This window comes from Rufibacter latericius (assembly GCF_003721515.1).
Taxonomy (GTDB): domain Bacteria; phylum Bacteroidota; class Bacteroidia; order Cytophagales; family Hymenobacteraceae; genus Nibribacter; species Nibribacter latericius.
The window spans coordinates 346,028-403,698 of sequence record NZ_RJJD01000004.1; the positions used below are offsets into that span (position 1 = coordinate 346,028).

38 protein-coding genes and 1 tRNA gene (2 of these 39 running past the window's edge) are annotated in these 57,671 nt (G+C 49.7%); 17 read left to right on the forward strand and 22 right to left on the reverse strand.

Going from position 1 to position 57,671, the window contains the following annotated elements:
• The 4 genes from EFB08_RS09335 to EFB08_RS09350 all read left to right on the forward strand — a co-directional run.
• Nucleotides 1–481, forward strand: partial view of a DUF4129 domain-containing protein gene (locus EFB08_RS09335; RefSeq protein WP_123126672.1) — the 3' portion only. The gene continues 260 nt to the left of window position 1, outside the view; the window shows 481 of its 741 coding nt (coding positions 261–741); its start codon lies off the left edge, out of view; its stop codon occupies nucleotides 479–481.
• Nucleotides 478–1,674 carry a DUF4350 domain-containing protein gene (locus EFB08_RS09340; protein WP_123126673.1) on the forward strand — a complete coding sequence of 399 codons (1,197 nt, stop codon included), beginning with the start codon at nucleotides 478–480 and terminating at the stop codon, nucleotides 1,672–1,674. The genes EFB08_RS09335 and EFB08_RS09340 overlap by 4 nt, the downstream gene beginning before the upstream one ends.
• A gap of 9 nt (nucleotides 1,675–1,683) precedes the next feature.
• Nucleotides 1,684–2,679, forward strand: coding sequence for an AAA family ATPase (locus EFB08_RS09345; RefSeq protein WP_123126674.1), 996 nt, complete (start codon nucleotides 1,684–1,686; stop codon nucleotides 2,677–2,679).
• A gap of 133 nt (nucleotides 2,680–2,812) precedes the next feature.
• On the forward strand, nucleotides 2,813–4,084 hold the full coding sequence (locus EFB08_RS09350) for a DUF58 domain-containing protein (protein ID WP_317125592.1): 1,272 nt from the start codon (nucleotides 2,813–2,815) through the stop codon (nucleotides 4,082–4,084).
• Between the two features lie 846 nt (nucleotides 4,085–4,930).
• Here EFB08_RS09350 and EFB08_RS09355 read toward each other — a convergent pair.
• From EFB08_RS09355 to EFB08_RS09365, 3 genes are all read right to left on the reverse strand, one after another.
• Nucleotides 4,931–6,166 carry a PepSY-associated TM helix domain-containing protein gene (locus EFB08_RS09355; protein ID WP_123126676.1) on the reverse strand — a complete coding sequence of 412 codons (1,236 nt, stop codon included), beginning with the start codon at nucleotides 6,164–6,166 and terminating at the stop codon, nucleotides 4,931–4,933.
• A gap of 73 nt (nucleotides 6,167–6,239) precedes the next feature.
• On the reverse strand, nucleotides 6,240–7,478 hold the full coding sequence (locus EFB08_RS09360) for a DUF4374 domain-containing protein (protein ID WP_123126677.1): 1,239 nt from the start codon (nucleotides 7,476–7,478) through the stop codon (nucleotides 6,240–6,242).
• 24 nt (nucleotides 7,479–7,502) lie between these two features.
• A complete protein-coding gene (locus tag EFB08_RS09365) occupies nucleotides 7,503–9,932 on the reverse strand; it encodes a TonB-dependent receptor (RefSeq protein ID WP_123126678.1) in 2,430 nt (809 codons plus the stop codon).
• 318 nt (nucleotides 9,933–10,250) lie between these two features.
• Here EFB08_RS09365 and EFB08_RS09370 point away from each other — a divergent pair, with 318 nt between their 5' ends.
• The 3 genes from EFB08_RS09370 (at nucleotide 10,251) to EFB08_RS09380 (ending at nucleotide 16,266) form a co-directional block, all read left to right on the forward strand.
• Nucleotides 10,251–11,291, forward strand: a complete 1,041-nt coding sequence (locus EFB08_RS09370; RefSeq protein WP_123126679.1) for a glycoside hydrolase family 53 protein — start codon at nucleotides 10,251–10,253, stop codon at nucleotides 11,289–11,291.
• A gap of 359 nt (nucleotides 11,292–11,650) precedes the next feature.
• Entirely contained in the window at nucleotides 11,651–14,077 is a 2,427-nt protein-coding gene (locus tag EFB08_RS09375) for a DUF4982 domain-containing protein (protein ID WP_123126680.1), read from the forward strand.
• Nucleotides 14,078–14,334: 257 nt separating this feature from the next.
• Nucleotides 14,335–16,266, forward strand: a complete 1,932-nt coding sequence (locus tag EFB08_RS09380) for an adenylate/guanylate cyclase domain-containing protein (RefSeq protein WP_123126681.1) — start codon at nucleotides 14,335–14,337, stop codon at nucleotides 16,264–16,266.
• 102 nt (nucleotides 16,267–16,368) lie between these two features.
• On the opposite strand, the gene EFB08_RS09385 is transcribed toward EFB08_RS09380, so the two are convergent.
• Complete coding sequence (locus tag EFB08_RS09385) at nucleotides 16,369–17,178, reverse strand: hypothetical protein (protein ID WP_123126682.1); 810 nt, start codon at nucleotides 17,176–17,178, stop codon at nucleotides 16,369–16,371.
• A gap of 913 nt (nucleotides 17,179–18,091) precedes the next feature.
• Here EFB08_RS09385 and EFB08_RS09390 point away from each other — a divergent pair.
• The 5 genes from EFB08_RS09390 (at nucleotide 18,092) to EFB08_RS09410 (ending at nucleotide 23,229) form a co-directional block, all read left to right on the forward strand.
• Nucleotides 18,092–19,321, forward strand: a complete 1,230-nt coding sequence (locus tag EFB08_RS09390; RefSeq protein ID WP_123126683.1) for a tyrosine-type recombinase/integrase — start codon at nucleotides 18,092–18,094, stop codon at nucleotides 19,319–19,321.
• Between the two features lie 361 nt (nucleotides 19,322–19,682).
• Nucleotides 19,683–20,288 carry a hypothetical protein gene (locus tag EFB08_RS09395; RefSeq protein WP_123126684.1) on the forward strand — a complete coding sequence of 202 codons (606 nt, stop codon included), beginning with the start codon at nucleotides 19,683–19,685 and terminating at the stop codon, nucleotides 20,286–20,288.
• A gap of 50 nt (nucleotides 20,289–20,338) precedes the next feature.
• Nucleotides 20,339–20,695, forward strand: coding sequence for a helix-turn-helix domain-containing protein (locus EFB08_RS09400; RefSeq protein WP_123126685.1), 357 nt, complete (start codon nucleotides 20,339–20,341; stop codon nucleotides 20,693–20,695).
• Nucleotides 20,696–20,698: 3 nt separating this feature from the next.
• A complete protein-coding gene (locus EFB08_RS09405; protein ID WP_123126686.1) occupies nucleotides 20,699–21,964 on the forward strand; it encodes an AAA family ATPase in 1,266 nt (421 codons plus the stop codon).
• Nucleotides 21,965–22,647: 683 nt separating this feature from the next.
• The gene (locus tag EFB08_RS09410; RefSeq protein WP_123126687.1) at nucleotides 22,648–23,229 is read left to right on the forward strand and encodes a hypothetical protein; all 582 of its coding nucleotides are present in this window, start codon (nucleotides 22,648–22,650) and stop codon (nucleotides 23,227–23,229) included.
• Between the two features lie 469 nt (nucleotides 23,230–23,698).
• On the opposite strand, the gene EFB08_RS09420 is transcribed toward EFB08_RS09410, so the two are convergent.
• The 10 genes from EFB08_RS09420 to EFB08_RS09465 form a co-directional block, all read right to left on the reverse strand.
• On the reverse strand, nucleotides 23,699–25,879 hold the full coding sequence (locus tag EFB08_RS09420) for a glycoside hydrolase family 97 protein (protein WP_123126689.1): 2,181 nt from the start codon (nucleotides 25,877–25,879) through the stop codon (nucleotides 23,699–23,701).
• Nucleotides 25,880–25,948: 69 nt separating this feature from the next.
• A complete protein-coding gene (locus EFB08_RS09425; protein ID WP_123126690.1) occupies nucleotides 25,949–28,456 on the reverse strand; it encodes a glycoside hydrolase family 31 protein in 2,508 nt (835 codons plus the stop codon).
• 196 nt (nucleotides 28,457–28,652) lie between these two features.
• Nucleotides 28,653–31,319 (reverse strand): alpha-L-rhamnosidase-related protein, encoded by a 2,667-nt coding sequence (locus EFB08_RS09430; protein WP_227006277.1) that lies wholly within the window; start codon nucleotides 31,317–31,319, stop codon nucleotides 28,653–28,655.
• A 286-nt stretch (nucleotides 31,320–31,605) separates the two neighbouring features.
• The gene (locus tag EFB08_RS09435; RefSeq protein ID WP_165864843.1) at nucleotides 31,606–33,381 is read right to left on the reverse strand and encodes an endo-dextranase; all 1,776 of its coding nucleotides are present in this window, start codon (nucleotides 33,379–33,381) and stop codon (nucleotides 31,606–31,608) included.
• A gap of 66 nt (nucleotides 33,382–33,447) precedes the next feature.
• Nucleotides 33,448–34,920, reverse strand: a complete 1,473-nt coding sequence (locus EFB08_RS09440) for a SusF/SusE family outer membrane protein (RefSeq protein WP_125077694.1) — start codon at nucleotides 34,918–34,920, stop codon at nucleotides 33,448–33,450.
• Nucleotides 34,921–34,950: 30 nt separating this feature from the next.
• Nucleotides 34,951–36,465, reverse strand: coding sequence for a RagB/SusD family nutrient uptake outer membrane protein (locus EFB08_RS09445; RefSeq protein WP_123126694.1), 1,515 nt, complete (start codon nucleotides 36,463–36,465; stop codon nucleotides 34,951–34,953).
• Between the two features lie 18 nt (nucleotides 36,466–36,483).
• The gene (locus EFB08_RS09450) at nucleotides 36,484–39,552 is read right to left on the reverse strand and encodes a SusC/RagA family TonB-linked outer membrane protein (RefSeq protein ID WP_123126695.1); all 3,069 of its coding nucleotides are present in this window, start codon (nucleotides 39,550–39,552) and stop codon (nucleotides 36,484–36,486) included.
• A 564-nt stretch (nucleotides 39,553–40,116) separates the two neighbouring features.
• Entirely contained in the window at nucleotides 40,117–41,502 is a 1,386-nt protein-coding gene (locus tag EFB08_RS09455) for a DUF6377 domain-containing protein (protein ID WP_125077695.1), read from the reverse strand.
• Between the two features lie 582 nt (nucleotides 41,503–42,084).
• Nucleotides 42,085–42,744 carry a recombinase family protein gene (locus EFB08_RS09460; RefSeq protein WP_123126697.1) on the reverse strand — a complete coding sequence of 220 codons (660 nt, stop codon included), beginning with the start codon at nucleotides 42,742–42,744 and terminating at the stop codon, nucleotides 42,085–42,087.
• 378 nt (nucleotides 42,745–43,122) lie between these two features.
• Nucleotides 43,123–44,205: a sensor histidine kinase gene (locus EFB08_RS09465; protein WP_123126698.1), complete on the reverse strand. Its 1,083-nt coding sequence runs from the start codon at nucleotides 44,203–44,205 to the stop codon at nucleotides 43,123–43,125.
• A 350-nt stretch (nucleotides 44,206–44,555) separates the two neighbouring features.
• Here EFB08_RS09465 and EFB08_RS23335 point away from each other — a divergent pair, with 350 nt between their 5' ends.
• Both EFB08_RS23335 and EFB08_RS09475 read left to right on the forward strand, forming a co-directional pair.
• Nucleotides 44,556–44,768 carry a hypothetical protein gene (locus tag EFB08_RS23335; protein ID WP_125077696.1) on the forward strand — a complete coding sequence of 71 codons (213 nt, stop codon included), beginning with the start codon at nucleotides 44,556–44,558 and terminating at the stop codon, nucleotides 44,766–44,768.
• Between the two features lie 137 nt (nucleotides 44,769–44,905).
• Nucleotides 44,906–45,301, forward strand: a complete 396-nt coding sequence (locus tag EFB08_RS09475) for a hypothetical protein (protein ID WP_123126700.1) — start codon at nucleotides 44,906–44,908, stop codon at nucleotides 45,299–45,301.
• 33 nt (nucleotides 45,302–45,334) lie between these two features.
• On the opposite strand, the gene EFB08_RS09480 is transcribed toward EFB08_RS09475, so the two are convergent.
• Entirely contained in the window at nucleotides 45,335–45,898 is a 564-nt protein-coding gene (locus EFB08_RS09480; protein ID WP_125077697.1) for a hypothetical protein, read from the reverse strand.
• Nucleotides 45,899–46,004: 106 nt separating this feature from the next.
• Between EFB08_RS09480 and EFB08_RS09485 the strand changes: the two genes are divergently transcribed.
• Nucleotides 46,005–46,241: a helix-turn-helix domain-containing protein gene (locus EFB08_RS09485; protein WP_125077698.1), complete on the forward strand. Its 237-nt coding sequence runs from the start codon at nucleotides 46,005–46,007 to the stop codon at nucleotides 46,239–46,241.
• Nucleotides 46,242–46,264: 23 nt separating this feature from the next.
• On the opposite strand, the gene EFB08_RS09490 is transcribed toward EFB08_RS09485, so the two are convergent.
• From EFB08_RS09490 to pheS, 7 genes are all read right to left on the reverse strand, one after another.
• Nucleotides 46,265–49,285, reverse strand: coding sequence for a type I restriction endonuclease subunit R (locus EFB08_RS09490; RefSeq protein ID WP_123126703.1), 3,021 nt, complete (start codon nucleotides 49,283–49,285; stop codon nucleotides 46,265–46,267).
• On the reverse strand, nucleotides 49,266–50,534 hold the full coding sequence (locus EFB08_RS09495) for a restriction endonuclease subunit S (RefSeq protein WP_123126704.1): 1,269 nt from the start codon (nucleotides 50,532–50,534) through the stop codon (nucleotides 49,266–49,268). The genes EFB08_RS09490 and EFB08_RS09495 overlap by 20 nt, the downstream gene beginning before the upstream one ends.
• A gap of 7 nt (nucleotides 50,535–50,541) precedes the next feature.
• The gene (locus EFB08_RS09500) at nucleotides 50,542–51,162 is read right to left on the reverse strand and encodes a DUF4276 family protein (RefSeq protein ID WP_123126705.1); all 621 of its coding nucleotides are present in this window, start codon (nucleotides 51,160–51,162) and stop codon (nucleotides 50,542–50,544) included.
• A gap of 5 nt (nucleotides 51,163–51,167) precedes the next feature.
• Nucleotides 51,168–52,562: an AAA family ATPase gene (locus EFB08_RS09505; protein ID WP_123126706.1), complete on the reverse strand. Its 1,395-nt coding sequence runs from the start codon at nucleotides 52,560–52,562 to the stop codon at nucleotides 51,168–51,170.
• A gap of 62 nt (nucleotides 52,563–52,624) precedes the next feature.
• The gene (locus EFB08_RS09510) at nucleotides 52,625–54,244 is read right to left on the reverse strand and encodes a type I restriction-modification system subunit M (protein WP_123126707.1); all 1,620 of its coding nucleotides are present in this window, start codon (nucleotides 54,242–54,244) and stop codon (nucleotides 52,625–52,627) included.
• Between the two features lie 306 nt (nucleotides 54,245–54,550).
• Nucleotides 54,551–54,624, reverse strand: a tRNA-Asn gene (locus tag EFB08_RS09515).
• 202 nt (nucleotides 54,625–54,826) lie between these two features.
• Complete coding sequence (gene pheS / locus EFB08_RS09520; RefSeq protein WP_123126708.1) at nucleotides 54,827–55,852, reverse strand: phenylalanine--tRNA ligase subunit alpha; 1,026 nt, start codon at nucleotides 55,850–55,852, stop codon at nucleotides 54,827–54,829.
• 691 nt (nucleotides 55,853–56,543) lie between these two features.
• Here pheS and EFB08_RS09525 point away from each other — a divergent pair.
• Complete coding sequence (locus tag EFB08_RS09525; protein WP_123126709.1) at nucleotides 56,544–57,356, forward strand: LiaF transmembrane domain-containing protein; 813 nt, start codon at nucleotides 56,544–56,546, stop codon at nucleotides 57,354–57,356.
• Between the two features lie 51 nt (nucleotides 57,357–57,407).
• Nucleotides 57,408–57,671, forward strand: partial view of a sensor histidine kinase gene (locus EFB08_RS09530; RefSeq protein WP_123126710.1) — the 5' portion only. It continues 762 nt past the right edge of the window; 264 of the gene's 1,026 nt are visible here — the first part of the coding sequence; its start codon is at nucleotides 57,408–57,410; its stop codon lies beyond the right edge, outside the window.

Sequence of the window (57,671 nt, forward strand, 5' to 3'; positions counted from 1 at the left end):
GTTGAGCGGCACTTCCTATGACGGTTTCTGGAAATACGTCATGTACGCCATTGCCATTGGTACCACCGTGTTTGTGGTGTTGAAGCTGTTGCAGGTAGATTTCGTGGGGCTGTTCTCCCGAAAATCAGCCTCGGCGGCTATTGCCTATGAAACCTACCGCGAGAACATCCACGAGATAGACTTTGAGGTCCTTCTATCCGAAGCCGAAGCGCAGGGCGATTACCGGCGGGCCATCCGGCTGTACTACCTCCAGACCCTCAAGATTCTGACCGATGGTGGCCTGATTGACTGGAAGCCAGGCAAAACCAACCGGAGTTACGTAAACGAGCTTAAAAGTGCAACTCTGCAAAAGCCCTTTGAACGCGTGACCCAACTGTTTGAGTACGTCTGGTACGGCGGCTCTGCCTTGGACTTACAAAAGTTTGAGACGGTGCGGCAATCGTTCAGGGAGTTTCACGCGTTTTTTGCGAAAACGGCATGAAAAACAACCGACTATACGCCTTAGGGCTAGGGGTACTGTTTGCCGTTTTTGTGGTAGTGGAATACTACCGCCCCAAACCCATTGACTGGACCCAGACCTTTTCCAACAAAGACAAGATCCCGTATGGCACCTTCGTGCTGTTTGACCTGCTCCCTGATCTTTTCCCAGACCAACCCGTCACCTCGGTGCGGTTGCCAGTGGTGAACCAAGTGGAGGAACAGCCCACGCAGGAAGATAGTACCTTAGTTGCGGTAAATTACCTGTTTGTGAACTCGTTTACCCAGTTAGATCAACTGGAAACCCAGACTTTGTTGCAATTTGTGGAGGAGGGAAACAACGTTTTCATCAGTTCTCACAAATTTTCTACTTTACTGCAAGACACCCTGGGCTTTAAGGCCGATGACTCTAAAAAAGCAAAGCAGGATTCTCTGGGGCTGGTGTTCACGCATCCGTCTCTGCAGAAAAACAAGCCGGTGCGCTACGCCTGGGAAAAGGTCAACCGCATTCTAACCTTGGAGTCTTCCCGCAAAGTCACCGTGTTGGGCAAGAACACCGTGGGTGAGGCTACCTATGTGCAGATTCCGTTCGGGAAGGGCAGTTTCTACCTGAGTTCAGTGCCGCTGGCGTTTACCAATTACAATGTCCTGGCTTCAGGGAAAAGTCACTATGCCGCCGTAGCGTTGTCGCACTTGCCCGTACGGCCCGTTTGGTGGGATGAGTACCAGAAACAAGGCGCGGTGGGGAGTGCCTCGGTGTTCAGGGTGCTGCTCAGCCATGAAGCGCTGGCCTGGGCCTATTACCTTACGTTGGGTAGCCTCTTGCTTTTTGTGCTGTTTGAAAGCAAGCGCACGCAACGCATCATTCCGGTTATGGAGAAACCCAGAAACACCACCCTGGAATTTGTGCGGGTCATCGGGAGCCTGTACTTCAACCACCGCGACCACCATGTGATTGCCGAAAAGAAGATCACCTATTTCCTGGAATACCTGCGCCTGCATTTCTATGAAAGCACCACCGTGCTGGACAAAGAACTGCAGGATCGGATTGTGAAAAAATCTGGCGTGCCCGCAGTAGACGTGACCGAGGTTTTCCGCCTGATCCAGTACGTACGCACCACCAATGCCCTGGAAGAGCACAACCTGTGGCAACTCAACAAACAACTAGAAAGCTTTTATCGGCAAGCCAGCCGTTAATTTAATATCATGGACCCACTAGAAGAAGCCGCTTTAGACCTCGCCCCCAGAACAGATTTCACCGACCTGCAGACAGCTGTAGGTCGCATCAAGGAAGAACTCCGCAAGCGAATCATTGGGCAGGAAGCCTTTATTGACCTGTTGCTAGTCGCTATTTTAGCCGATGGGCACGTGCTCATTGAAGGCGTACCGGGCATTGCCAAGACCCTGACCGCCAAATTGCTGGCCCGCACCATTGACGTGGGTTTCAACCGCATCCAGTTCACGCCAGACCTGATGCCTTCCGATGTGCTGGGCACCTCGGTGTTCCATCCGGGTACAGGAACGTTCCAGTTCAAACAGGGGCCGGTTTTCTCGAACATCGTGCTGATTGACGAGATCAACCGGGCTCCGGCTAAAACCCAGGCTTCTTTGTTTGAGGTCATGGAAGAGCAGCAGATCACGCATGACGGCGTGCAATACGCCATGGCAGATCCGTTCATTGTGCTGGCTACCCAGAACCCCATTGAGCAGGAGGGAACCTACCGCCTGCCCGAGGCGCAACTAGACCGGTTCATGTTCAAGATTTTGGTGCAGTACCCTACCTTGGAGGAAGAAGTGGCCATTCTGGGCGTACACCATAACCGACCGACCCTGCAACGCGACCTGGAGGAGATACAGCCGGTACTTACCGCCCAGAAAGTCTCTGCTTTGCGCCGGCAGGTGCAGGAGGTTCACGTAGACGCCAAGGTACTGGAGTACATTGCCGCTCTAGTGGTGCAGACCCGAGCCAATAAAGCCTTGTACCTGGGTGCCTCGCCAAGGGCCTCGCTGGCCCTGCTGACCAGCGCCAAAGCCTTAGCGGCCATCCGGAACCGTTCTTTCGTGACGCCGGAGGATGTGCAGGAACTGGCCCCCTCGGTACTGCGGCACCGGATTCAGCTTACGCCGGAGCGCGAGATGGAAGGTGGCACGCCAGATGACGTGATCAGGCAAATCATCCAGAAAACTGAAGTTCCCCGCTAGCAGGTAGGGATCTCCTGTTTTAGCCTTATTTTCAGTAAACTACCCCTAAATCAACGTTCTCCTGAAAGCGCTACTTTCTTTCTATAACCGCCTTTACTTCACCAGGTATTTCTACTACGCCGCAGCCGCGGGGGTGGGGTTGTTTGTGCTGGCGTTCTTTTTCCCGGCCTTTCTGTTTCTGGTCAAGATTCTGCTGGGCGTGCTGGTGCTGTTTGTGGCAGTGGATATAGCGGCGCTGTTTCGGCCAGCGGAAGGCGTGATGGCTTCGCGCAGCATGCAGGAAAAGCTGTCCAATGGAAGCGAGAACCCAGTGTACCTGTACGTGGAGAACCGGTATCCTTTTTCGGTGCGGTTGGAGGTGCTGGAGGAATTGGCGTTCCAGTTCCAGAAGCGGGACAGTAGTTTTCAGGTGCAGGTGCCCAAAGGCGAGACGCACGTGATTGAATACCAATTGCGGCCGGTACAACGCGGCGTGTACTCGTTTGGGGCAACCAACGTGTTTGTAAACGGCCCGTTGCAGTTGGTGCGTCGGCGCTATCGTTTTGGGCAGGGACAGCAGGTGCCGGTGTACCCGTCGTTCATTCAGATGCGGCAGTATGAGTTGTTGGCCGCCTCGCAGCACCTCTCGGCTCTGGGTATCAAGAAAGTCAGGAAGATGGGGCATAGCGCCGAGTTTGAGCAGATCAGGTCGTACGTGGCCGGCGATGACCAGCGTACCATCAACTGGAAAGCCTCGGCCCGCAAAGCCGAACTGATGGTGAACCACTACCAGGAGGAGAAGTCACAGCAGGTATATTGCCTCATTGACAAAGGCCGCGTCATGGAAATGCCCTTTGCCGGATTGAGCCTGTTGGATTACGCCATCAATGCCTCTCTGGTGTTGTCAAACGTAGCGCTACGCAAAGAAGACAAAGCCGGCCTTATCACCTTCTCAGACCAGATTGGGTCCATGCTGCCCGCCGAGCGCCGGGCCTCGCAGTTGCAGAAGATTCTGGAGGTGTTATACAACCAGACCACTAGGTTCCAGGAAACCGATTTTCAGCGGCTGTACGTGACCGTCCGGACCAAGATCAAGCAGCGGAGCCTGCTGTTGCTGTTCACCAACTTTGAGACCCTGAACGGCGCCAAACGCCAACTGCCGTACCTGCGCAAACTGGCCAAACACCACCTGGTGCTGGTGGTGTTTTTCGAGAACACTGAAACACGCGAACTTTTGGAAAAACCGGCCCAAAACATGGAGGAAATCTATCTGAAAGCTATCGCCGAGAAGTTTGCCTATGAGAAGCGGCAGATTGTAAAGGAATTCACCCTGCACGGCATCCATTCTGTGTTGACCCCACCCGACCAACTCACCGTGAACACCATCAACAAATACCTGGAGTTTAAGTCCCGCGGATTGCTGTAAATAACCAGCTCTCAAGGGAGAATGCCTGCCTTTTTAACCTGTTTTCAGGAAAAGATCCTTAAAGCGGAAGGCCTTGGTAGCTGACAGCGCAAGCATTCAATCTAGTCGAATGCGCGGGCATACTGCGAGTCCTCGGAAGAGGAATGGGTTTTCGGTTTCAGTTTGATCTTGCGACGGTACGTGTTCCCGGTTTTGGTAATCTTCTATTTTCTTCTCTACCCCCTTTAAAGGGCAAGCAGGAGAAGGCCTTTCATCATGTCCCTCCGTGTAGAAAAGTCTATGACGAATTGCAATATTTGAGGAAATTTTTTATATTAACCTGTGTGCTTGCTTGCACTTAAAATTTCTCCTCAGAAATTATCCGCACCTCTGCCAAATGTTAACCTTCAGCGGAATGCAATGCTCCGTGAGGTTTTGGAAAATGGTTAGAAGAAGTTATTCTCTTTTAGCCCGATTTTGGAATTGACTGGTAAAGCAGTAGGACTGCTTTTGCCTTCAGATTTTGATTAAGGTCACCTTTCGAATTTTATTTCTTAAAAAAAGTAGCCAAAAGATAACCTGTTGAAAACAAGCCCGTAAAACCCTCTTAATTACTTTTTATTATTTCAAACCCGTTCACCTCTATACGCGTGCGCTCTGGAGAGACAAGTTTGAAACTACTTTGGGTTAACACCCCCAATAGTTCCCTAAGTGAAAAAGCCGCCCACCTTCAGCAGGTGAGCGGCTTTTTTGGTTTATGGCCGAGCTATGAAATTGACCTGTTTTTGAGAAAAGCCTCTTAAATCGGTTCTCCTTTTTGCTGAGAATGGAATAAAGAAGGAAGGTATAAAGTATAGCCAAATAGCCTTAAACCGTGGTAACGCCTGAATTCTTAGGGATGATATTTTTTGTATTTTCAGGAGAGATCGCCTTTTTCTTAGGTTTCTTCTTTTTGTTCCACCACACCAGAAATCCGGTAATGGGCAGGCTGGCGCAGATCAGACTGATACAAAAAGCGAGAATCTTGCCCGGTAATCCCCAGACTGCTCCAATGTGAATGTCATAGTTGAGCAAGGATAATTTATCGGCGAAGCCTGCTTCTTCGTACCGGTCGCCTTGTACCCTGAAAAGCTCCAGCGTGTACTGGTCGTAGTAATACTCGTTGCGGTTATACCAGGAGCCATGGTCTTGGTAGGCAATAACCTCAAGGGCATCATCTTTGTCTTCCAGGATTGGGGTCATGTAGAAGCCCTGAGCTTCTGGTTCTACGGCTATGGTTTTGTACCAGGCTCGGTCTAACGCAGAAACGGTAGTATTGGCCAATAAAGCCGCTTTGGTGGTATCAGAGTGCGGATGGTGGTGACCCGGCATCTCTTTTCCGCCTGAGGTTACGTAGTACAAGCCTTCTTCGAACCATTTGAAGCTCCAGACCAATCCGGTAATTCCCAGGGCCAGGGCCAGGAGCAGGCTGTAAAAGCCAAGCACGTTGTGCAAATCGTAGTTGACCCGCTTAAAACTAGCTTTCCATTTAATCTTGAAGCTTTTGTCGCGGTTAGATTTGTTCCATCTTTTGGGCCACCACATCACAAGGCCGGTAACAAGCAGTACCAGAAAAATGAGCGTACAAACCCCTACAATAGGGCGGCCAATGTTGTAAGGAAGCCAAAGCGCCCGGTGTCCGTCTATGATGAACCTGAAAAAGTCAAATTCCCCTTTGCCTATGGATTTTTGTTTTTGCAGGAACTCGCCGGTATACGGGTTCAGGAAAATGGCCGTAAAACTACGTTCCCCTTTCTCAAAGCTGCTGAACCCTACCGCTGCCGCCCCCTCGCGGTTGCTGTAGGTGAGGCCGGTAGGCTTTACCCCGGGCATGTACGCCAGCGCGGTATCCAGTAGTTGGCTGGGAGGCACGAAGGGCTTCTCCTGGGCTTCCACAAAACGCCAAGGCTCTATCGCATCTTTGATCTCCTGCTGAAAAGCGTAAAAACAACCCGTAATACTGACCACAAACACCACAATACCGGAGACCAGGCCCAGCCAGAGGTGGAGCCAATCGTTGAAGCGTCTAAAGAAACTGGGGTTGTTTGATTTTTTGCTTTTCATGCTGAATAGGGGACTTAATACTTGAGAAAATACCCGCCTCAGCGGTACAGGCTGAGGCGGGTATTAGGTGTTGTTATTTCAATCTTGCAATACCGCCCAGGAATGAGCCTTCAATCACAGCACCTTTCGTGGCCGTTGCGGTGGCAACATCGGTACGGTAGATATTCACTACTCCGTTAGACTTGATAGCGCTGTATACCTTTCCTTCATCTAGCAAAGCCGCGAAACTTCTGCCGCCTTCGCCCTTGAATTGTGGTGCGTTGGCTACCTTGGTAATGGTTTTAGCCGCAAGATCCACAATAGCTAGTTGCAGGTTATTGTCAGTCCAGAGGTCGGCCGGGGTAGGGGGTACTGCGGTGATGGCCGCAAACAACTTGTTGTTGCCAATGTAGATCGCGTGCGCAATTTTGCCTCCGTTAGGGGCCGTGTCTGTATTGAAGAAGTAGTTTTGGTCAAATTCGGTGGCACCGGCAGCAATCTTCAGAATACCAGCGGGTTTGGTGGACTGGCTGTAGCCGTTGGAGTAACTGGTGTTGGAAACAGTATAGAGGTCGCCGTTCTCGGTCTTGAAAAGTCCTGAACGGGTATTGAACGCTCCGGCCGGACCAGTACGGGTATCTTTAATGACTTTCTGCAGAGCAAACCCTGGGTAGCTGTAGATGGCCACGTAGCAAGTATCTGTGTTGGTGGTGGCGTAGGTGGTATAGTTCACCGGGTAAAATGCCTGGAACAGTTGGTTGCCCCTTACCTGCATTCCGGTATGGAATAACCAGTCTCGGTTGCTGGGGTGAATGCTGTTCATGGGCACATTCGCCCGGCTGGCAATGGTGTTGGAAGCAATGTCAACCGTGTAGAAGTTGGCGTTCAGGCCGGCAGTAGGACTGGCGGGCATGGAAACCCCCACCATGGTGGTACCGGTGCCGGTAGCGTCTATGAACTCGTTATTGGCTTGTTCAAAGGTAAGCCCCGTCTTGGTGGCCAGTTGATTAGAGGCATTCAAACTGATGGTATTCACATCTGTGATGCCTAGGCCGCCAATGCTGTAGAAGTTACCTCCGCCAAACGCATAGTCCCGGTAACCCGTCTGCAAGATGCCGTTTCCGGTTAGGGAAATAGTGCCGTTCATCAGGTCACTGCTCTGCACCACATAGTTGGTGGTGGCCGTAGACGTGGTCACGCCAATGCCCAAGGCAAATACCTTGTCAGACTCGGCTATCGGGGTGGGGTCATCGTTATCGCTACAGGAAAAGGCAGTAAAAGCTACTCCCGCTAAAAAGCTGAATTTGGCTAGTTGTTTGACTGTGTACTTCATTTAGGTAATTATTGGTGGTTGATTTTATTTATTGATAAAGTATCTGGCCCTCAGGAAAAAGGAGCGGCCTGGCTTCTGAAGCATGAAGTTGTCATAGAGTCTGCTGTCCGTTAGGTTGCGGCATTCCAGCGACAAGCCGTATTTGCCGTTTTGCAACGTGTAGTTGACCATGGCATTTTGGGCTAACTGACGCGGAATCACATCGTCATTGTTAAAGCCCAGGTGATGCGGGGTGAAGTAGTATTCCTCCACAAAATTCAAGCTGTAGTTCAGGGTGAGCACGTTGTCCTTGGCCCCTAGATCCGGGAAGGAGTAGCCTACTTCAGCATTCCCAAACAGGTAGGGCGTGTTAGGAATAGGGTAGTCATACCCCCAGTTTTTATTGATTTCAGTACCCGTGAATTCCTTTTCAATGACGAAGAACTCCTCTTTGTCTATGATGTTCTGGTAGGTGAGGTTTAAGCCCATCTGGAACCTGTTTTTCCAGGCATAGCTGAGGCTACCTTCTACCCCGTTGGTGATCACGTTGCCGAAGTTGGAGTATTGCCGGGCGACAGGTTGGTTTTGTTGCTGGAACTGACGGATATAGTCACCCGAGTTGCGGTATAGGTAACTGGCTTCTACGCCGAATTGGTGATCCCTGCGGAGGGTGAAGGAATAATTGGCTCCTACGTTAATATTATCACTGCTCTCTGGTATAAGCAAAGAGTTGCCGATGACAAACAGCCCGTCTCCCAGTAGTTCAATAGCCTCTGGCAGGCGGTAGGCATGTTCATAAGAGGCTTTTAACTGCAGTTGGGGTAAGATAAACCCGGCCAGGGCGGCGCCATAACCCACGTACTGGTTTTGGGTTTCCACTGCCTGGTAAGAAGTAGTGTTGTTGGTCTTGTCGGTGCGTCCTTCAAACGAATGGGCGTCCAGCAGGTAGAGCTTGGAGAAAGCTGTGGCGTTAAACCGTTTCTTTTTCATTTGCCAGGCAAGGCCCAGAACTTGCTTCTTCAGGGATTGGGGATATTGGAACGTCACGTTCTGCGGATCTTCCACATCGCTTGATTTCCTTCCGAAATCAGATAACACATAGTTTAAGGAGAGAGAATGGTCGGGCAAGATGGCGTAGTTCAGGTTAGCGGTTACCAAGCCTTCGTTGTCACGGTTCTTCAATTGTGTCCGGGTTGTTTCAGCCGCATCGGTTTGCTTTGTTTCCTGGTTCCAGTTGTATTTCAGGCGGGTAGTGTCTACCAGCCTGAACTGGGTCATGTTATAGGCGCTGTACAGGCTCACGTCCAGCCCTTTGATCAAAAAGTCTGTTTTCCGATACTTCAGGGTAGGAATCACGGATGAGGAGCGGGAAGTCCTGGCCCCAAACACTTGTTCCATGGTGACGCCGGTCTGGATTTCTTTATCGTTGCCAGAGGCAATGAGCCCTACTAAAAAAAGGTCTGCGTACTTTTTTCCGGTAACGCCTCCTTCCAATTGCAGGGTCCCGGATTTATAGGCGTCATGGAACCGCTCCACTTCCTTTGCCTCTTCCTTTTGGCTCGTGACTAGATTGATCGGGTTTACCAGTACCTTGTAATTGTTGTCTGAATAGTTATAGAAAGCGTTTGCCCGGAACGTAAGTCCGTTTATGGGATTGGTAAAGGCACCGTTTATAGAGGCTTTGTGCGTATTGAAAGAGCCAGCGCCATAGGAAAGGTCCAGGAAATTGGGGTTAGACCGCGTCACGATGTTCACCGCACCGCCCAAAGCATCTGCCCCCAAATGGATAGGGAGTACGCCCTTGTAGACTTCTACCCGCTCCGCCATGGTCACCGGCAGGTTGTTGAGCGTGAGGGAAGACCCGAAGTTATCCATGGGAATGCCGTCCAGGAAGAATTTGACCTGTTTTCCGGAAAACCCGTTCAAAGAGAAACTGAAGTCTGAGCCCACACCGCCTTCCTCCCGGATTCGGATTCCGGTGGTTCTGTTCAAGGCTTGGTTAAGATCAGCGGAAGTGCTGTACAGCTTTTTGGCATCCAGAACGGTGACATTGAAGCCCTCTTCCTTTACCATGGTATTCTGCGTTTTTCCGGTGACCAGAACCTCTTCCATGTCCAGGGTTCCTGACAAAACAATTGCCCCCAGATTGGTGGTGCGGCCTGCTGCTATCTGTATTAGGGCCGTTTTGGTAGAATACCCTACAAACGAAATAACCAGATCATAATCGCCCTCTGGAGCGGAAAGGGAGAAGTACCCCTCTGCATTGGTCTGGGCTACGGCTTCGGTACCTTTGATAAAAACGTTTGCAAACTCTATAGCCTTGCTCCCAGAATCGGTCACTCTCCCTGAGACTGCTCCCGTATTTTGGGCATTTCCGGTAAAAGGAATGGAAAACAGGAAGAAAAAGAACAGAAAAAGTCTCTTTTCAAAGGAAGGAATAGGTTTTATAGAATGCCACCCTAGTAGTTCTCTCATATTGGCAAACAAGCCTTAAACTTGTTAATTAGACTTATTCTAAATAATAGCTCAATATTAAGGCTTACTCTTTACATTCCAAAGTTATTTAGAATGATTCTATAGAATTTGTCTTTCCCGTAAAGAGTGAAAGCATATACAAGAGGGAGGCAGATGTGAGGCCGTGTCAAGTTGGCATCAAAACCTATTCAGGCTTTGGTAAATACATTAAAAAGAAGGGCTTTTTAGAACAAAACGTGGGTATTTGCAGATTAGAATTGGTTTCTATTGTACTTTGTAGGACGGAAAGCTTTACTACTTAATATAAAAGGATTGACAATGAGGAAAACATCAACCTACCTGTGGCTTTTGCTGATCATCATTTCCTGTGGATGCAGTGTGGTGGAGCCAGGCATGAAGAAAAGCGGAGGGTTCGCCAAAGGGGCCGATATCGGTTGGCTGCAGCAGATGGAAGCGACGGGGTACAAGTTCTACGGGGACAATGGCAAGGAGCAGGACTGTTTCAAAATCCTGAAAGACCATGGCATCAATACCATCCGGCTGAGAACCTGGGTGAATCCCTCCAATGACCGGGCCAGCGGCCATAACAGCAAGGAGGAAACGGTGGCCATGGCGGTGCGGGCCCAGAAATGGGGCATGCGGGTCATGATCAACTTCCATTACAGCGACAGTTGGGCAGATCCCGGAAAACAGAAAAAGCCCGCCGCCTGGGAGGGCCATGATTTCCCGCAGCTCCTGAAAGATGTCTATGACTATACTTATGACGTGATGAGCGACCTGAAGAAAGCCGGGGTAACGCCCGAGTGGGTACAGGTGGGCAATGAAACCCCGAGTGGGATGATCTACCCCGAGGGGAGCGTCTCCAACTGGCCGCAACTGGCCCAACTCATCAATAAAGGGTATGATGCGATCAAAGCGGTAAGCCCGAGCTCTAAGGTTATCCTCCACGTGGACCAAGGCAACAACAATCAGCGGTTCAGGGCCTGGTTCGATAACGCACAGGCGCACGGAGCCAAATACGACGTGATCGGGCTGTCTTATTATCCCTACTGGTTGCAGGGAAATCCGGATTACACCCTTTCCATAGATGATCTCGGGGATAACCTGAATGACATGGCCTCCAGGTACGGCAAAGAGGTAATGGTGGTAGAGGTTGGCGGAGAAGACAACAAGCCCCAGAACACTTATGACATGCTCGTGGCCGTTCAGCAGAAAGTGAAAGCGGTGCCGAATGGGAAAGGACTGGGCGTCATTTACTGGGAGCCACAGGGAGCCAGGAGCTGGAGCAAGTATCCGCTCAGCGCCTGGGGGGCAGATGGTCGGCCCACGAAAGCAATGGATGCCTTTCTTGTAAAATAGCCTCAAAACGGAAGCCGTGGCAATCACAACAGGGGCGAATACCCGAACCAGCCTTTAAGGGAATGCCCCCGGACCTAACCCTGTTTCAGAGGTGAAAAACCAAAACAGGTGCAAACGAAAGGCCAGGCAGCAACGGAGGAAAAGCCCATAAAGGGATTTGCTTTCTGTTTAAAAGCTGCTGATTTGAACAACCCTACTTACTTATACAACCTGTTTCCTTGGTTTACAGGGCTAACGGCGCGTAGTTTCGCCCTATCTTTATAGCGATTATGGGTTAACACAGGACGAGCTTCCCCTCAAAAGGAAACGGATGTGTTCTTGAATAGAATTTTATTTTTCGGCTTATTTCATAAAAAGGCATGATAAACAGGTGGTTAGTTTCATTGTTGCTGTTGGTTTCCCAGATCTCCTTTGCGCAAGTGCGGGAAGTGACGGAGTTAACAGATAACTGGAAATTCAGAAAAGGGAAGAATGAGCAAGCCTTCCAGGTCAACTTCAATGACAAAGGCTGGCAAAAAGTAACCGTCCCGCACGACTGGGCCATCTATGGTCCTTTTGACAAGGAAGTAGACAAGCAGGTGGTGGCTATTGAGCAGAACGGGGAAAAAGTGCCTTCGGAGAAAACCGGCCGGACCGGCGCTTTGCCCTACATCGGAGAGGCGTGGTACCGGAACGAGTTTACGCTGCCGAATTACAAAAAGGGGCAAAAAGTACTCATCGTCTTTGAAGGCGCCATGAGCGAGCCCAAGGTGTTCCTGAACGGGCAGAAAGTAGGCGAGTGGGCTTACGGCTACAGCTATTTCTACTTTGATATCACCAATCAAGTGCAGGAGGGGAAGAAGAACACATTGGCCGTTCAGCTGAGCAACCAGGGCCAATCCTCGCGTTGGTACCCGGGCGCCGGGTTGTACCGCAAGGTGCAAATTATCGTGAAGAACCCGGAGAGCATCGATCAGTGGGGAACGTTCGTGACCACCCCGTTTATCTCTAACGAGTTGGCCAAGGTGAACATTAAGACCAAGGTGTCTGGGAAGAACGTGCGGATGGTGACCCAGGTGCTGGACGCTAAAGGCAACACTGTGGCCACCGACACGACCGGGAAACTCTTCGGGAACCAGTTTGAGCAGAACCTGGCCGTGCCTAACCCGCAGCTGTGGAGCCCAGAGACACCTTACCTCTACACCGCCGTCACTAAACTGTATGCAGGCAATGTGCTCAAAGACGAGGTTTCTACCCGCTTCGGGATACGCGAGATCAGCTACAAGCCTACCGTAGGGTTCAGCCTGAACGGCAAGGTGCGCAAGTTCAAGGGCGTCTGCCTGCACCATGACCTGGGTCCCTTGGGTGCCGCGGTGAACAAGGCCGCCCTGCGCCGGCAACTGCAGATCCTGAAAGACATGGGCTGCGATGCCATCCGAAGCTCGCACAACATGCCATCCATAGAGCAGCTGGAACTAGCCGATGAAATGGGCTTCATGTTCCTGGCCGAGAGCTTTGACGAGTGGGCCAAGCCAAAGGTGAAGAATGGTTATAACCGCTTTTTCGAGGAGTACGCCGAGAAAGACATTGTGAACCTGGTGCACGCCACCCGAAACCACCCCTCCATTGTGATGTGGAGCTCCGGCAACGAGGTGCCTGACCAGTGGGGTGCCGAAGGGGTGAAGCGCGCGAAACTCCTGCAGGACATCTTCCACCGCGAAGATCCTACCCGTCCGGTGACCGTGGGCATGGACCAGGTGAAAGCCACCATGGCCTCGGGTTTTGGGGCTCTTTTGGATATTCCGGGCTTAAACTACCGGGTGCACCTGTATGAAGAAGCATTCAAGGCTTTCCCGCAAGGGTTTATTCTTGGCTCTGAAACGGCTTCTACTGTGAGCTCACGGGGCATCTATAAATTCCCGGTAGAGAAGGCGGTGGAAAAGCAGTACCCTGATTTTCAGAGCTCTTCCTATGACCTGGAGTACTGCTCTTGGTCGAACCTGCCCGACGATGATTTCGTGCTGCAGGACGATAAGCCCTGGGTAATAGGCGAGTTTGTGTGGACAGGTTTTGATTATTTAGGCGAGCCCACCCCGTATGACGACAAATGGCCATCGCGCAGCTCCTACTTCGGGATCAACGATTTGGCAGGGTTGCCGAAGGACCGGTTTTACCTGTACCGCAGCCGCTGGAACAAGGAGGCTGAGACCCTGCACATTCTTCCGCACTGGAACTGGGAAGGCCGGGAGGGGCAGACCACGCCGGTGTTCGTGTACACCAACTACGACAGCGCCGAGTTGTTCGTGAACGGCAAGAGCATGGGCATTCAGAAGAAGCATGCCGCCACCCCGCAGAACCGGTACCGCCTTATGTGGATGGACGTGAAATACGAGCCCGGCACGGTGAAAGTAGTCGCCTTCGGGAAAGACGGCAAGCCCGTGGCAGAGCGGGAAGTGAAGACCGCCGGAAAGCCGCACAGGATCGTGCTGCAGCCTGACCGGAAAGAGATCTCCGCTGATGGAAAGGATATCTCCTTCGTGACCGTATCTGTCGTGGACAAAGACGGAAACCTGTGCCCTACGGCCACAAACCAGCTCACCTTCGGCGTGAAAGGAAAAGGCAGTTACCGTGCTGCTTCCAACGGAGACCCAACCTCACTGGAGCAGTTCCATCTGCCTACCATGAAGCTGTTCAGCGGCAAGTTGGTGGTGTTGGTTCAGTCCACAAACGAGGTGGGAGACATGGAACTGACTGTGAAAGGGAAAGGACTACAGACCGGTAAGGTGAACCTGAAGTCTACCCTTTAAAATGGAAACATCCATTTTCGCCAGGATGGTAGATTAATAGCGAAAACTTGGTTATATTAAGCATGCTCCTGCCTCTGACAGGAACATGAAAATAGGTGTCATTCACCCATGCCTTAGAGGAAAGGCATGGGTGAATGACATTTTCTGCCCCAATGCCAGGCATTACAAGCATCTGCGGGGATGTACCTCAGCAAGGACCCGAAAATTAGAGTGATGAACATGCGATAAAACCCAGCCGGACCTTATCCCTTTTACCCATGCGCCAACTTGCTGCCATAATGTTTTCAGACATGGTTGGTTTTACTGCGCTAATGCAGGAAAACGAACAAGCGGCAAAAGAGAAGCGCCGAAGGCTGAAGGAAGTGTTGGAAGCCTCGGTATCGGAGTATCACGGGAGAATTCTCCAGTACTATGGAGACGGGGCTTTGAGTATTTTCGGGAGCGCCATTGACGGGGTTACGTGTGCGGTGGAGATTCAGAAAACCCTGCTGCAGGAACCCAAAGTAGATCTGCGGATAGGCCTCCATTCCGGCGATATCTCCATTGAAGAGGAGACTATTTACGGCGACGGTGTGAACCTTGCCTCCAGGGTAGAATCCTTGGCCGTCCCGGGTTCGGTTTTCATTTCGGAGAAGGTTTTCGATGAGATAAGAAACCAGGAAAACCTCACCGCCCGGGAGATGGGTTATTTTGAACTGAAGAACGTGATAAGGCCTCTCCGCATCTTTGCCATTGACAACAAAGGCCTGGTGGTCCCTACCCGCGAGGAACTGAGGGGGAAAACCAAACAACCCACCAACCGTCTGGCCGTGCTGCCTTTCGTTAACATGAGCGCCGATGCCGAAAACGAATACTTCAGTGACGGTATCACCGAGGAACTGCTAAACGCCCTCACCAAAGTAAATGGCCTGCAGGTAACCTCCAGAACTTCGGCCTTCGCCTTCAAAGGGAAGAATACCGATATCCGCGAGATTGGCATCCAGCTAAACGTAGACCGGATATTGGAAGGGAGCGTACGCAAAGCCGGGAACCGGGTGCGTATTTCGGCGCAGTTGATCAATGCCGCCGACGGCTACCATATCTGGAGCGAGAACTATGACCGAAACCTCACCGATATCTTTGACGTGCAGGATGAGATAAGCGGTATCATCGCCAACAAACTGCGGGGAAATCTGGCGGAAGGTGAGCATGGAGAACCGTTGGTAGAAGTACCCACCCAAAACCTGGAGGCGTATACCCATTTCTTGAAAGGCCTGCACTTCCATAACAAGATAACCCCCAAAGATGTCAGAAAAGCGATAGCCTGTTTTGAAAAAGCCATCAGCCTTGAACCTGATTATGCCCGTGCCTATGCTTTGGCGGCCGAAGGGTATGCTTTCCTGGGGGCCACCGGACAAATGCACCCCTCCGAAGCCTTTGCCACCGTGCACAGGTACAGCGACAAGGCCTTGCAAATAGATGCTTCCCTAGCCGAAGGATATTCGGCCAAGGGATCTGCTTACTTGCTCTACGACTGGAAATGGAATCAGGCCCAGGAGTCGTTGCTGAAAGCCATAGAGCTAAACCCAGCCTCTATTGGGGCTTACCAGCTGCTTTCGTTCTATTACCTGAGCACCGGGCGGAAGCAGGAAGCGGTTGATACCATGGAAAAGGCCTTGGAGATAGACCCCTTGTCCCCAATCGTAAACCAGTACCTGGCAGAGGCTTATTTTAATGCTGGAAATACAGAAAAAGCCTTAAAACAGATAGAATCCTTATTAGACATGCATCCGCAGATGCGTATAGCTTTGGAGCTGAGGGGCTGGTGCATGGGTGTTAAAGGCGACTGGAGCAGGGCCGCAGAAATATTTGAAGAAGTCCAAAGATCCATAAACCATCCCTTGAAAGGACTCACGCCTTTGGGGTGTGCCTATGCTAAATTAGGGGAAGCCGAAAAGGCTTTTGCGTGTATTCAGAAGATAGAGCAACGGCAAGCCGAGGAACCGGGGGTAGTGCTGGACATAGACTTAGCCATGATTTGGTGGGTCCTAGGAGATAGTGACAAAGCCTTTCATTATTTGTTCCAATGCATTGAGAAAAGGATGGGGCCGGTAGCTATTCTTATTGATCACCCATTGTTCAAGGAAATACCCGATGACCCAAGATACCGGCTTCTGAAGGAGAAGCTGAACCTGGTTGGAAGCGTTTAAGCCATTGGCCTTTCCCGTAAAACCATAGAGTCTCTAGCCCATGGATTCTGTCTTTCCAGGGCATACTTGATCAACAAAGTAGAAGGACAAAATATGCCTGGGTTATTTGGTGCCAGCCACTGATTTAGCCTGTTTTACATCGGCCCGCTGGTAGGTCACGCCCCATTCATGCGCTTTGCCATCTGCTGCGGTAATGGTAGTGCCTTTCAGCACAAGTTTATCTCCTTCTACTTTGGCGGTGATATCCAGCTTATCCTTCTCGTTCATCATGGGAGGCGCCAGGATAAACTTAGGCAGGAGTTTATCGCCGGAGAGGGTGTAGGAGCCAAGAGCCACCGTCTTAGGTTTCTCCCCGTTCCTTTCAACCCACATAAAGTGCGTAGGGGTAATGAGCTGGAATTCTTTAGCGGTTGTGTCGGTCACTTTTTTCCCGTCGGCCATGTAATTGGAGGAAATTAGATTCCAGGCTCCCACCAAGGACTTATTAGAGTTAGGGTTTCCGTTTACCTTCCTGTATACCTCGTGGAGCTCCACCTTTTTGCCATCTGGGAAAATGATGTGTCCGTCTTGGTAGAGTTTATCCCCCTCCACTTTCACGGTGAAGTCCGTAGTGGCCGCATCGCTCAGTTTCTCAACGTACTTATTGCCCGTTAGGGTGTAGGTGCCATGGCCTCCATGCATCCGCAGGGTGTCGCGTATCATTCCTTTGACAATGTACATCCAGTGGGTGGGCGTAATGACCTTGTATTGCTTCACGGTGGTTACATCACGGGTAATAGGCCCTCCGTCTTCATTGGTTCCGGCCATAGAGACCATTTCCCAGGTACCCACAATGGCAGGGGAAGTTTGGGCTTGCAACTGTGCTACCATAACACAGAGCAATACCAGAATGAGAATGGTTGCTTTTTTCATGATACTAGTTTTTAAAACTGTGAATAGATTCTTTTATCTCTTAGAATTTGGCTGATAAAAGATGATTTCAAGGTATTTAAAACTGTGAATAGATTCTTTTATCTCTTAGAATTTGGCTGATAAAAGATGATTTCAAGGTATTGTGATCGAGAGTCAACAAGTAGCGCAAGGAAGTTCTTGTGGAAGGGGCGGCTTTCAATGTGAATAGAAGCGACGGATTGAATTTCCGCAAGGGAGGATTTCTGTTTTGGAGAGCATGTAGCGTTCTGAAATGCTTCTACTCAGGTAAGGAGTATTTCAGAAGAAAATGAAAGCAGGCCGGGCGGTTGTTGCTGCCAGGCAAAGGCTCTCATACAAAAAGTCGAGAAGATGAACCCAAACAGAGGAATGGCACAGGCATCGGAACCGTTGGCCTGCAGCACGGCACCATTGGAAGTGCCCATGGGAGGAAAGAGTCTACCGAATTTACAAAATCCTTTATACAGCTGGAAGATTAATCTTGCCTTTTTCAGGCCTAGTTTTAGTAGAAGACTATTTTTCTAAGCTTGCGTTTAGAAAGTAGAGTGGAAAAAGCTTCTCTTAGTAAAGGCAGGAACAAATATTTCCAGAAGCTTTCTTATTCCTTGGAAATGCCTGTAGGTGAGATTAAGTTAAAGGATGTGTGTAATTAAAAAAGCCACTTACAAGTTTTACCTCGTAAGTGGCTGATTTAGAAGCTCCCCCTCTTGGGCTCGAACCAAGGACCCCATGATTAACAGTCATGTTAATAGTAGTTTTGGTTGGTTGCAATTATTTGTAAAAACCGCTTGTTTTAGCGTAGAGGCTGTTTTATGATCATGTTTAATCATAGGTATCTGTAGGTTTTTTGATGAAATGTATGCAAATTGTATGCAAATAATAATCTTATAACAGCGTGGCTAACGTACTAACCCAAATCATTCTTGATACCAGAAGGTCGTTGAAGGATAGCACCTTTCCTGTCAAGCTAAGGCTGACCTATAACCGCAAGCAGAAATACTACCCCACAGCTTACAGCTTTACAGAAGAGGATTACGAGAAAGTGATACTCTCAAAACCTAAAGGGGCTTATAAAGATGCCCAGTTTGAGCTAAAGGAAATAGAGAAGAGGGCTAGAGCAATTATCAAGGATATGGCTGTATTTACATTTGACCTATTTGAGAAAAAGTTTGTAGATACATCTCCTAAAGGAGATGTGTTTATAGCTTTTAGCCAGCATATAGCAAAACTAAAAAGGGAGGCTAGCATAACCACAGCGGAAAGCTATACGTCGGCCCTAAACTCACTGAAAGCCTTTACTGGGAAAACAGTCCTGCCTTTTGTAAACGTAACTCCTGACTACCTTTCTAGTTATGAGCAGTGGATGCTCAGTAAGAATAAGTCTCTTACGACAGTGGGTATTTATCTGCGCTATCTAAGGGCATTGTTTAACGAGGCAATAGAAGCTGGAGACGTAGAGCAGAGGCAATATCCTTTTGGTAAGAGAAAGTACCAGATACCAGCAGGCCGCAATGTGAAAAAGGCCCTCACTATAGCAGACATTGAGAAAATAGTTACTTATGCTCCTAAAAGTGATAGTGAAGCAAAAGCTAGAGATTTATGGCTGTTTTCTTATCTGTGCAGTGGTATAAATGTAAAGGATATTGCACTACTTAAGTACAAGAACATAGACTCTGCTACCATTACCTTTGTGCGTGCTAAAACTGCAAAGTCTACTCGCCAGAATACTAAGTCAATAATAGTGTCCCTCTTGCCAGAAGCTGAGCATATTATAATGAGGTGGGGTAACAAGCCAGTTATTCCGAATTGGTATGTGTTTCCTATACTTTCTGAGGGGCTTACCCCAGAAAAGGAGTTGGCTAAGATTAAGCAAGCAACGAAGTCAATAAATACCTATATGAAGCGTATAGCTTCATCTTTAGGCATAGAGAAAGAGGTTACCACATACACAGCACGCCACTCTTATTCTACAGTTTTAAAGCGCTCTGGTGCCCCAATAGAGTTTATAAGTGAGTCTTTAGGGCATACCGACATACGTACTACCAGAAGTTATCTAGATAGCTTTGAGGATGACGCAAAGCGTGGGTATGTCTCTGCGCTTACAGCTTTTCCTAAGAAAGATTAGGAGTAAGTCAAGCTAGGTGTGAGCCATTAAGAGATTATAGAGGCGAAACTGGGGGCGGGATAAACGTCACTACGTATTCGGCCCAACACTCCTCCTCCGCCGTGCTGAAGCGGGCGGGGGTATCCACAGCCGCCATTTCCGAGGCGTTGAGGCACTCCTCCGAGCGGACCACCCAGAGCTATCTGGACAGCTTCGAGGACGAGGTGAAGCATCGGATCGCCTCTCACCTGACGGATTTCTGACCATTATTATTTTATTCATACTTCTGCTAGTTTTTGCTTACAAAGCTCTATATTTGTAACTATTCATATTTGGATTATAATAAAACAAATGTGAATCGGTAGGAATATAAATGTGAACTATGAAAGATGCAGAAGAAGAAGAAAAAGAGAAATTGCCTGGTGATGGAGGAGAAGACTTCCCTGTTGACTTGGATAATCTTAAAGATTTGTTCTTTTACCTTGAGGCAATTGCAGAGTTAGGGGGGTACCAATGCTGCTACGACAGTCCTGAGGTCTTCAAGAAAATACCAGGGCGGGGTAAGGGACTTTTCCTTCGGGACCTTGCTCCCGTCATGCTCTCCCGATTGGCTTGGATGAAGGCAATTCTTGTAAAAGATGAGAAAGCCGAAAAAGTAAAGGCTGGCTTAATGGCGATCTGCGTCCAGGAGCCGGAAGCATTCGTGCTGGCTCTATGCCTTCACTATCTCCAGAAGGCTAAGATCATAGATCATTTTACTGGGGGAGGGACATTGAAGGAAATAGAGGCCATATTGTTAATGTGCCCGCACCTCAAGAACCCAAGGCATTTCCTTAAGCATTACCGCAGTATTCCAGATAACCCAGAGGCCTTTATCGAGTTTGTTTCACTCGAAAGACTAGAGGCGGTCAAGAATTTGTTGTGGGAATTTCCTGATGCTCAATCAATTGCAAGAATTGATTTTCTGAAGAAGTTGGGCAGGGGTTAAGGGCAGGGGCTATCGAGAGAACTGCAAAAAGTTTGCCGTAGAATTGCGGCATGTTGAACACGAGAAAGGCGACGGAAAATCCATTCGCCGCAATAGATGAGAGGCTCAGCGGTCTGGAAAGGATCTCGCTGGAGCTATGCAAATTGTTCCACGCCCAAACCGGGGGAAGCCCTGACGCCGAGCGGCCGCTCAGCGCCCAGGAAGCCTCCGAGTTCCTAGGCATCCCCAAGAATACCCTCTACGCGCTGACAAGCCGCCGGGAGATCCCCTTCTGCAAGCGGGGGAAACAGCTGTTCTTCTTCCGGAAGGACCTGCTGGGGTGGCTCGACGGGGGGCGCCAGAGGACAGCCGCCGAGGTGCGGGCAGGCGCGATCGGATCGTTGGGCACCAAAAGGGGGAGGGCGTAAGCGATGGCGAACGACCTTTACCCAGACGGTGGAACCCAGGGTGAGACCCGGGGCCGGATCCAGAGCGCACGGGCCCAATCCTCAAGGGCGTACAACGCCAGGGACGGCCCAGTCGAACCGGGCTTATACCGCCGATACGCCACGGAAGCCCAAGAGGGTTTCGTGAATGGCTCAACCGGTGAACTCCTTCTCCCCTTCGGGGGAGGAGGAATACCGGAGCCTTCCTTAACTTCCTTGAGGATACATGAGATGGCGGAGCGGGCGTTGATCGACCTTGACCAAGTACAACCCGAGCCGGAGAGGTTCCTCACCCTTGCCCAAGCAGGGGAAACCTTCACCCTCGGCACCGCCGGCAACTTCTCCCTGGTGACAGGCAAGGCCAAGAGCCGGAAAACCTTCTTCACCACCATGCTCATCGCCTCGGCCCTGGCTGGAGAGACTGCGGAGGGTGTGATCCGCGGGTGCCTGCCCTATGGAAAAGAGGGAGTGTTGCTCTTCGACACCGAGCAGGGGCACCATCACGTCCAGATGGCAGCCAGGAGAGCCGTAACCTTGGCTGGGCCTGAGGCGATCGGCTGGTTGGAAACCTACAGCCTCCGCGCCTATAGCCCGGTCGACCGGCTGGCCGTGATCGAGTACCTTCTGTTAAGTACCCCAGGGGTGGGCTTGGTGGTCATTGACGGTATCCGCGACCTTGTGACCTCTATCAACGACGAGGAGCAGGCCAGCATGCTCATGGGCAAGCTCCTGAGGTGGTCAAAAGAACTGGGTATCCACATCGTGGTTGTCCTGCACCAGAACAAGGGGGACAGCAACGCCCGCGGGCATCTCGGCACAGAGGCGAACAACAAGGCCGAGATCGTTATCTCCGTCACCCTGGATAAGAACAAAGGCTCCTCATCCGCTAAGGTGGAGTGCTCCCGGGAGTTGGGGTTCAGCCCCTTCTCCTTCACCGTCAACGAGGAGGGCCTCCCGATGATCGTTGAGAGGGACGAGTCAGCGGAGGGTAAACCCGCTAAAAGGGGAAAACGGGAGATTCCGCCCGAGACCATGCGGGGCATGCTGGACCGGATCTTCGACCTGCATCCTAACCCGAAGTACGGTGAGTTGGCCAAATATCTGATGGAACAGGCTGCCGGGGAGGATTACCCGATCACACTGACTAAGGCCAAGACCCTGGTCTCGGACCTCAAGGCTAAGGGGGAGATAAGGGTCGAAGGCAAGGAAGGGACCAGGTACTCCTACTACGTGCTGGAGTTACCGTTCTAGTTTTACTGTAGCTGGCCCCTTTTATATATAGGGGCCTGCACAGTAAACCAGTAACCGGTAACCTCGGGCAGCTCAGTGCGAGGGTGTATCGGCATGGGAAAAAGAAGGATGATGACAGAAGACGCAGTCTGCAGTTTTGTAATTTTATTTGATGGGTGCCGATATAATCCCTGGGAAAGAACCCTGGAGCCGACACCCCGTGGAGGCGACTCAACAACGGAGTTGTTGATTCGGCAGAGCAATGTCCATTTCATTCCCATTCTCTGCCACCGGTTCTCTTGTGGGGTAAAATATCGGCACAACACAAGTTGGAATAAATGACAGAGTGATATGCTGTATAATATTAGGATTAGGCTGAAAACCCAATAAGTACCTAATGATCCAGTAAAGCTTTATGCCGACACTAAACGCTAGACGAAACCGCTGCTGAAACTCACCTAGGACCCACCTTAACTGCGAAAAGACTGCTAATTAGCGAAAAGCGCCCTTGGCGGAGCCATGCCTGAGCGGAAATGGCTATCAATGCAACAGGTGCAAACATCCTGATAAGAAATGCTACAATATGGATATGACTTGGGGAGGCATTTAGCCGCCCCGGGCATGGGCAGGGCACCGCCATGCTCTGACTTACCTAAAAGTAACACTTAACAAGAATAACTTAGCTTTTAACAAAATCCATAAACATGGAAAAAAATACAGAAAACGAGCAGCAGTGGGATGAAGATGAATCTCACGAACTGATGGACCAGAAGATGAGAGAAGAGGAAGCCCACCTCGCAGAGGTGATGTTTGTAACCAGGATGTCCGTCCGGGTGGTTCAGAGACAACTTTTTTACTACGAAATTGACTCGGATTACCAGGAGCAGACAGACCCTGGCCGCGCTGACTCCGTGGAGACGGAGCAAAGCGTAGAACTGGAGCAATACGAAGAGCTGCTGTCCCTGGTTAGAAGACTGGAGGCGGCCCGCGCTAAAGGGACCATGACAAACGAAAGCCTGAAAGACCCTAATGGTTCGGTTAACAAGAGGATTCATGATGAGATGGGGCAGTATGGGAACGTGTTCCAGGTGGCGCAGGAGGTCCTTGAGATGGCAAAGCACGAACTGGACATGTCGTATGGGGATATCTCGGACATGCGTTCTATGAGGGCGCGGAATAAACCCGGTTTCATGCAGCAGGATTTCCTTGCAACGCTGGATTGGAATGAAAGCCTACAGGTACTCATTGGGAAACTGCAGGAAATTCAAAAGAAGGGCTATCTTTAAGACCTACTTGTAAAGGTTGTAATACATGGCTTGGGTGCTTATGGTGCCCAAGCCATGTCCCTCCGGTACGTATCCGAAAAGGGGTGCTACTCCCTACGCGACCACAGTTATAATTACAAAAGCCTGTAAGCTAACCGCTTACAGGCTTTTTCTTTTCTATGCGTACACATATATGGACAACTTCTGAATACCTGCTGCCTTATATCTCTTAGAGAGACCTGTATTAAGGTGCGTAATTTTCTGCGAATCTCCCCTTTTTACCCACCAAAGAGCCAAGAAAAAGTAGCTTGTACAAGGGAGACCTTTGTGTTTTCACCTTTGATTTACGGCCGATTTTCTGAAAATGCCTCCAAAACGCAAAGTAGATTTGGCAAGGGAAAAGCAGCAGCGGGCCTTTGCAACAGAAACGGGTTGGCCGGAAAACCCGCCAACCCGTTTTGGTCTTTTGTGAAGAAATTAGAACCTGAAACTATTTTCCCGGAGCCTCCACAAAACTGATGGCGTACCCGCCGCCCGGCGCCACAAACTGCGACAGCTTGGACTTGTTGGTAACGTTCACCTTCCGGATGGTGTAGGCCTGCGGATTGGTTTTGTAGTGGGCGTCTTTGGCATCGGCGTAGATGGTGGCCACGTACTTTTTGCCTTTGTCCAGGAAGTCCAGCCTGATGTTGGAGGTGCGGGCCTCGTTGCCGCCCACGCTGCCCAGGAACCACTGGCCGGTGCCTTTGGCCTTGCGCGCCACGGTGATGTACTCGCCCGGCTCAGCCTCCAGGTACTTGCTGTCATCCCAATCCACAGCCACGTCTTTGATGAACTGGAACGCATCCGGGAAGCGGTCATAGTTCTCGGGCAAATCGGCGGCCATCTGCAGCGGGCTGTATAGGGTCAGGTACAGGGCCAGCTGGTTGGCCAGGGTGCTGTTCACGTGCGACTTGTTGTCGGGGTTGAGCTTGCTCAGGTCCATCTCGAAGATGCCCGGCGTGTAATCCATCGGGCCACCCAACAGTCGGGTGAAAGGAATCAAGGTCACGTGGTTTGGTTTGGAGCCTCCGAAGGATTGGTACTCGGTACCACGGGCCGACTCGTTCCCGATGAGGTTAGGCCAGGTGCGGGCTACCCCGGTGGGGCGCACCGCCTCGTGGGCGTTCACCATGATCTTGTACTCGGCGGCTTTCTCCAGGGCATGCTGGTAATGGTTCACAATCCACTGACTGTAGTGGTTCTCGCCGCGCGGCAGGATATCGCCTACGTAGCCGCTTTTCACGGCATCGTAGCCGTTGTCTTTCATGAACTGGTAAGCCTTATCCATGTGGCGCTCGTAGTTGCGCACCGAGGAAGAGGTTTCGTGGTGCATGATCATCTTCACGCCTTTGGACTTGGCGTACTCGGCGATTCCCTTCACATCAAAGTCTGGGTACGGGGTCACAAAATCGAACACGAAGTCTTTGGAGTTCCCGAACCAGTCTTCCCAGCCCACGTTCCAGCCTTCCACCAGCACGCCGTCAAAACCGTGCTTGGCCGCAAAATCAATGTAGCGCTTCACGTTGGCCGTGTTGGCGCCGTGGGTTCCGTTGGGCTTGGCTTTGGAGAAATCAGTAATCCCTATTTGTACCGTAGGGTAGTCATTGGTGTAGGACCAGGTGCTCTTGCCGGTGATCATCTCCCACCAAACGCCCACGTATTTCACGGGCTTGATCCAGGAGGTGTCTTTGATTTTGCTGGGCTCGTTGAGGTTGTAGGTCATCTTAGAGGCCAGGATGTCGCGGGCATCATCGCTCACGATCACGGTGCGCCAAGGGGTGCTGCGCGGGGCTTGCATGTAGCCTTTGTCGCCAATGGCATCAGGCGTGAGCCAGGACTCAAACACCATGTTCTTGTCGTCCAGGTTCAGGTGCATCACCGGGTAGTCAATCAACGCAGCTTCGTGCAGGTTGATGTACAGACCGTCGTTGGATTTCATCATCAAAGACGTCTGCACGCCCGTAGGCGAGAAAGTAGTCTGCGACAGGTTGTTCGTCACGGCTTTGGACATGATGCCCCTGATCTCGGAGAGTTTGGACGTGGTGTAATCGTACTCCTGGGTATCGTAGTCGCCCGCGATCCAGTAGGCGGTGTGGTCACCGGCCATGCCAAACTGGGTTCTCTCTTCCTTGATCACGAAGTAGGTGAGGTTCTTCTGGGTAGGAAACTCGTAGCGGAAGCCCAACCCGTCATCATACAAACGGAACCGTACCACCATCTTCCGGTCGGTGCCTTTTTGGTTAAGCGTCACGGCCAGTTCGTTGTAGTGGTTCTGGATGGTTTTCACCTCGCCCCACACCGGGTTCCAGCTCTCCTTCACCGAAGAGGTCTTGGTTTCCGCTACCGTGAAATTGTCATGCAGCGAAGCCTGCTGATTCACGGCCTTCTGGTCCATGTTGGCATCTGACCCGCCCGAGGCCGCCGCCGCATCCTTGGTCTTCAGCTCAAAGCCCAGTTTGCTGGGGGTGATGACCTGCTTGCCTTTGTAAGTGAGGGCATACGTGGGCACCCCTTTGCCCTGCAGCGAGAATCGCATGCTGAATTTTCCGTTGGGAGACTTTAGTTCCTGGGCCTGGGAAAAGCCAACAAAGAAAAGGAGGAGTAATGCGGTAATAAAAAACTTTGGCATTTTCTGTAATCAGTTTTGAAGGATAAATGGGGGTGAGATGTTATTATTTTAGAAGCAACACCTGATCTTCTATTTAGTGATGTTGACTTCTTGAGCCTTCCCAGAATCTGGCAATTTGACGTAAATAATATTACTTTCCTTATCCCAAGACCAAGCAGCTTTGAAGTCATTTTCTAAGCCTTCTTGCAGGGACTTCAGTTTGCCTTTTTTCACCTTAGTTGAGCCAAGGGTAACAGATTTAGGTTCTTGGCTTGCGTGCAGCTTGATCACCAGATTGCGGGGCTTCGTGGAAGTGTACCCTTTCTCTTCGCGCTCGTTCACGCGCACGGTCCAGTTATGTTTACTGGTGATGCTGGTAAATTTGGTCTTCGCGTAGATGTTTCTCAGGTAATTGTTCGTTTCGCCGTCATCTTCATACAATTCAAAAGATGCGGATTGGCCCTCGCTGGCAGGAAACACCTCTAACATGATGGGGTAAGTGGGTTTCTCATGTAGGTACTGCATCAAGGGCATCATGGGAATGATAGAGCCTTTCTTCACGAAGACCGGGGTTACGTCCAGGGGGGCATCATAGGTGATCCATTGGGAACCGTTGTAAACGGTTTTCCCATCCTTGAAATCTATCCATTGCCCTTCGGGCAGGTACACTTTCTTAGTGACGGCGCCTTTCTCTACTACCGGGGCCACCAAGAGTTCTTTCCCGAACATGAACTGGGTATCGGCTTTGAACGTCTCCACATCATTGGGGAACTCCAGTAGCAGAGCCCGCATGAGCGGGACACCGGTGTCATGCGCCTCTCGTCCGTAGGTGTAAATGTATGGGAATAGCTTGTATTTTAACTCAATAGCCTCTTTCGATCTCCTTTCGGCATCCGGGCCGAATAGCCATGGCTCCACGGCAGTGTTTCCTTCGTGGTGGGCGCGGCTCAATGGATTGAATACGCCAAACTGCATCCAGCGGGTATAAAACTCGGCCATGGCCGGATAATCCTTGATATCCCCGCAATAGCCCGAAATATCACAGGCCCAGAATGGAATCAACCCCATGCCCGCAGATAAACTCATAGGAATCTGGTTCGCTAATTGCCCCCAACCCTCCAGCACATCACTGCCGTTACCAGAGTCCCCGGACCATCCGAAGGTGTAGCGCTGCAGACCTGCGTATGCGGCCCTAGTCATCTGGAATATTCGCTGATTGGGATTGTGCTTCTCGAACTGTTCTTTTACTACTTTGTCCCAGGTGAGGCCGTACACATTGTGGATTTCCTCGTGCATTCCCAAGTGGTGTCTCATGTTAAGGCGGTCCACAGCATCTTCATTGCTCCAAGCAGGTTCACCCATGTCCGTCCAGAAGCCTTTCACCCCGTCGGCCAGCGGTTTTTGCTGGTAGGTACCCCACCAATCGGCCACGCCGGGTTTGGTGAAATCCACCACGCCGCAGTTACCACCCCACGGCCAAGGCATGTCATAGGATTTCCCGGTGCGGATATCGGTGGCGAAATAACCCAAAGAATCAGCCTCGCTCCATTGCTTCTTGTTTGCTTGGGAAATCACCGGATCTTGGGAGACAATCATCTTGAACCCATCGGCGGCCAAGTCTTTCAACATCTGTTTCGGATTCTGGTAACCGCGTCCCCACTCAAAATCCTGCAGGTTCTTGGTCCAGCCTATGTCCTGATACATGATGTCGATGGGAATCTTGCGGGCGCGGTATTCTTTGGCTATGTCACGGGTCATGTCTTCGCGGGTCATAAGCCCCCGGCTCTGCGAGAACCCAAACGCCCACTTAGGCGGCATAATAGGCTTGCCTGTCAATTGGGTATAGCCCTCAATTATTTGCTTATAGTTATTACCGAAGATGAAGTAATACAGCATCTCGCCACCGGGTGCCTCAAAAGAGAAGTAGTCATTGGATTCGCTGCCCAGCTTAAACTCTGTCTTATGCGTGTTGTCAAAGAAGATTCCATATTTGTAGCTGCTCATGAAAAACGGAATACTTTTGTAGAGTGGGTCTTGGGTGGGACTGTAGCATGGTTGGTCGCTATTCCACATTTTGTAGGTCAGTCCACGTTTGTTTAATGGACCCGATTTCTCCCCTAACCCAAAGAATTGTTCATCAGCCCTCAATGACTTATACGCCACCAAACGGTCTCCTTCTTTCACTAGGCCACGATCTTTGAAATCGCTGAGTAGCAGCTTTTGGTACTTGTCAAAAATTTGAAGCTGAAAAGGGTCTTTGTTTACCCGGATGCGCAGAAAATCGGTAAAAATCTCGTACACCTGCGCCTGCTCATTAACCTGCAACGTTCCAACGTCCTCCAGCTTCTCATTTATGACGGCGAAGGACTCATTGTTGCGCTTGAACACGCCGGTGGGTTCGTACCACACTTTCACCACTCCCCGACTGCACAGTTCCAGCAAGACTTTCTGATTATTCTGCGCGGTAAAAACTACTTGGTTGCCGGTTACTTTATACGAACTAACCTTACCAGGACTTAGGGATTTAGGCGCAGTTTGCCGGGCAAAAGCAAGACTGCTTAGCAGGAGGAACTGAAGAAATAGGAAATTGTATTTCATAGTAGGAACAGGAACTCGGTTATAAAAGTGTGTTTTCAGGTTAGTTTCCGAAAAGGAGGTTCAAATCAGATCATGCAGTTCCACAATCGTGTGAGAATGATAACTCATGCCAATGAGGGTATCCCCTGACTTTACAAAATCAGCTATAGAAAAGAAATCGGCTCTGCGGCATCGCTGTTAGAACCCATTATACTCTCTATTGTATCTTGATCAGGCGCATATAGTCTAACATGGCGCGGTTTACCTCTCCGTTCATGTTCTCGTTGGCAGGATCTAAGGCTAGGGTCAATTCATGGCTGCCTTTCTCCAGTTTTACCTGCACTGCATTGGTAAAGCCCCAGTCTGACCACTCGTCTGTTCCCCTTTGCGGCAACACGATAGTGCCTAGGAGGCTATTGCCTTTCTTCAAGGTGCGGATAGCACATTTGTTAGAGGTATTGATAGGACCTTCACCGTTGGCGTAACGGAAGTCAACGGCATAAACGCCGCTTTCAGGCACAGACACAGTAAATGCTGGGGCCGTGTTCTTCGTCTTGCTGATTTCCACAAACCCCTTTCCTGAGAACCCTTTATATGCTTGGGTTGCCTTTGCTAGGCTGGTCTCTGCTTCATGAATGATTTGCTTCCCGTTTGGCACTACCATTATTGGCTCGGTCGCGAAGGACTCATATCCTTTGGTGTCTACAGCAACCACCTGGTACTCGGCATATTCATTGGGATTTACTTTGAACAGGGTCTTGTCTGTTTCTTTCATCCGCTGACCATTCTTAAGTACCAGATATCGTTTCACGCCCTCTGCGGTATTCCAGGAAAGCGTGGCATTAGCGAAGGTCACTGTAGGAGCAGCCGGAGCGAACTCAACTGCCATCCGGTTCACTTTTTCTTCCCTAAAGGGCTTGTTTGCTAACACTATCTTCACTTTGTGTAGCCCTGTCAGATTACCCGAAATCTCTGAGTTGGGCAACGGCTGATTGTCTATGGTAATGGATTGGATTTGGTCACCATAGCCGTCCATTTCAATGTCCAGCACAGCATTGCGGTATTTGAAGTTGATAAGCTGACGCTTACCGCCGAACGCCTGCGGCACCACGGGATTAAATACCAGACTATTGGCGCGATACTCCATCCCAAAGAGGACTTTATAGGTCATGCTCAGGTTCCCGGCCAGACTCCAGAGCATGTTGCTGGAATTAATCTGGGTACCAGCATAGTCCCCGTTGGTGGCCACAAAGTTTTCTTTGTTGGTAAGCCATAAGGCGGCGGGACGGTAAATGGCGCCCATACTCTCCACCAAAGCTGCTTCGTTCCCGGCTTTCGCGGCTGCCAAAGACCAATACGACTGCACAAAGGGCCAGGTGGCGTTATTGTGGTACGGCGGAATGTTAGGAATCTGCGGATAGATGTTGGTGATCCCAAACGGAGTCACCGGGGTATTGGCCACAATCTGTTTCTGTTTACCTCTATCTGCGATGTCAAACAGCACGCTCAAGGCCTCTCCTAGTGCTTCTGCTTTGGGAGAAAGGGTCAGATAGTTCCGTCCGTAAAGATATTGTCCGTAGTAGCCTTTCTCGGGCATCCAGAGGTAGTCATTGATACCCTGCTTCACTTTTTGAGCAATCCCCTGGTATCTGGCCGTAGCCGGGGCATCTTGCAGCAAACCCGCCATCTCTGCCAGAATTTTATTGGCTTGGTAGAAAACCGCGTTAGTACCCAAGTTCTCCGAAGCGTAAATGTCCACGGGCTGCATCCACTCAGGGTATGTCTGCTCCCTCCAATCCAGGAAAGAGGACTCGCCCCGGAACAAGCCCGTTTTAGGGTCATACACGTTCTTCAAATCATCTTCCATAGTGTTTTTGATGATTTGATACGATTCCTGAAGCCACGCTTGGTCACCGGTCACTTTGTACAGTTCCCAAGCGGCTACGGCCCAAACAATGCGGTCTGAAGATGCTGGATACGCGCCGCCTGTACCAGTGTCTTGGATAATACGCCCGTTTTTCACCTTACGCATAAGGCTGTACTGGGCAACCTTGGGCTGTAGGGCCGCCATGGAAAGGATGATGCTGTAGCTGATGTCCCTAGTCCAGACACCGGCCCATTCTTTCCCGGTTCTGAACGTACTGTCCGGTTCTACGGCGTTGATCATTTCTTCCAGGGCCTGGTTGTACAAGGCATCTACTACCGGATAGTCTGATCTGTACTGAGGGAAAGCGGAGGCGTTGCGGGTCATCTTCCAGGTAGAAGCCGTGACGGTTTCATCCTGCGATGGGTTCAAAACCAAATCCAGTTCATAGATGCCGTCTTTGTCTGCATCTTTCAGTTCCAGGTTCTTGTAGTTGTGCAGGTTGTCAAAGTCCCAGGTCAGGGGAGCCGTTCCCCCGGCCACAAAAACACCCTTGAAGTCTTCTTTGTAAATTTTGTCGCCGTTGAAAGCAGTATAGAAGCCTGTTTTTGAAAACGCCTCTAAAACGGGGCGCATATCCAGCCGAATTTTTAGTTTGGTGTCAGGAGCCAAGTAGGTATTGGGCGGGATTTTGGAGCCTATAGTATTCTGGGTGCCGAAGACGATCAAAGGGGTTTCACAACCTCCATTTTCTGAGATACATGCAAAGGAATGGTCTCTGCCTGACAGCATTTCATTGTCCTTGCCATTGATGCTAAACTTGAACTTCAGCTCGGGGCTCAGGAACTCCTTGGCCATGCTTTTGTAATTGGAGACCAGTTCTGTGGGGGAAAGCACTTTAGCCTCGAACTGGCCTTGAACAACGCGGTTCGGGTAAATGGTGTACTGCTCTGAATGGTAAATTGGCTGCTTTTGTCCAACCGGCGCTGCAGTTGCCGCAGGGCTGTTTCTTTTTTGCATCTGGCAGGCGCCAAAAAACAAAAGAGACAGCGCCAGACTTAATTGTACAGATTTGTTGCTCATAATAGTATGCAGGTAGGTCTTTTAAAGGGGATCTTTCAGGCACAAGTGGTCCCATGATAGGCCACGCCGAACCTATCGCTTCTTTTTTAAGCGTATAAAAAATTTGATATCTAAAAGAGGTAATCTCTTTTCAGGGCTATTTTTAGGAAAACAGACCTGAAAAGAGAACTACCAGGAACAGGAGATTGCCATTGTTTGAAACCAAGGCACTTTGGTGAGTGACTTAATATTCTACCACAATCATGCTCCAATACTGTAGTTCCGGAAGCGTAAAGCTGACACTGTTACCATTCTGGGTAAAGTTTAGTGATCTGGAAGCGCCGCCGATGTTATCAGGTGACGCGCACCACACTTTCTTCACTGTTCCGGTGGCCGTGAATGTTAGCTTAGAATCTTTTACCTGCAGGGGTGCCGTCTGGATGCCTGTGTTGTCTCTCCAGTTCTGGGTTTTGGCGTTTTTGAAGTTGATCAGATGGATGACCTGATTGGTGCCAACCTGCTTGCCAATTGCCGCTACGGCTCCAGTGGAGGCTGGCCAGTTGGCTATGCTCATTTTGCCGTTGGTAGAAGAGAGCGTCACGTTGTTGAACGTACCGCCATCGCGCAATAGGTTTTGGTAAGCCACCAAAAAGTCATAGTAGTTGACCATGGCGTTTTTGAGGTCCTGCTTCATCACCAGATTGCTGTTGGGGAAATACTCGTTAGCTAGCATATGTTCTCCGAGTTCCAGGTGGGAACCACCAAACGCGAAGATCACGGCGTTGGTCATCAGCACCGAAGGCGTATTAAAGAAGCCTGCATTTTTAGACAAATCGTAGTTCACGTAGGCCGCCAGTACCGTGTTCTTAGTGTTGTTGCTGAGGGTGTTGTTCTGCTTGATCAGGTTCGCCAGATCATTATAGGTGTCAAACGGACTCCAGACTTCGGTGTAAAGAAAATCGGCATTGGACTCTGCTATCCCCTGTTGCCCGTATTGGGCTACTGCGTTCAGAACGGCGTATTTGTTTGGTGCCTCAGCTTTTACCGCATTGATGAACGGCTTAAAGGTAGAAGCCAAGTTCAATGCACTCCCATCGTATTTGTAAGAAGTGCCTCTGTTGCCTAGTTGGTCCATGTGAAAACCATCAAACGCCAAGGCCTGGTACACTTTTTTGTTCTGGTTGATCAGGTATTGCTGCCAGCCGGTACTAGAAGGGTCTAGCAGGTAGATGTTGCTTAGGAACGGAGACCCCAGCGGATGGAAATCCCTGTTAGTGCGGGTGTTGTCTTTATACACAAACCATTCCCTACTCACGCCATCTGCTTCGGCGTTATCCCACGCCCCATAGATCAAGTTGTACTGCATGGCTTTCATATTGAAGCCATGAGCGCTGCTGATGTACTTCTCAACGGTGTTAAAGTAGATATCACGGTTGATGATGTCTTTCCATGTACTGGCCGGGATAGAGCCATTCATTGGAAGCGGCATATGATGTTTGTTGTGCCAGTCATAGAATTGGATACCGTTGATGTGGTGCCGGTTGAGGTTGGTGGTTACTGCGTTTACCTCTGCATCATTTAGCTGCGGAAATTTAGACACAAAGCCATACCTCGGAAATTTGATCCAATCGGAGGAAACATCCACCCCTATAGTGGCATGAATAGTTTCTGTGTCATTGGCTGTGCTGAACACCTCGGCCAGGTAACCCCTGAAATCTGTGGCGGGCGCTTTCCAGGTCCAGGTACTAGCCGTAACCGCTGCTTCACTCACCACTTGGTTCAGGTATTTGTACCTGACTTTTGCATTGGCGGGTAATTTGGAGAAATCAACCGTAAAAGTGACGTCACTGCCAGGCGCATAGGCTGCTTTATCAGTGGAGATAGCTACGTTCCCGTACGCCGGAGTACCGGAGTTTGCCGGAACTTCAACGGGGGTGGGGTCAGCCTCACTATTGCTTTCTTTGCAACCTAATCCTATTGACAGCACAAGCAAACAAGACCAAAAAAGTTTAGATGTCATAATATGGTAATTTGATGCCGGCCTTCCTACTGGAGGCAAGGCCGGCATTATGTAAGTGAGAGCAGATTATTGCTTTTCAAACTTGATGGTTTCATGCAGCACATCTACAGTAATCTTGTAGTTGCCTGCCTGATCGGCAGAGATCTTCCACTTGTTGTCGGGCTGACCACCCGGCACAAATTTGATCTCTGTACTGGTAACATCTTCGTTGGCCGTTACGGGCATGTAGAAGTCTCCGCCCCAGTTTCCGGTAGTTACTGGGAATTTGAGTTCACCTGCTTTTAAAGGCCCGGTATAAGTGAAGATGAAAGGGTTGCTGGCATCTTTCACGAATGGAGTTGGAGCATCAATATTCCATCCTGCCGGTGTGGCATCTCCTACCAAATAAAGCGTTGCAGGAGCCGTAAACGGCATGATGTTTATCTTCATGGTTTCCAGATCAAGCTTAATCTTGTAAGCCCCTGCCGTAGTAATTTTCCACTTCAGGTCTGGCTGACCGCCTCTTACCAATTGAACACCCGTTAAAGACAGATCCTGGTAATTGGTTAAGGGCATATAGAAGTCAGTTCCCCAGTTGCCGGTAGAGGTTGGGAATTTGAATTCACCAGCCTTCAGCACTTCATTGTAGGTGAACACATATGGATTTGACCGGTCTACCCGCAACTTATTGGGGTTGTCAATGTTCCAGCCATTTGGCGTAGCATCCCCCACAATCCAGAGTTCTGAGTAAGGTGGCGCAGAGCCTTCTTCAATGGAGATGGTCTTATCCAGAAGACTAATAGAGATACTATACAGTCCTGGGGTTGTAATGGTGAATTGGTTATCTGGCTCACTGTCTGATGTACGGTAAACCAACAAGTTTTCTGTAGCACCTTTGTTGTAAGAAGGTAGAAAAGCACCTTTGGTAGTGATGAACTTAAAAGACCCGGCTTTAAGTCTGCCCTGCCAGCTAAATCTGCCTGGGGAGGAGGGATTCAACGTTAGAGGGGTGGCATTATCGGCACTCCAGCCATTTGGTGTGGCGTCACCAATCAAGTACAAGGTGGTAGAGACTGGTTGGTAAGGGGTTACTTTCAGGGTGGTAGTGGTAGAGTCTGACAAATCAGTGCCGGAAACCTTTGAAACTACTTTGGCTTCAATGGTAGTCTCCACCCCGGGAGTAAGGTTCAATCCTAGCAAAAGATCATTAAATTCTTTCACGCTGTACTTCTTCTGGAAGCTGGCTTTGCCCATATCGGCTACCACAGCGTTCTGGAAATTGTTTCCTTGCCGGTCCAGGTAAAGGGTATAGGAAATTGAATTGTTGGTGCCATAGTTAGAGCCGGTAGTCCAATTGAAGGCCACGGCCTCGCTGGCTGCTATGGTTTCCTGCAGGACCACGCTTTCTTTGCTGGTAGAAAGAGCCAATGGCGCATTTACACCTTGGTCGAACTCGTCGTAAATATCGGTTTTACAAGAGACCCCTAATAAGGTGACCAGTAGGAGCAGCATGGCAGAGAACCAGCTTGCTTTTTTAGGAAGGATTAGAATATTTTCCATATCTGTCAATGAGAATGAATAGGCCAATGATTAGTAACCGGGGTTTTGAACAAGGTTAGGGTTTGCCGTTACTTCCTGTTGCGGAATGGGTAACAGCATGTGCTTAGTGCTGGCGTTTGTCTTGCCTAAAGAATGCAGGTAAGGCACAAAATACTGGCCGTTGTCATACCGGATGATGTCAAACCACTGGTGTCCTTCAAAGGCTAGCTCAATCCGACGTTCTTTTCTGATGGCTGTTCTCAAAGCAGCTTGGTTAAGTCCGGTGATATTCGGCAGTCCTGCTCTCAGGCGTACCCGGTTCAGCGGTCCTCCACTGTTAATGCTGGTGGCGGGGGCTTGGGCCTCATTTGTTCTGCCTAGTTCATTCAGGGCTTCGGCTTGCATCAAGAGGACATCGGCATAGCGCAGTACCGGGAAGTTGGCCGGGTTGGTGTTGTATTCCGGGGAGACAGATTTTGGTACTAGGAACTTGCGCAGGTTATAACCAGTCACAGAGTAAGATTTCTTGTACACCTGTCCGTCAAAGTCAGGTCCGCCTTCGTACAGGATGGTTTTGTCTTTTCTTAAGTCGCCTGGTTCATACTGGTTCACGAACTCCTGGGTAGGCTGGTTCCAGCCATAGCCCCCCGCTACCATGTTGGCGTTTCTAGGCCCCGTGAAGGTGCTCACCCAGGAGGCCATCTGCTCATTGCCGCCAAAGAAATCAGCGGTGTTCACTTTGCCAGCGTACTGTACTTCAAAAAGGGATTCAGGTCCGTTTTCAGTTAAAGGGTTGAAATTGGTACTGTAGTCTGGATTCAAGGTGTATCCCAGAGCGGTCACTTGCTCGCACAATTCCACGGTTTTGGCATAATCTCCTAAAGTCAGGTACACCTTGGCCAATAAGCCAGTGGCAGAACCTTTAGATGCACGTCCGATATCGGCGCCGGAGTAAGTTTCTCTTGTTGGCAATAATTCAATGGCCTCGGTTAAATCTTGAACAATTTGGGCATATACCTGATCTTTAGGCGTATGCGAAGGATAAAGATATTCCTGGGTCGGGGTATCAGGAGCATCGGTAATCAGGGGCACATCACCAAAGGCTCTAACCAGAATAAAGTAATACAAGCCTCTCAGGAACTTGGCCTCACCCAGAATGCGGTTCTTCAAGCCTTCCTCCATTTCAATGGCTGGCACGTATTTCAAAACCACATTGGCCCGCAGGATTCCGGGGGAAGGACCCCGCCATAAGTCCAGAGCAGCCTCGTTGGCGGTGGTCAGAACAAAGTTGGAGACATCCTGCGTCCCGATCCCATCGGTACCGCCCCCAGCTCCCACAATGCTGTTACCCGCCCAGATGTCTGATCCCCAAATCTGGAAATTGTACAGCTTGGGCCACATCAGGGGCTGGTAAGCACCATTAATGGCCGCAATGGCATCTTTCTCGGTTTTGTAGAAATTCTGTGGGTTAATAGTGTCTAAGGGGGTTCTATCTAGGTAATCTTCGCAGCTTCCAAGCCCCAAGGTGAGCAACAGAGCCGCCGTATATTTTATAAATGATTTCATGCTCGTTCGTTTAAAGGATTAAAAACCAATGTTGATGCCAGCACTCAGGGTTCTGGACAAAGGGTACACACTCAGGTCTACCCCGCTGGTACCCACTTCTGGGTCAAACCCGGTGTAGTTTGTGAAGGTGAACAGGTTCTGTCCCGATACATAGATTCTGGCGGAACTCATCTTCACCCTTTGAGTAAGACTTTGCGGCAGAGTATAGCCCAAGGTCACGTTTTTTACCCGCAGGTAAGAACCGTCTTCAATAAAGCGGGTAGAGTTTCTGGTGTTCTTGTTTGGGTCATTAAAGACCGCCCGTGGCATGGTGGTACTGGGATTAGACTCTGTCCAGCGGCCCAAGACCGCTGTGGTCTGGTTCTGAGCCACCGCCATTCCTTCTTGAAAGATTCTGTTGGCGTTGAAAATGTCATTGCCTTCCACCCCTTGCAGGAACAGAGTAAAATCAAATTCTTTCCAAGCAACGGTGTTGTTCATGGCAAAGGTGAACCGTGGGTTAGGGTCCCCGATATAGGTACGGTCCGCGTCAGTGATCTGGCCGTCGTTATTGATATCCAAGAACTTGACATCGCCTGGGGCGGTGCTGTTGAATGGGTCAGCGCCTTGCTGCTGGCGGGCATAGTTGTCTACTTCTTCTTGGGTCTGGAAGATGCCATTCATAATGAAGCCGTAGAACGAGTTGATAGGGTAGCCCACTTTTTGACGGTTAATCTGCCCGATACCCCCGTACAAAGGCACATCGCCGTTCAGGTTCAGAACCTCGTTCTGGTTGATGGAGAAGTTGAAGTTCGTACTCCAATCTATTGCGCCGGTCAGGTTCTGGGTATTTACAGCAAACTCAAGCCCTTTATTCCGGACCTTCCCGAAGTTGATACTCGGCACAAAGATGTCTGAATACCCAGTGGTTACAGGCACGTTCATAGGCACCAACATGTCATTGGTATTTTTCAGGTAAGCATCTACCGTCATGTTTATTCTGCCATTTAAGAAAGCAAGGTCTAAACCGATATTAGACTGCTCCACTTCTTCCCAGCGTACGTCTGCGTTTGGCAGCACTACCGGTACCACTGAGTTTACCACAGTGTTGTTGAATGTTGCTTCCCCAATGGTTAATCTGGAGGCATAAGCATAGTTGCCAATGTTCTGGTTACCGGTAATACCGTAACCTACCCTTAATGATAAATCACTTAACCAACCTATTTCCTTTAAGAAGCTTTCTTCTGAGATCCGCCACTTAGCCGAGGCAGACGGGAAGGTACCATAGCGGTTGTTAGGCCCGAAGCGGCTGCTGCCATCGCGGCGGATGTTGGCGGTAAGTAAATATTTGTCATTATAGTTGTAGTTCACCCGCCCTAAAAGCGAGAAAAGGGCCCAATCGCTGGCGTTTCCACCGGAAGGAAGCGTTAAAGTGGCATTGTCCAACTGCTGGGCATCATCACTGATGAAATCTTGCCCGGCGGCATTGATTTGGTCATAGCGGTTGTCCTGGGCGCTAGTTCCTGCCAGAATGGTAAGGTGGTGCTTGTCCCCAAAGGTGGCATTATAGGTAAGGTAATTGTCCCAAAGTTTGGTGATGCTTTTGTTAGATCCTTGATAAAGGGTGCTGAACTCATTGGCAATGGGTTTCCAAGCATATTGCGGCGACCAACTTCTGCTGTCCCAAAAGGCAGCCTGGATACCTAACGTGGTTTTGAACGTTAACTGTGGCAGAATAAGGAACTCTCCGCTAAGGTTGCCCAATACATTGTAACCGGTTGTAGTATTGTCATTGATGAGCGCTTGGCCTATGGGGTTGCGCACATCGCCATACCAGCTGCTTTGGCCTTCCGGGCCAGACCAAGTGCCATCAGGGTTGTAGATCGGCTGAACCGGCAGGGCTGCCATGGCATTCCTGATATCTATGGACCCACTGCTTTTTTTGTCATGGCTTAACAAGAGGTTATTAGAAAGTTTAAACCACTTAACAAAGTTATTTTCGCTGTTGAGGGTGAGGGTGTAACGTTTGTACCGGTTGTTGATGACAATTCCATGCTGGTCTGTGTAAGTACCCGATGCATAGAAGTTAGACTTCTCGGTACCACCTGAGTAAGAAAGAGAATAGTTCTGCTGGGGTGCCGATTGGAAATATTCACCTAGCCAATCTGTATTGGTAGTAATAGCCGCAGGATCAGCATAGGCTGGGTTCTGCAGCTGATCATTATTAGCCATGATCTCATTGTGCAAAGCAGCGAACTGAGCAGAGTTCAACATCTCCACCATATTAGTGGCTTGCTGTACTGCTGTATACGCTTTGAACTCAAGACGTCCTTTGTCAGTACCTCTTCTGGTGGTGATCTGTACTACCCCATTGGCACCTCTTGAGCCATAGATAGCAGTAGCAGAGGCATCTTTCAGAATGTCCATGGTGGCAATGTCATCTGGGTTGATGGCATTCAGCGGAAGGTCAGTGGGTACACCATCAATCACAATAAGAGGATCACTGTTCCCAATAGTACCAGTACCTCTTACTCTAATAGTTACGTTGCTGCCCGGAGCCCCTGAACCAACTACCTGTACCCCGGCGGCGCGTCCCTGCAAGGCCTGACCCGCATCTGGTACAGGTAGTGACCGGGTTTGCTCCATGTTCACCGAGGAAACAGAACCAGTTATTTCTCTTCTGTTTTGAGTACCGTAACCAACTACTACTACTTCATCCAAGGCTTTGGCATCTTCTCTTAAAACCACATTCACATTGGTCTGTGTGGTTAGCGGAATTTCTTGGTTAAGGTAGCCGATGTACGTGATCAGTAAGGTGCCACCCGCCTCGGGGACCGGAATGCTGAATTTACCGGAGCCATCCGTAGCAGTGCCTACAGTGGTGCCTTTTAAGACAACCGAAACCCCGGGAAGACCTATGCTGTTTACATCTACCACAGTTCCCGATATAGTTCGGGTGCTTTGGGCCCACGCGGGTAGGGTGAGGAAAAGAAACACCACTAGGGCAGCCACATGCCCATGCCACCTGGAAGAAAGTCCTTTCTTGCAGAAAACACAATCCACAAAAGAACTATGCTTTGGTGGCCACTGAGTTAAAAGTTTGGTCATAAAGGTGTGAAGTAGGTTATGTTAGCTATTAAAATTTGCCATTTTGTTAATTCTGAGAGGCTGTTCGTCAGAAGAGAAGCGCAAGAATAAGTGAAATAAAAAGCGTGCTTATTCCTTGTTTACAAATTTGGGATTCTTACTAGCCAAGTAGAAGAAAGTGAAATGGAAAGTAACTATTTTCAGTGGTAAACTATGTATAACTAAATGAAAGTCAGGATTTTAAAATTTAAAAATACCTTATTGGGGTATTGAAAAAGTAAATGGTTTTTAGCTTAACAAGGCCAATTTGTGTTGATTTTCACACCATTCTTGATTTTTTAGACATTGATTGAGCCTCTACTAGGGAAGCAATACTATCGCAATGGTTTTAACAAAATCTCAAAAAGGCACCTTGTCTGCGACTGGAAATATTATGTACCAAAACAATAGGAGGTCCTCAGTTGGCGGCTTGGAACTGGGTAAAAAAGGAAACCCCTTTTCGGATTCTTTTTGTGAAAAGAGCGCCGAAAAGGGGTTTGCTGAATCTCTGGTTAAGAGGTGGCTTCAGATATTCTCAAGGCCAGCCTAAAAGGCTTTGATCTCCATGATCTTTTCTTCGAAGTCATCATTGGGCAAGATAGACCGGTTCTTGACCTTGGTTTTGTAGTTGTAGATGGTTCTCACGGAGTAGTCCAGGAATTGAGCCACCTGCTCATGGTCGGTGATGCCCAAGCGTAGGAGTGCAAAGATTCTGAGTTCAATGTTGAGGGAATTTTTGTCTTTGAGCCTGATTTTGTCTTCCTCCTTGAAATAGGAGTTGAAAGTAGAGACAAAGTTAGGGAACAGTTTCAGGAAGGTCTGATCAAAACTCTGGAACAGCAACTCGCGCTCGTTCTGCACATTAATGCTCTTCATGGCATGTCCGATCTCGTCATACTTCTTAGCCATGAGTTTGCGATCAATGGATTTCTTGAACTTATCTATCTTGTCTAGGTACGTGGACTGGAAGTTGAACGAGTAGCCAATGTACTCCTCCTTAATTACGTTTGCCTCAATCAGCTTATCATTGGTTTCCCGCAGCTGATCATAGGCATCGGTGAGGGTCTGCTTGGCTCCCACCAGTTCATCGTTCGTTTTCTGCAGCTTGTCAAAGGCTTCGGTGAGGGTGCGTTTTGCCTCCCGCAGTTGTTTCAATTGCCGGAAGATGATGTAGGCGAAGACAAGCACCAACAAGGACAATACGGTGACCACGATGGCGTAAACGTAAAGCCGTTGGCGCTGCCCTTCCACTGTAGTCAGGCGCTCGCCCTCAATAATAGGCAGAATGGCTGCTACCTGAATAGTCCGTTGTTTGGCCCCGTAAAACGTGGCATCTTTCAAAGCCTGTTTGATGTACTCATAAGCTCTTACCTCATCACCGGTTTTGTAGAGGAACTCCGCAAGGGTCATGAGCGCCACACCTTCTTTTACTGAGCCTTTCAGGTCGGCTATGGCGGCCTTGGCCATCATCTCAATAGCTTTTTCCTTGTCACCTCTGTTGTAGTAAATGTTGCCTAGGGAGTTTGCAGCCATCGCATATTGGTTTAGCGATGGGTGGAACCTGTCTAGAATAGTCTGAAAGTAGTCACGCGCCTCGTCTGGTTTCCCAGCTATCTCTGATCGCATCCCATTCAAGGCATGGAACCGCAGATCACTCCCGGTGAGCATGGCAAGGGCAGAATCCACATAGGCCTCTCCTTTGTTCCTGTAGCGTGTGGAATAGTAGATATCTTGGGTATAGCCAGACAGGTCATAGTACGCCCGCGATTTTAGGGCATAGTAGTCTACCTTCACACTATCGGGCATGTTCGTGACCCCAATGGTTTCCAGTGAGTCGAGGGCCTCATTGTACATACCTGATGAAACTAGGATAAAACTTAGTTTCAGCTTGGCGTGCGTAATCCTGACTGGGTCCTGAAGGTCTCGTGCCACCTCCTGTAATTTGAGTGCATACGCAAAAGCTGAGTCATATTTGAAAGCCCGATACTGATATACGAGTTTATCATACAGGGCAAAGTGCTGAAGAGGTGAATTGGTCTCCTTAAGGCTCTTTTTGAGCCTATTTAGTTGATTGTTTTTTATGTCTATAAAGCTGTCATTCCTTTTGATTGTACTAGATAGCTCATTGAGTAAGCTATCAGTACTAGATGATGCCGAAACAGTTAATGAGGTTAATATGAATAAGAACAACAGAAATATTGTAACATACTTGTTCTTCATGGATATATTTAAGAGAAAGATTTAAGAGGCAATTACAGGGGGTAGATGTAAAGTTAGCAAATACTCCCTCAACTATTAGTATTGGTCTTCTCCTTTGGGTGTTTGGTATTTAAGGTGCGGGGGTATGTTGACCCGATTGGAATGCCTTGGGTCTGACCGGGTGGGTCTGTTTTGGCGGTCCTGCATTCTTTTGACAAAAATGTGTGAGCCACTGATACAGTAGGATTCCTTGGGAAACGGAAACCCTGCTTCCCTTAGGCTTCATCTGACTTTGTCAATTGTAATGGGGACCCGTCAAGCAGAAATCTCTTGCGGCACCCTTGCACTTGTTGCACTATTAGCTCGCTTTACCTTCATCACAGTATTGGGCGATACACTGCAGAGGGTGGCGATCTCCCGTATGGAGCATCTCCCTTCCTCTAAGTAGCTCACGACCCCTCTGTTCTCCTCCAGGAACCTCTCTGTGCTCTTAGTTGATCCCTTGGGACGGGCGATGTGCTTGCCCTGCCGTTTCGCCTCCTGCTGGCCTGAAACGATCCGCTCCACGGTCGTCTCCCGCTCCATCTCGGCCAAGTCCGCCAATATGCCCAGGATCATCATTGTGACGTGGTCCTTCCTCCTCCGCTTGTCCAGCGAGCGCAGGTTCTTGTTCACCACGTGGGTGCAGACGCCGTAGCCTGCCAGTTCCAGGATCAGGTTCCGGACATCCATGGCGTCCCTGCCCAGCCTCGACAGCTCCAGGCAGACCACCTCCGTGATCTCGCCCTCTCTGGCCATCTCCAGCACCTTCTCCATGCCAGGCCGCTGGTAGCGGTGCCTCGTGCCGGAAACCGTCTCACAGGCGGTGTAAACCACCTCAAAGCCATGCCTGAGTGCGTAGTCATGGAGTTCCGTCAACTGGCGGTCGGTGTTCTGTTTGGCGGTGGAGACGCGGAGGTAGAGGGCTGCTTTCATGGGTTTCGGGTTAAGGTTGAAGGACCTGAATTTACGTGTTTGTGTCAGCAAAAGCTATAGCTTACCGTGATACAGCGAAAGGTTAGTTTCGAGTGCCTCTGTAACTGTTGAGGGGCATATAAAAAAGGGGTACTTTTTTTGACACACCCCAGGGGAGAGGAACCCCTATTTGACGTTAGCTTGTCATCATGGGGTGAATCTGAGGAGAAACAAATTCAAACATAGGAGCGGGACGCAGACTAAGCCTAGCCGACATGCCAGGTAAAGATGGCCCGGCTAAAGGTGAGAAAAGATACAGGAATTTAAGGGAGGTAGCCTCGCGGCATTTGTAGAGGGATTAAAGGTGACGGGTTACGGCAGGAAGTCCCGTTCAGGCTATTACCCTGCTTTGAAGTACACGTTAAAGGTGGAGCCTTTGCCCACTTCGCTCTCCACCTCGATCTTCCCGCCTTCCTCCTCCACCATGTTCCTGACGATGAACAGCCCCAGCCCGGTGCCCTCCACGTCCTCCGCCAGCCTGGTGTACCGCTCGAAGATCACCTCTCTCTTGCCTTCCTCTATGCCTCGCCCGTTGTCTCTCACGGAGAGCACCGTGTATCCCCCGGAACTCTCCGCCTTGATGTGTACCTCTGGCTCCCGGTCGGGTGCCTTGTACTTGATGGCGTTGCTCAGCAGGTTGTAGATGACACTCCTGACGTTCTTGCGGGATAGGTTTACCTCGGATTGGTGTATCTCGGTAGTGACCTTGGCTCCGGTCTCATGTATCTGGTCCTTGAGGGCAAGCTGGGCATCCTCTATCAGGTTCTCGATGTTCACCCGCTCGGCGGCATTGGCGAAATCGGAGTCGCTTTCCTTGATGTCCGTCAGGTCGGTCAGCGTTTTGAGGGCATGCTCCGCGGACCGGCCCAGCAGGTCCACTATCTGCCGGGTGTCCTCCTCGCTGGTGGAGGGGTCTTTCAGCAGGTTGACCAGGCCGCTCATACTGGCGATCGGCCCCCTCACGTCGTGGGAGATGGAGTAGATGATGGTGCGGTATTTCTTGTTCAGCTTCTCGTACCCGGCAAGGGCTTGGACCCGCTCGTCGATATCCACGAAGGTGATGATGACGCCGTTGACCCGGTTCTCTTTCCTGACGAGGTAAGGCAGGATGTCCATCTGGTACCATTTCCGGTCAGTGGTCTGGATGTCTTTCCGCAGGTCCTCGCCGCCCCTGATCACCTCCTGGATGTTCTCGATGACGGTGGGGAAGCGGATGTTGTTGCACACCTCGTCTATGTGCCTGCCCACATCTTCCTGGGTTAGGCTGAAATGCGTCATGGCGGCGGGGGTGAACTTGCGCAGGACCATCCCCGCATCCACGAAAAGCTGCGGGATGACGGTGTTGCTGAAATAGTTCTCCAGCTCATCGTTCAACTCAATAAGGTTGTTGTGCGCCTCTGGGTTCTCGGTTGGTTTCTCCATGGGGATGGCGGCTTTGTATAGATGCCTGAATATAGGTGTTTATACCCGAACAAAGGTATTTACCGGGTGCCAGGTGTTTAAAACGGATATATCTATCTATGGGTTCGGCCGTAGGGTGCATCTACGGGATCGGAAAGCCAGTGCCGGGACGCATGGACTTCGATAAAAGACATCTCGGTCAACCCCATGGGGAAAAGTTGCAGGCCTTGAGAGTAACGTTCATGTTTCCAGAGCCTTCGCCCAAAGTTAAATACGGGGAAAAATGTGCAAATACGGAATTTCAGACTCTGGCTCAACCTTGGGTTTTGGAAAGCTGTATCTCACAAAAGGCCAGTAATCTGAATCACCCCATGCGTCCCTTCCATCATACCGACAACGAACACTCAGAAGAAATAGGGAAGACCCTCTCACGTCACGTGGGGGAATACTCCACCACCCCGGGGGAATATTCCATTACGAAAGGAGACGTCACTGTTTACGGGTTCCATTCATTCTACGAGGCCTACATGTACGCCCTGAACAGGTTCTGCTCGGAGGATTTCCTGGTGAGCAAGGACTCTTGATAATGCCCATCACCCCGAAAGTCCGGCGTATTTATCGTAACTTAAGGGAAGGAAGCCACAGAGTGAAATTCTTTCGGTTGCACACGCAACTGTTCCAGCCACCCTCCGGTCCCATCCTTTTACACCCCCTGTAACGCATGAACATCCCCTACTTGGACATCTCCGGCATCCTGGCCGTGCAGCACCGTGTGCTGAAAGACCTCAAGAAGAAGACCGGCCTGCGGCAAAGGGATTGGGAGGTGCTCTGCGCCTGTCAGCGGCTCTCCCTGGCCAAGTACCCCTTCACGACTGCCAAGGTGGACACCTACCTTTCGGGTGCTTACTTTCTGCACTGCCTGTATGACTCCATCAACCTGCTGCTGGAGAAAGGCTATATAAGGGTAGTGGTGGAAGGGAAGCCGTTCAGGCCCGAGTCGTATGAGATGACCTACGAGGGAAGCTCATTGGTGAAGAGGTGCTCGGATGAGATGCGCCGCCTCTGGGAAAGGCAGGAGGAGAACCTTTCCGGTAAGATGGTTGATAGGTTCTGGTAGTGGTTAACGCATCTATGTACTTCCGGCAAGCCCTTACTCTTCGTACAAGAGGAAATGCTCATGCTGGTAGATGCACGTCCACTCCTCGCCGCAAAAGATGGGATTAACCGCCGGCTTGCCGGTTTGCCGCTGCCGCTGCTCATAGATATAGTCCACCACGTCCGAGCGGTAGCCGATGTACTCCTCGGCCAGGAGTTGGGGGTAATAGTATGTCTTGCCCCCGACCACCTTGGAGGTGCCCTTGGTTCCCCTTGTTTGGTGCTCGAAGAAGTCCACCGCCTTCCAGTTGGCGTTCAGCCCGAAGGTGTACATGGTCTTCTTGACGATCTGGTGGGGCCTCCTATAGGCCTCCTCCAGCCTGAAGTCAATGCCCTTGCCGCCCTTGTCCTTCCGGACGAATACCTTCGCGATCTTAGTGTTGGACAGGATAAGGTCCCCGAAGGCCTCGTCCACGACGAGCTTCAGCTCGATGTCGGTCATATGGACGGGGAAGAAGAGCCCGCTCCCTGCGAATCTCTCGGTCCGCTGAAAGTTAAGCTTGAGGTTCCGCAGACTTGGGTCTGGCGGGTAGGTGGTAAGTCTGTTCTCGCTTTCCATGGCTTCGTGGGTTAGGTATCTTGGGATACTGCGAAGGTAAACAATCTTTGATTTTGGATGCATATTGACATCCAAAATATTTTCAGGGTAGGCCCAGATTTGCCGGGTGAAGAACCCTGAAGGAGTAAGAGCATTCGGCGCCCATCTGCGCAGACTCAGAATGGAGCGGGACTGGAGCCAGCAGGAGCTGGCCGACTCGGCCAATATCGCCAAGACCACGGTGCAGCGCATCGAGAACGCAAAGTTCACCGTTTCCCTAGACGTGCTCATCTCACTTAGCGAGGCACTGCAGATTCCCCTAAGGGAGTTGGTAGATTACCCCGGGGATAAGAAAAGCAACTGATTTGATTTCAGATAAGGCCTATACTACGCTACCTCAAACGCCCACACTTTATACCGCTCCTCTGCCTGCTCCAGAATCTCATCAAGTATCTCCTGCAGATCTTCTTTCACTTTAAAACGAAGTACCTTCTTTACGGCTAGTTGCAGTTGGGCTTTGGTGTCGTCTTTTTTGTACCAGTCCGGTTGGGAGGCGCTTTTCTTTACCTCGGCCAGGATCTTCTTCACCAGTTCTTTGATGAGATCAAAGTCCTGCACGGCGTTGGGGTGATTGGCTAGGATCTGATAGAAGGCTTCCTCTTCCTCGGTAAGGCCTAACTGATTCCGGAGCTTGTCTTCATCCTGCATCTGCTTGGCTACGTTGCGCAGCTTTTCCATGGCTACCAGGCTGTCAAAGAAGTGGGCGTGGTAGTCGGCGATGATTTTTTCTACCTCTTCTTTGAGCTTGCGGTACTTGATCAGGTTCTTGGTGGAGCGGACCTTGATCTCATCGTTCATGATCTGGCGCAGGAGTTCCAGCTTGAGCTCGTTGCCGGTCTTCTGTTCTTTGGCGGTGGCCAGGAACTCGTCATTGATGATGGAGATGTCAAAGCGTTCTATGCCGGCCATCTGGAACACGTCTACCACGTCTTCACTCTCAATGCTGCGGTGGATGAGGTTTTTAATCTGCTCCTGGCTTTTCTTGATATTGGTGGTGGGGTATTTCACCTTGCGCACCGCTGCGCCCACGTGCTGGAAGAAGAGAATGTCTACCGCAATGTCATTAATGGCAGCATGGTTTTTCACGATGGAGGCCAGGCTGCTGAGCTTCTTCTCGTTGAGCATGAACCCTTTGCAGAGCTCATCATCAGAGACCAGGTAGTTCGTAGCCAAGCCCACCAGTTTGAATTTCTCCGGACCCGTTAAGGCAAGCCAGTTCTGGTAAGTGAAACCAGGGGGCAGTTGCTCCCGCAGCAGGTCAATGATTTCCTGGGTGAGGGAGAAGGCTTCCTCTATCTCTACCGCCACGGCACATGAGCCGCCGGCGCCGGTATATTTCTTGGTAGCATCGCGCAGACGGTCACCAATGCCAATGTAGTCCACGATGAGGCCGCTGGGCTTGTCACGGAAGACGGTGGCCACGCGGTTCACAGCCTGGATGAGGTTGTGGCCGGTCATCACTTTGTCTACGTAGAGCGTGTGCATGGCGGGGTTGTCAAAGCCGGTGAGCCACATGTCGCGCACTATGACCAGTTGGAGCGGGTCATCCGGGTCTTTGAATCGGGTCTTGATGCCTTCCATGGCCTCTTTGGTGCGCACGTGCGGGTTCCAGGCAATGGGGTCTTTGGCGATGTTGGTGGTCATTATCACGGCTACCTCGGGGCAGCCGGGCAGTGCGGTGAGGGCGTCATAGAGCTTCACGCAGTTGCGGCGGCTCATGCACACCAGCATGGCTTTGCCGCTCAGGCTGGCGTTGCGGGCGGTGTAGTGCTTTAGAATATCACGGGCAATGGCAGCTACGCGCTCCTGAGAACCTGCGGCGTCCTCCATGGCGGCCCACAGAATCTTGTTCTTGTCGTTTTCTTCCAGACCGCCGGTAATTTCCTCGGCTTCTTCCTCTAGTTGGGCGTTGCCCAGGTGCAGCTTGGCCAGGCGCGGCTCGTAGTAAATGGGCACCACGGCTTTGTCTTCGGTGGCCTGCTTTATGTCATAGGTGTGTATAATGTCGCCGAACACGGCCACGGTATCGGCGTCCTTGCTGTCTACGGGCGTGCCGGTGAAACCAATGAAACTCGCCTGCGGCAGGGCGCGGCGCAGGTTGTTGGCAAAGCCCTGCACCAGGCCGTACTGGGTGCGGTGGCACTCGTCGGCAATCACAATGATGTTGTCACGGGAGCTGAGGACGGGGTGCTCCAGCTCGCGGCCGGTGGCCGTGTCTTTGAGGTTGAACTTCTGCACGGTGCTGAACACCACGCCGCCGCCCTCGCCGCTGAGCAGGGTGCGCAGCTCGTCGGTGGTGTTGGCGATGCTCACGTCGCCTACCAGGTCTTTGGCGGCCACGAAATCCTCGAAGAGCTGGCGGTTCAGGTCAAAGCGGTCTACCTGCACCACAATGGTGGGGTTCCGGAGCTGGGGCAACTGGCGCAGAATGCCGGTGTAAATGGCCATGGTGATGCTCTTGCCCGAGCGGGTGGTGTGCCAGATGACGCCAATGCGGCCATCGCCGAAGGGGCGCACGTGCTGGAGGGTTTCCTGCAGGGCGTACTGTATGCCGTAGAACTGGTGGTACTTGGCGCCTTTCTTGATGAGCTCGCCTTTGTCCAGCTCATGGAAGATGTAGTGGCGCACGTATTGGAGCAGGCGCTGGGGTACCAGCAGGCCTTTGATGAGGGTTTCCAGCGCGAAGCCGTTGTCAACCACGGCACGGCCGTCTATACTTTTCCAGGCGGCGTACCACTCCAGGCCGCTGCTGAACATGCCATGCAGGGTGGTCTGGCCATCAGAGACCACGGTGAGGGCGTTGTACTCAAACACCGCCGGAATGTCTAGGGTGTAGTGCTGTACCTGGTTGAAGGCGGCCTCTACGGTGGCGTCTTGGTTGAAAAGGTTCTTGAACTCAAAGAGCACCAGCGGCAGGCCGTTCACAAAGATGATAAGGTCTGGGCGGCGTTTGCCCTTGCCCACAATGGTAAACTGGTTCACTACCCTGAAGTCATTGTTTTCCAGGGTGTCATAGTCAACGGGATAGAAGTGGCCGAACTGGGGTTTGCCGTGTTCGTCTTTCCAGGTTTTGCTGATGCCTTTGCTGAGTTTGAGGTGGAAGGCATGGTTGCGCTGGGGCAGGTTTGTGCCTTTGTTGAAGAGGAACTCCTGCTTCAGCTCGGCCAGTACCTTGTCTGGCACCTGCGGGTAACGGCGCTTCAGGTAGGCGGCAAACGCGTCTTCCAGCACCACTTTGCTCTGGTCACGCTTTATCTCGGCGCCGTGTTGGTAAGTGTAGGGCGCCTGCTCCAGCAGCCAGGCAATGGCCGCTTCCTCTATGTCACTCTCAGCTAAGTACTGGCTCATGCAGGGCTTCCGGTTGGGTTTGCATCACGTCAATTTCTCCAGACATGAGTTTGGGGAGGAGATAATCTCTGGTCTCAATTAAAGTCCTTATTTCTTTGTTATTGTGAGTGACTTTGGTTCTCAATACTTCTATTTGATTACAAATAGTATCATGTAGCTTCTTAGGAGGTGTCACAACTTGCATTGTTTTCAAAGATTGGATAGTAACCGCTTTTTGCGTACTACCTATAGTGATATTGTCAATACTTGATTGACCTTTATCAGAAATCAGCCATTGGTAAACATAAATAGGGCCAACATAATCTAGATAATTTTTAATCCAAGTTATGTTTCCATCTTTAAAGTAGAACTCATCATCTTTATAGACGAGATACGGCACTCCTATTGTGCCCACCGAAGTTAGAAGAATATCGCCTTCTTTGGGAGCACCAAATTTTGCTTTTATTGAATTGAATTTTTCTTCTGTAATAAAAAGCTCTGTTGAGATAATACCAGCATGGTGCAATTGGATAATCTCTTTTCCTCGATAGAACGGTATACCTTCTGTTACATATTCATTGAGGAAAATTCTTTTGCTTGATGTTATATCAACCAAATCACCCAAAGTTTTTATTTTCCAGCCTTCTGGCAGGTTCTCTTCATCAATACCATTCACGAAATACTGTTGAAAGAGAGTTTGCACCATTTGCTCTAGCGTTTGGTTCATGCGGCGGTTCAGCTCTATTTTATCATCTAGCGCAGATAAGATTTCGGCTATGCGGATTTGCGTAGAAAAATCAGGTGCTGAAAATACATACCCTTGTATTCTTGTTGGTGCAGTATGTTTTACAGTAGTGCCTGTTGCGCCCCCTAGTACAAACGACTGATACGTTTTGGTTCTTAACAACCAATAGATGAACTCTTTGCTAAATTCTTTATTTTTAAATTGAAGTAAACCTATGCGCTGGTTATGATGTAATCTTTTGCCAGGAATTTCAGGAACGATAGCTGCGTAACCAAGCGTATCCCCATCCTTACTTAAATCAGTCATTGTAACTATGACATCACCTGGGTTGAGCACATAGCTTTCAATTGTTTCACCATTATAGTATTTATACTTGTCTTCCTTGAAGCCACCCCCAATATTAAAATTTCCAGGTGTTACAAGTAAATCATTAGTTGATTCAGTACTAAAGAATTCACCTTTGTACGCATACCCGTGCTTAATATCTACTATATTTCCAAGTCTATATGTTTTCCAGTTGGTCATTTTATAACTAAAAACTAAATCTTAATACTTCTTCATAAAATTTCCTAAATGACCTGCTGTTGTCTTTTGCAATTTCAGGTCTCATTGTTCTGGTTAATACCTTTCTATTATTCTTTGATTTTAAGTCTATTTTTCCTTTTAATTTTTCTCCTAACCATTTATCTGGATTAGGAATTTCTAAGTCTACATTTGAAAACGTTTCAATTATTTTAGTTTCATCAACTAAATCATTCATTTTCAAACCTTCGTAATCAGCGCAGAACCAGGTTTCATAAGTTTTATCAACTATAATTACAGTTATAGATTCAGGTAAAACTAAGCTTCCATTTTTCGTTTGAATTTCAATAAATCTATTGCATTTCTCTTGTATTAGTTCTTTAAGTTCAATACAATTATTAACCGTTCCTTGTCTTTGTGCTTCCCGGTAGTCTAGAGCTATAATTATTTTTTCTGGCTTAAACGATTTAATTGTTAATAATAATTCTTTCTCAACGTTTTTAATTATATTACCAATTCCTCTTGCATTATTAACTGGAAAATAGCAACTACCTATTATTTTGGAAATTATTGTTTGAACCGTATCATATTCAGAATGGCCTTCAACTATAAAAGCTAATTTACAAGACATAGGATTTATATTTTACTAGTTGGAACGCCTTTGAGTAGCCCTCTAGTCCAAAGTTCCCCAATCTCACCCATGTCTACTTCCATATTGTCAATTATTGAGTTAATAGTTAAATATTTAGTTCCAGATTCATCTCTTTCAGAAATTAAAAGCTCTTCCTTGTTTATAAGCTCTAACACTTGTTGAGAATGTGTAGTTAAAATAATTTGAATTTCTTTAGCCTCAATTGAATCTCGGAAATGAGAAATTAATTCACGCACTGCCCAGGGATGAAGGCCATGTTCAGGCTCTTCAATCATAATTGTTGAATTATCTGGGTGGGCTTCTATTGATAATAAAATTGCCAATGCTCTTAAAGTACCGTCTGATGCTTCCCATGACTCAACCTTTCGACCATTGAAAATTTCCTTAAAAACTAAATATTCTTTTCCAGCCCTTAAGCTTTTTGAGTTAACATCAGAAAAATAGGGAGAGATATTTGACATTGTCGTTAAGATTCTTTGCCATCCGCTTGCATTTTCACTTACAAAGTTTTTTACAACTGAAGGAATATTATCTCCCGTTAATGATACTTGTTTTTGGTCAGAAATTGATTGCTCCTGTCTAAGCTCATTAATTAGTAAATCATATCTCCCAAAAGAAATAAGTTCTTCTCTTAATTTCCTTAGGTGATTATTGAAACTAATTAAAGCTCTGTCTGATGTGATAATTAAGGATTCACTTTTCTTTTGCCCAGGTCTTATTGTATTTAATATATTTTTAAAAAGTTTTTCTATTCCCTTCTCTCCTAATACACTTCTTCGGTCTTTGTCAATAAAAGTTCCTAAACCTAGCCAAGCAACAAATAAATCTAGATTATTACTTTCTAAACTGAATCCAAGTTTATACTGTATTGTATCTCTACTATCTCTGAAAATCTTAATGGAAGAATTTGCTAGCTTTTCAATTTCTAAATCATCTAAAGCAAAATTCTTGGAGCTCTTTTCTAAATCATTTTCAATAAACTTAGATAGTAAAAGGAGGGAGTTTAATTCTAATGATTCTTTAGTGATTTTTATTTTATTTCGTGGCCTTTTGGTAAAACCCAACTCATATGTTACGCTAAGGCTTGGAAGGCCTAATTTAATCCAGCGTTTTGGAGGTTCTAAGTCAAAATTTATTTTAAAGTAAATTTCATTATTATTTAATGATTTATATTGTTTTGGGAGTATTTCATCAAATCCTCCTCTTTTATAAACAGATTCTTGTAATCCAACTTCAGCAACATCTGACAAAAAATCAATAGCTTTTACAAGGTTGCTTTTACCTGTAGAATTGGCACCTACGATTACTGTCAATGGTGAAAGGGGTATTTGTACAGATTGGATACTTCGAAAATTCCTAATTTCAATCTCCTTTATCATCTTGTATTATTTTAATAACTAAATTTAGCCCAACTTATTTATGAAATTAAAAAGCTTTAATATTATTTAAATCTTAAATCCAATCCCTCCAGATTTTCCTTAATCCGCTTCTCTAGCAATGCACCTTCCACAAAGTGTTGCAGCAACTTCTCCGTCAGCTTTTGCATCTTTTCTTCAAACGGAACGCCATCATCTTCCTCGGCTTCGGAGCCCACGTAGCGACCAGGCGAGAGCACGTAGTTGTTGGCGGCCACTTCGTCAAGCGTAGCGGCTTTGCAAAAGCCTTCTATATCTGCGTAGTTGCCGTCCAGGTTGCGCCATTGGTGGTAGGTGTCGGCAATGCGGGCCACGTCTGCGTCTTCAAACACGCGCAGGCGGCGGCTGGCCATAGTGCCCAGTTTGCGGGCGTCTATGAACAGGATTTCATTTTTGCGTTGGCGGTGTTCGCCGTCGCGGCCGTTACGGTTCTTGCTCAGAAGAAAGATGCAGGCGGGTATGCCGGTGGTCAGGAACAGCTTGTCGGGCATCTGCACAATGCAGTCTACCATGCCTTGGGTAATCATGTGTTCGCGCACGTTCTTTTCGCCGGCGCTTCCGGTGGTCATGGCGCCGTTGGCCATTACTACGCCCGCCGTTCCGCGGGCAGAGAGGTGGTGCCACAGCGTCTGGAACCACATGTAATTGGCGTTGCCAGGGGTGGTAAAGGTGTCTTTGGCCCCGAAGAGGCGCGGGTCGTTGTCGGGCAGCAGCTCGGGGTGCCAGTTAGAGATGTTGAACGGCGGGTTCATGAGGGCATAGTCGGCCGTCAGGCCCGGGAAGCGGTCGTGCAGCAGGGAGTCGCCCAGCTTCACGTCAAAGGAGAGGTTGCGCAGCAGCAGGTTCATCTTGCAGAGGCGCAGCGTGCCCTCGTAGCGCTCCTGCCCGTAAATGGAGATGTCGTTTTTGTCGCCGCCGTGCGCCTGCAAGAACTTGAGGCTCTGCACAAACATGCCGCCGCTGCCGCAGGCCAAATCCATGATGCGGCCCTTGAGCGGCTCCAGCATCTCTACCAGCAGGCGCACCACGCTGCCCGGCGTGAAGAACTGCCCCGCACCGGAGCCCTCGGCCATCGCGAACTTGCCGATGTAATATTCATACACGCGGCCGTAGATGTCGCTCTCGGGGTTGTTAATCTCAGAGAACTTCTCTTTGGAGAACAGGTTAATGAGCCCCGCCACCTGCGTAGGCGAGAGCTGGCTCTTCACGAAGATAGGCTCCAGCACGCCTTTGTAGTCGGGGTTGCGCTTGGCCAGCAGCTCGTCAATCAACACGAAAGCCTGGTCTACTTTCACCTTGATGTCGTCCTGCTCGGCGTTCTCGCGCAGGTAGTCCCAGGTAGCTTCCTTGGGCAGGCGGTAGGCGTTCTTGACCTGGTACTCCAGCTCGTCTTCCAGCACCTCGCTCTGCTGGTGGGCCTCTATGTTGTAGTATTCAGATTCGGGCTCCAGAAAGGAAAGCTGGATCTCCTGCTTGCGTATCTCAAAGCGCTCAGAGAGGTGCTTCACAAATAGGAGGGAAAGCACGTAGTCTTTGTACTGGTTTTCGGCTACGGCGCCGCGCAGCTCGTTGGCTACGTCCCAGAGTTCTTTCTCAAAATCTATATCGCCTTTGGCACTTGGTGCCGAGGTATTCTTCTTCGCCATAAGGAGGGGAGGAGATGGGGTTTATACGGAACCCGAAGATATTGAAATTTTAGAAGCTTTGAGGAGAGAATGGAAGAGAGGCCAAAAGGATTAAGTAAAAAATCCATACAAGCTTGAAAGCCATTTTGGATTCGTTTGATGCTTGGCTCCTGAAGTGCTTAAATGGTAAAGGAGAGCTGTAAGGAATTTTTTTCTTGAAGAGATAAGAGAGGTGAATCAGGTCTGAAAGCAACAAAATGTATGCAAATTGTATGCAAACAAAAAAGCCACTTACAAGTTTTATCTCGTAAGTGGCTGATTTTCAAGCTCCCCCTCTTGGGCTCGAACCAAGGACCCCATGATTAACAGTCATGTGCTCTAACCGACTGAGCTAAGGAGGAGTTTATCAATTCTGACCGTGTGACCTTGAATGATGATGCAAAAGTAGGGGCTATTCTGATTGTGTGCAAGTGTTACCAGATAAAAAATTTAGGTTTTCTGATAAGTGACTGAAAATGAAACCAAAAAATTCTGTTTCAGGGCTGTTTTTCTGAAAATAGCCCTGAAACAGCTTGCAAACTGCAATCAGGAAGTGTGGGTAACTTAGATCGCCTCAAATTGGCGCAGGAACCGGGCATCGTTCTCGGTGAACAGGCGCAGGTCTTTGATCTGGTACTTGAGCATGGTAATGCGCTCAATGCCCATCCCGAAGGCGAACCCTGAGAACTCTTTGGAGTCAATGCCGCAGTTTTCCAGTACCTGTGGGTCTACCATACCACTTCCGCCAATCTCTACCCAGCCGCTGTGCTTGCAGATGTTGCAGCCTTCGCCTTTACAGATAAGGCAAGTGATGTCAATCTCAGCGCTGGGCTCCGTAAACGGGAAGAACGACGGCCGGAACCGGATCTGGGTGTCTGGCCCGAATAGCTCCTGCACAAAGTAATAAAGTGTATCCTTCAGGTCCTTGAAACTTACGCCACGGTCAACGAACAAGCCTTCTACCTGGTGGAACACGCAATGCGCTCTCGCCGAGATGGCCTCGTTCCGGAACACGCGGCCCGGAGACAGCGTGCGGATAGGCGGTTTCTGGTGCTCCATCACGCGAACCTGCACGCTACTGGTGTGCGTGCGCAGCAGCATGTCGGGGTTTTTGCTTAGGAAGAACGTGTCCTGCATGTCACGGGCGGGGTGGTTCTCAGGGAAGTTCAACGCCGAGAAGTTGTGCCAATCGTCTTCCATCTCCGGGCCTTCGGATACGTTGAACCCGATGCGCTCGAAAATACGGATAATCTGTTCGCGTACGCGGGACAAAGGATGGCGGGTGCCCAACGTGTTAGGAACCGGCGGCAACGTGAAATCCAGACCAGACAGAGCATCGGGTGTGGCGTTCTGTTCCAGGGTTTCCTGAAGGGTGTCTATTTTCTGCTGGGCCAGTTGCTTGAGTTGGTTCAGTTCCTGTCCTACTTGTTTGCGCTGCTCAGGGGCAACGGTTTTCATCTCGTCAAACAGGGCGGCAATCTGGCCTTTGCGGCTCACATAGGTGTTCCGGAAAGATTCCAGTTGCTCTTTGTTCTCTATCGCATAGGCCTCTACCTCTTGGGTCAGCCGTTTTATGTTCTCCAATAGCATAGCGCAAAGATAAAGATTAATGGGGATTGTGTAAGGTTTTGTCCAGAAGAGCAGGTGCTAGCTACTGATGAATACGATTTAGGCCTGTTTTATGGAAATCGGCTCTAAAACAGATTGCAGGAAAGTAAATCATGCAGTCTTTCTTTTATATTAACTTAGTTTCTTTAAGACAATGGTTTGAGGCTTCATCCTCACGGCAGTTGCAAACTGCCGGTCATTTTGGGTAAGTCACAGACTTGAACAATGTGGGAGTTTGAGGATGCAACGCTATTATTAAGCATTGCTGTTTCCAGCCTTTCGGTTGAGCGCCTTGTCAGGTTCCGGTGCCGTGAGGCATTGCGACTGAAAGGAGCAAAGGAAGCTGGCGCAGCGCGAACCCGGAAGACGGGGCCTCGCGGCCGTGAGCGCTCGGAGGGAAACGATGCAACAAGAAAGCTCATAAACTCACGCAAACGGCGGTGCTACGCCAGCACAAACGGACTATGAGCCCACAAGGAAACTAATAGTAAACACCAACATCACGCCAACACTAACAGACCACGCATTCACAAAAGCATCGGTAAACAAACCTCCACATCTCCGTTTACCTACGCTCACCCGCCGTTCACCTACTTTCTGCCGGACTTAACCTAATTCCCGTTGTGGCGCGCACCGGTTCTGCCTAGTTTTGGAACATAAATCAAACAACGTTATGGAAAATCAGCACATAAAAAGAACAGATAGCTGCCAAAGCTGGGGACATCCCACCAGTCGGGGCGGCAGAGTGGCCGGCGGATTGGTGGTGGTGGGTATCGGGGTTTTGTTGCTGGCCAATCAATTGAACGCCATCTTCTTGCCGGGTTGGGTATTTTCCTGGAAAGTATTGCTGATCGTTATCGGGCTGATTTCCGGAATACGGCACTCTTTCAGAAACCCAGGGTGGATCTTTCCGGTGGTTATTGGCAGCGTGTTCCTCTTGGAAGACCTCATGCCAGGCCTCTCCCTCAAGCGGTTTATCTTTCCGGCGATCATCGTGGCGGTGGGGCTCTGGCTCATTTTCAAACCCCGGCATCCGTTTGAGAAAAACTTCAGAAACAGGCGGCCCTTCGGTTCTAGCTTCAGGTACCGTGAGCCCCAACCTTTGAACACAAATCCAAACGCAACCTCCAACACGGCCTCCAACAGCGATAATTTCCTAACGGCCACGGCCATCTTCGGAGGAATCACCAAAAACGTGATCACGAAGGACTTCAAGGGCGGCGATATTGTGACTTTCTGCGGCGGGGCCAAGTACAACCTTACCCACGCTGACATGCAGGGCGAAGTAGTCATTAACATCAACCAGGTTTTTGGGGGCATCAGCTTTGTGATTCCGCCGCACTGGAAAGTTCGTTCTGAGGTGGTGACGGTGTTTGGCGGCATCGATGATAAACGAGGCTTTGTTGAGGCGGCCCTGGATTCTGACAAAGTATTGGTACTCAAAGGGACCGTGTTCTTTGGCGGCATCGAAATCAGAAGCTATTAAGGCCTAAACAGCATCTGTTCAATTAAATGCGCACACTAACTCATCTGGTTCATGTCTTCTTTTAAGGTTATTCTGCTGTACCTGGGTTGGGCCTTGCTGTGGGCGGCGGTGCAAACCGTGGTGATTTACCAGGCCGGTTTTCCGGTAGAACTGGCCTGGAAAGACGCCTCCTTAAGCAGTGGTTTAGTGGTGGGCAGCGGCTACGTTATGTCTTTGGCGCTGCGCTTCTACCGGCCCGGCGGACGACAGGTGGTGTATTTAATGGGCTGGAGTTTGGGCGTGGCCATGATCAGTTTGGTGCTCTGGGATACTGGA

What these genes read in the sequence shown, in the direction of transcription:
- EFB08_RS09380 (WP_123126681.1), top strand. Translation starts at nt 14,335, where the DNA reads ATGCGCCAACTTGCTGCCATAATGTTTTCAGACATGGTTGGTTTTACT.
- EFB08_RS09430 (WP_227006277.1), bottom strand. Translation starts at nt 31,319, where the DNA reads ATGCAAAAAAGAAACAGCCCTGCGGCAACTGCAGCGCCGGTTGGACAA.
- EFB08_RS09495 (WP_123126704.1), bottom strand. Translation starts at nt 50,534, where the DNA reads ATGACCAACTGGAAAACATATAGACTTGGAAATATAGTAGATATTAAG.
- EFB08_RS09440 (WP_125077694.1), bottom strand. Translation starts at nt 34,920, where the DNA reads ATGGAAAATATTCTAATCCTTCCTAAAAAAGCAAGCTGGTTCTCTGCC.
- EFB08_RS09405 (WP_123126686.1), top strand. Translation starts at nt 20,699, where the DNA reads ATGGCGAACGACCTTTACCCAGACGGTGGAACCCAGGGTGAGACCCGG.
- EFB08_RS09395 (WP_123126684.1), top strand. Translation starts at nt 19,683, where the DNA reads ATGAAAGATGCAGAAGAAGAAGAAAAAGAGAAATTGCCTGGTGATGGA.
- EFB08_RS09435 (WP_165864843.1), bottom strand. Translation starts at nt 33,381, where the DNA reads ATGACATCTAAACTTTTTTGGTCTTGTTTGCTTGTGCTGTCAATAGGA.
- EFB08_RS23335 (WP_125077696.1), top strand. Translation starts at nt 44,556, where the DNA reads ATGCGTCCCTTCCATCATACCGACAACGAACACTCAGAAGAAATAGGG.
- EFB08_RS09410 (WP_123126687.1), top strand. Translation starts at nt 22,648, where the DNA reads ATGGAAAAAAATACAGAAAACGAGCAGCAGTGGGATGAAGATGAATCT.
- EFB08_RS09365 (WP_123126678.1), bottom strand. Translation starts at nt 9,932, where the DNA reads ATGAGAGAACTACTAGGGTGGCATTCTATAAAACCTATTCCTTCCTTT.
- EFB08_RS09500 (WP_123126705.1), bottom strand. Translation starts at nt 51,162, where the DNA reads ATGTCTTGTAAATTAGCTTTTATAGTTGAAGGCCATTCTGAATATGAT.
- EFB08_RS09525 (WP_123126709.1), top strand. Translation starts at nt 56,544, where the DNA reads ATGGAAAATCAGCACATAAAAAGAACAGATAGCTGCCAAAGCTGGGGA.
- EFB08_RS09340 (WP_123126673.1), top strand. Translation starts at nt 478, where the DNA reads ATGAAAAACAACCGACTATACGCCTTAGGGCTAGGGGTACTGTTTGCC.
- EFB08_RS09450 (WP_123126695.1), bottom strand. Translation starts at nt 39,552, where the DNA reads ATGACCAAACTTTTAACTCAGTGGCCACCAAAGCATAGTTCTTTTGTG.
- EFB08_RS09385 (WP_123126682.1), bottom strand. Translation starts at nt 17,178, where the DNA reads ATGAAAAAAGCAACCATTCTCATTCTGGTATTGCTCTGTGTTATGGTA.
- EFB08_RS09400 (WP_123126685.1), top strand. Translation starts at nt 20,339, where the DNA reads ATGTTGAACACGAGAAAGGCGACGGAAAATCCATTCGCCGCAATAGAT.
- EFB08_RS09465 (WP_123126698.1), bottom strand. Translation starts at nt 44,205, where the DNA reads ATGGAGAAACCAACCGAGAACCCAGAGGCGCACAACAACCTTATTGAG.
- EFB08_RS09360 (WP_123126677.1), bottom strand. Translation starts at nt 7,478, where the DNA reads ATGAAGTACACAGTCAAACAACTAGCCAAATTCAGCTTTTTAGCGGGA.
- EFB08_RS09420 (WP_123126689.1), bottom strand. Translation starts at nt 25,879, where the DNA reads ATGCCAAAGTTTTTTATTACCGCATTACTCCTCCTTTTCTTTGTTGGC.
- pheS (WP_123126708.1), bottom strand. Translation starts at nt 55,852, where the DNA reads ATGCTATTGGAGAACATAAAACGGCTGACCCAAGAGGTAGAGGCCTAT.
- EFB08_RS09490 (WP_123126703.1), bottom strand. Translation starts at nt 49,285, where the DNA reads ATGAGCCAGTACTTAGCTGAGAGTGACATAGAGGAAGCGGCCATTGCC.
- EFB08_RS09510 (WP_123126707.1), bottom strand. Translation starts at nt 54,244, where the DNA reads ATGGCGAAGAAGAATACCTCGGCACCAAGTGCCAAAGGCGATATAGAT.
- EFB08_RS09355 (WP_123126676.1), bottom strand. Translation starts at nt 6,166, where the DNA reads ATGAAAAGCAAAAAATCAAACAACCCCAGTTTCTTTAGACGCTTCAAC.
- EFB08_RS09475 (WP_123126700.1), top strand. Translation starts at nt 44,906, where the DNA reads ATGAACATCCCCTACTTGGACATCTCCGGCATCCTGGCCGTGCAGCAC.
- EFB08_RS09445 (WP_123126694.1), bottom strand. Translation starts at nt 36,465, where the DNA reads ATGAAATCATTTATAAAATATACGGCGGCTCTGTTGCTCACCTTGGGG.
- EFB08_RS09375 (WP_123126680.1), top strand. Translation starts at nt 11,651, where the DNA reads ATGATAAACAGGTGGTTAGTTTCATTGTTGCTGTTGGTTTCCCAGATC.
- EFB08_RS09345 (WP_123126674.1), top strand. Translation starts at nt 1,684, where the DNA reads ATGGACCCACTAGAAGAAGCCGCTTTAGACCTCGCCCCCAGAACAGAT.
- EFB08_RS09480 (WP_125077697.1), bottom strand. Translation starts at nt 45,898, where the DNA reads ATGGAAAGCGAGAACAGACTTACCACCTACCCGCCAGACCCAAGTCTG.
- EFB08_RS09460 (WP_123126697.1), bottom strand. Translation starts at nt 42,744, where the DNA reads ATGAAAGCAGCCCTCTACCTCCGCGTCTCCACCGCCAAACAGAACACC.
- EFB08_RS09425 (WP_123126690.1), bottom strand. Translation starts at nt 28,456, where the DNA reads ATGAAATACAATTTCCTATTTCTTCAGTTCCTCCTGCTAAGCAGTCTT.
- EFB08_RS09505 (WP_123126706.1), bottom strand. Translation starts at nt 52,562, where the DNA reads ATGATAAAGGAGATTGAAATTAGGAATTTTCGAAGTATCCAATCTGTA.
- EFB08_RS09370 (WP_123126679.1), top strand. Translation starts at nt 10,251, where the DNA reads ATGAGGAAAACATCAACCTACCTGTGGCTTTTGCTGATCATCATTTCC.